Source organism: Stenotrophomonas sp. Y6 (assembly GCF_022436665.1).
GTDB lineage: Bacteria > Pseudomonadota > Gammaproteobacteria > Xanthomonadales > Xanthomonadaceae > Stenotrophomonas > Stenotrophomonas acidaminiphila_A.
The window spans coordinates 57,672-115,342 of record NZ_JAKUKB010000009.1; the positions used below are offsets into that span (position 1 = coordinate 57,672).

The window sequence follows — 57,671 nt, forward strand, 5'->3', positions numbered from 1 at the left end:
TGCCGGGGTGGATGGCTGGAACCTGTTCTACCTGGGCATGGTGCAGCTGGAGTCGCCGCTCTACGCGCGGCTGGCGCTGGCCGGCATCCACGACCCCGACCAGCTGGGCACGCGGGTGGTGCTGGAAGTGGCCGGCGCGCTGGTCGGGGTGGGGCTCGGATGGCGGGCGTTCAGCCCGCGCGCCACCGCCGGGGACGACACCCACGGCGACTGACGCCGGCCGATCCGCGCGGGCGTGCCGCGGATGGAACGCCCGAATGCGCGGCTTACCTGCGGCTCACGCATCGCTAACCAGGGCGGTAGCGGTTCCGGCGCGTGCGTTGGTTAACGCCGTGTCTGCGGCGGTTCCGCGGGGCGTGCGCGATTCAGCACCGGCCTGCGAGGGTGGGGGCGTGCGGAATCACCGCGCTTTCCAGACCGCAGGAGGAACACCTGATGACCGTTCGCAACCGCAACCCGCTGTTCGCCCTCGTCGCCGCCGCCGGTGCCGCACTGGCCATGCCGGCCATGGCCCAGGACGCCCGCGCCGAACAGCAGCACCAGGCGCACGAGCAGGCGGCGCAGGCCAGCGACACCCGCCAGGATGCTGCCGACGATGCCGCCACCCGCGGCAATGGCCAGTCGTGGGCCAGCTTGGACGCCGATGGCGACGGCAGCATCAGCCGCGCCGAATCGCAGGCCCACGCCGGGCTGGCGCAGGTGTTCGACACCGCCGATGCCGACAAGGACGGCAAGCTGACCCCGGACGAATACCGCACCTACACCGCCTCGCAGCAGAAGTAACGCGCCGGCCCTGGTGCCCCGGTCCCGGAAGAGCGGCCGCCGGCCGCTCTTCCCCCAGGGGCGGGTTGCTATCCTGTGGCGCATGACGCACGCACCCCACGCTCCCGCCCCCTCTTCCGCCATCGGCCTGGTCGGCTTCGACGGCGACGACACGCTCTGGAAGAGCGAAGACTATTACCGCCTGGCCGAGCAGGAATTCGAGTCCATCCTCGGCCATTACGTCGACCTGCACGATGCCGGCACCGCGCAGCACCTGCTCAAGGTGGAGCGGCGCAACCTGGCGATATTCGGCTACGGCGCCAAGGGCATGACCCTGTCGATGATCGAGGCGGCGATCGAGCTGACCGACGAGCGTATTTCCGCCGCCCACCTGCGCCAGATCGTCGAGATCGGCCGCCGCACCCTGCAGCATCCGGTCGAGGTGATCGACGGCGTGCGCGAAGCGGTGTCGGCCATCGCCGCGCGCTGGCCGGTGGTGCTGATCACCAAGGGCGACCTGTTCCACCAGGAGCAGAAGATCGAGCGCTCCGGCCTGCGCGACCTGTTCCCGCGGATCGAGATCGTCTCGGAGAAGGACCCGTCCACCTACGCCCGGGTGCTGGCCGAGTTCGGGCTGCCGGCCGAGCGCTTCGTGATGGTCGGCAACTCGCTGCGCTCGGACATCGAACCGGTGCTGGCGCTCGGCGGTTGGGGCGTGCATACCCCGTACGCGATGACCTGGGCGCACGAGGCCGAGCACGGCGTGTCCAGCGAGGAGCCGCGCCTGCGCCTGGCCGACACCGCCTGGCAGTGGCCGCAGGCAGTGGCCGCGATCGAAGCGGCCGGCCGATGAACCGGCGCGTGCGCGCGGTGCCACGGGTGGCATGGCTGCGCCGCTGCCTGCCCGCGTTGCTTGCGTGTGCTTCCGCGTTGCCCCTGCTCCCCGCGGTGGCAGCGGCACAGGCGGCCGCCGCGGACCCGGCGGCCACCGCGCCCGCCTACGAACCGGGGACCGGCGATGCCTGGCTCGACCGCCAGCTGGCCGACGTCAACCGCTACGCCGAGCGCTACCCCGACGCCTTCATCGACGAGCTGGTGCGCTATGGCGGCGCGCGCCGCGGCTACGTCGAGGCGCTGTTGCAGCAGCATGGCTGGGTGCCCGGCGACGTCTGGTTCGCCTGCTTCTGGGGCCAGGCCATCGGTGCCAGTTGCCGCGAGCCGGTGCAGGCGCGCAGCCGGCTCCCGGGCGAGGGCTGGCGAGCCGTGGTGGAAAGCCTGCCGGTGGCGCCGGACAACCTGCACTGGCGCGCCGTGCGCCACGCCCTGGTCGCCAGTTACGACCACTGGGACCGGCCGATCCGGCTGGACGCGCTGCTGCAGCGCCAGCTCGGTGACCGCGCGCGCCGCGATGCGGCCGCCCGTGGCCACGACTGACCGCCCGCGTCGCGGTGCCGTCGGTGCCGCGTCGGTACCGCGAAAGTATCCAATGCAATGGATGACCGGCTGACCCCATCCGGGCGAAAATAGCGGTTTCCCCTGCCGCGCCGCGCGCCCCGCCATGACCGCCGACCGTTTCGTCTCCGCCGATCACATCCGCAGCCTGTTCTCGCAGGCGATGTCGCACATGTACCGCACCGAGGTGCCGCTGTACGGCACGCTTGTGGAGCTGGTCGGCGAGGTCAACGCCGGCGTCCTGGCGGCGCAGCCGGAACTGGATGCGCAGATGCAGCGCAGTGGCGAGCGCGAACGCCTGGACGTGGAGCGCCACGGCGCGATCCGGGTCGGCACCGCGCAGGAGCTGTCCACGCTGCGCCGCCTGTTCGCGGTCATGGGCATGCAGCCGGTGGGCTACTACGACCTGTCGGTGGCCGGCGTGCCGGTGCACTCCACTGCGTTCCGCCCGGTCGATGGCGAATCGCTGAACCGCAATCCGTTCCGGGTGTTCACCTCGCTGCTGCGGCTGGAACTGATCGAGGACGAAGCGCTGCGCGCGCAGGCGGCCGGGATCCTGTCCCGGCGCACGATCTTCACCCCGGGCGTGCTGCAGCTCATCGAGCAGTGCGAACGCGATGGCGGCCTGTCCGGCGAGGATGCCTGGCGCTTCGTGGTCGAGGCACTGGAGACCTTCCGCTGGCACAACGAGGCCACCGTGTCGCTGCAGACCTACCACGCCCTGCATGCCGCGCACCGGCTGGTGGCCGATGTGGTCAGCTTCCGTGGCCCGCACATCAACCACCTCACGCCGCGCACGCTCGACATCGATGCCGCGCAGGCGGCGATGCACGCGCGCGGCCTGGCCGCCAAGGCGGTGATCGAAGGCCCGCCGCGCCGCGCGTGCCCGATCCTGCTGCGCCAGACCAGCTTCAAGGCGCTGGAGGAACTGGTGCACTTCCCCTCGGGCGAGGACAACGCCGCCGGCACCCATACCGCGCGTTTCGGCGAGATCGAGCAGCGCGGCCTGGCGCTGACTCCCAAGGGCCGCGCGCTGTACGACGCGCTGCTGGCCCAGGCGCGCGACAACGGCGGCGCCGGCAGCACCGGTGGCGACTACATGCAGCGCCTGCAGGCGGCGTTCGCCGGCTTCCCCGACGACCACGCCACCCTGCGCCGCGAGGGCCTGGGCTACTACCGCTACGCGCTGACCGATGCCGGCCGCGCGCTGCCGGCGGCCGAGCGCGCACTGCCGGCCGAGGTGCTGATCGACCGCGGCCTGGCCGTCGCCGAACCCATCGTCTACGAAGACTTCCTGCCGGTCAGCGCCGCGGGCATCTTCCAGTCCAACCTGGGCGGCGAGGAGCAGCGCGCCTATGCGGCGCGTGCCAACCGCGAAGCGTTCGAGCAGGCCCTGGGGGCGACGGTGGCCGACGAATTCGCGATCTACGAGCGCCTGCAGGCGGAATCGCTGGCGCAGCTGGTGGCCTGATCCGTGGCGATGGGGCCGGTACGACACGCCGGCTGCCGGCGCGACTGTGCTTGCCCCATCTGCTGCCGGCCTCCATCCGCCGGCCATGTCGCTGCGGACGGAAACCCGCACGTATGAACCGCGTGCAGCCGTTGGCCGGGGTGACGGCTGCGTCGCCGCGATGGTGATCTCCGCGATGCCGCGCAATGCCAGGCAGGGACGTTCCCGGCTACGTTCCATCGGAACGTAGCCCCGTGCAGGAGACGATCAGGCCCGTGCGACCCGCCGCTGGCCCTTGCGCTCGCGGCGGCGTGCGCGCCAGCCGCGCCAGTGCTGCTGCAGGCAGGAGAAGATCACGTACAGCGCCGGGGTGCTGAGCAGGGTCAGGCTCTGCGAGATCAGCAGGCCGCCGATCATCGCGATGCCCAGCGGGCGGCGCAGTTCCGAGCCTTCGCCCAGGCCGATCGCCAGCGGCAGCGCCGCCAGGATCGCGACCATCGTGGTCATCATGATCGGGCGGAAGCGCACGATGCTGGCCTCGCGCACCGCTTCGGCCGGCGACCTGCCGTGTTCGCGCTGCGCCACCAGGGCGAAGTCGATCATCATGATCGCGTTCTTCTTGACGATGCCGATCAGCAGCACTAGGGCGATGGTCGAGATCACCGACAGGTCGGTGTTGGTCACCCACAACGCCAGCAGCGCGCCCATGCCGGCGGCCGGCAGGGTGGACAGGATCGTCACCGGGTGCACCAGGTTCTCGTACAGCATGCCCAGCACGATGTAGACGGTGGCGATGGCGGCGATGATCAGCATCAGCATCGCCGCCGGGTCCAGCGCCTGGCGGAAGCCGCCGGGTTCGGCCTGGCGGATGTCACCGGGCATGCGCAGGCCGTCGATGGCGGCCTTGACGATGGCGTCGCCTTCGCCACTGCTGACCCCGGGCGCCAGGTTGTAGCTCAGGTCCATCACCGTGTACTGGTTCTGGTGGGTCACCTGCGACGGCGCCAGCCCGGGTTCCTGGTGGGCGAAGGCGGTCAGCGGGATCATCTGCCCGCTGCTGGAGCGCACGTACACGTCGTCGATGGCCGCCGGGCTGCCGGTCTGTTCCGGCAGCGCGTTGACCACCACGCCGTACTGGTTGAGATCGGCGTAGATGGTGGAGATCTGGCGCTGGCCGAAGGCGCCGTACAGCGCGCCGTCGATCGCGCCGATGCTTACGCCCAGGCGCGAGGCCTTCTCGCGGTCGATGACGATCTTCTGCATCAGCCCGCCCTTGTCCACGTCCGAGCCGACGTCGCGCAGCTTCGGGTTCTGCTTCAGCACCTCGACCAGCTTGGGCAGCCATTCGGCCAGTTGCGCGGCATCGTTGCCCTGCAGGGTGACGCGGTTCTGCGCGCCCTGGCCGCCACCGCCGCCGCCGTCGGACGGCAGGTCCTGGATGGCGCGCAGGCGCACGTCCAGGTCCGGGAACTGCGCCGCCTTGGCGCTGAGCCGGGCCACCACCAGGCTGGTCGGCTCGCGTCGGCCCTCGGCCATGGTCCTGAGCTCGATGTTGAACTGCGCGCTGCTGCCCTGGCGGCTGGAACCCAGCCGCGAGCCGACCATCTTCACCGCCGGGTCGGCCAGGAACATGTCGCTCAGGCGCCGCTGCCGCTGGCTCATCTCGGCGAACGACACCGTGGCGCTGGAGCTGGCGCGGCCCCAGATCAGGCCGGTGTCCTGCTCGGGGAAGTTGCCCTTGCCGACCGCGCCGGCCAGGTAGAACGTGGCCACGATCAGCAGCAGCGGGGTGAGCGCCAGCAGCAGCGCATGGCGCAGCGAGAAATCCAGCGCCACCGTGTACACCTTCAGCATGCCGCCGTGCACGCGGTCGAGCAGGCGGTGCATGCGCGATTCGCGCACGTGCGCCGCGTGCGGCTGCAGGAAGCGCGCGCACAGCGCCGGGGTCAGGGTCAGCGACACCAGCGCCGACACCATGATCGCCGCCACCAGGGTCAGGGTGAACTCGCGGAAGAACGCGCCGAGCATGCCCTGGGCGAAGATGATCGGCAGGAACACCGCCACCAGCGAGGCGGTGATGGAGACGATGGTGAAGCCGATCTCGCGCGCACCCGCCATCGCCGCCTGCAGGCGCGGCATGCCGGCGTCCAGGTGGCGCATGATGTTCTCGATCACCACGATGGCGTCGTCGACCACGAAACCAATGGCGATGACCAACGCCAGCAGGGTCAGGTTGTTGAGGGTGAAACCCAGCACCATCATCACCACCGCCGCGCCGGCCAGCGACAGCGGCACGGTGACCGCGGCGATCAGCGTCGGCGCCAGCCGGCGCAGGAACAGCGCCATGGTCAGCACCACCATCGCCAGGCTGATCATCAGGGTGATCTGCACCTCGGCCAGCGACGCGCGGATGGTCGGAGTGCGGTCGAAGTAGGGGGTGAGCGTGGTGCCGGCATCGAGATGGCTGGACAGCGCCGGCATTTCCGCCTTGACCCGGTCCACGGTCGCCACCAGGTTGGCGCCGCTGCGCAGGTACACGTACATCAGCACGCCGCGCTTGCCGTTGAACCAGGCCGCCTGGAACGCGTCCTGCTGACCGTCGTAGACGGTGGCGATGTCCTTCAGCCGCACCACCGCGCCGTCGTGGCTGGCAATGGCGATGTTGGCGAAATCGGCGGCCCTGCGTACCTGGTCGTTGAGGACGATGGCGGTCTGGCTGCGGCCGTCGTCGAGGAAGCCCAGCGGCGAGGCCACGTTGGCCGCGCGCATGGCGTTGCGCAGGTCGTCCGGGCTCAGCCCCAGCGCGTTCATCGCGCGCAGGTTCAGGTCCACGCGCACCGCCGGGGTCGAGGCGCCGGCGATGTCCACCTGCGATACCCCCGGCAACTGGCGCAGGCGCTGCGCCAGCAGCGAATCGGCCAGGTTGTAGAGCTGCGCGACCGACTGCGTGTCCGAGGTCAGCGACAGCGCGATCACCGGGTCGTCGTTGGGGTTGGCCTTCTGGTAGGTGGGCGTGTTGATGCCGGCCGGCAGGTCGGCCATGGCGGCGTTGATCGCCGCCTGCACGTCCTGCGCGGCGGCGTCGATATCGCGGCTGGTGTCGAACATCAGGAACACCATGCTGCGCCCGTCGCTGCTGCTCGAGCGCATGGTGCTGATGCCCGGCACCTGGCCGAGGTGGCGTTCCAGCGGCGCGGTGACGGTGGCGGCCATGGTGTCGGCGTCGGCGCCGATGTTGCTGGCCTGCACGAAGATCACCGGGATCGACAGGTTCGGCAGCGCCGCCACGCCCAGCCGCAGGTAGCAGAGCAGGCCGGCGAAGAACAGGCCGATGGCCAGCAGGCTGATGCCGATCGGGCGCTTGATGAAGGGCGCGGAGATGTTCATGCCGTGCGCTTGCCGGCGGCCTGCAGGCGTGCGGCCGCGCGCTGCTCGCGGCGCCGCGCGGCCCACTCGGAGAACCGCTCGAAGTACAGGTAGATCACCGGCGTGGTGTACAGCGTGACCAGCTGCGACAGCAGCAGGCCACCGACGATGGCCACGCCCAGCGGGCGCCGCAGCTCCGAGCCGATGCCGGTGCCCAGCGCCAGTGGCAGCGCGCCGAGCATGGCCGCGGCGGTGGTCATCATGATCGGGCGGAAGCGCAGCAGGCAGGCGCGGCGGATCGCATCGAAGGCGTTCATGCCGGCGCGCTGCGCGTCCAGCGCGAAGTCGATCATCATGATCGCGTTCTTCTTGACGATGCCGATCAGCAGCACGATGCCGACGATGCCGTCCACCGACAGGCTCATCCCGCACAGGTACAGCGCCAGCAGCGCGCCGACCCCGGCCGGCGGCAGGGTGGAGATGATGGTCAGCGGATGGATCCAGCTCTCGTAGAGCACGCCGAGCACGATGTAGATCACCGCGATGGCGGCCAGCAGCAGCATCACCACGTCGGTCTGGCTGCTGGAGAACTCGGCCGCGGTGCCGACGAACTGCGCCTGCATCTGCGGCGGCAGCTGCAGCGCGGCCACGGCCTTGTTGATCGCCGCCACGCCTTCGGACAGCGAATAGCCCGGGGCCAGGTTGAACGAGATCGTCGCCGACGGCAGCTGCTGCTGGTGGCTGACGACCAGTGGCGCGGTGCCCGGGGTGGCGGTGGCGATGGCCGACAGCGGAATGCTGCCGCCGGCGCCCAGCGCGATGCCGGTGTTGCTGTTGCCGATGCCGGTGGCGGTGGAGGAGTTGCTGGAGCTGACCTGGCCCAGGGTGGTGGCGTTGCTGCCGGTGAGCGCGCCGCTGCCGTTGCTGCCGATCGCCAGCTGGTTCATCAGCGCGTCGGCGGTGCGGAACTCCGGCGCCACCTCCAGCACCACGCGGTACTGGTTGAGCTGGGTGAAGATGGTGGAGATCTGGCGCTGGCCGTAGGCGTCGTACAGGGTGTCGTCGATGGTCTGCATCGGCACGCCGTAGCGGCTGGCCTTGTCGCGGTCCACTTCCACGTGCAGGGCGCGGCCGTGGTCGGCCAGGTTGTTGTCGACGTCGGCCAGCTCCGGCAGGCGGCGCAGCGCGTCGGTGACGCGCGCGGCCTGCTCGGCCAACTCCCGGCTGTCCATGTCCGACAGCGAGAACTGGTAGGCGGTGGCGGCCACGCGCGTGTCCAGGGTCACGTCCTGCACCGGCTTGAGGTACAGCGCGACGCCGGGGATGTGCGCGGCGGCGGCCTGCAGCCGCGGCAGGATCGTGTCCAGGCTGCCGCGCTCGCCGCGATCCTTGAGCACGATGTTCAGCTGGCCCTGGTTGAGCGTGGGGTTCATCGAGCCGGCGCCGATGTAGGCGGCCACGCCGGTCACCGCCGCGTCCTGGCGCAACGCCTCGGCCACCGCCTGGGTGCGCTGCTGCATCTGCTCGAAGGCCACGTTCTGGTCGGCGATCACCACGCCGGTGATCATGCCGGTGTCCTGGTCGGGCAGCAGGCCCTTGGGAATGGCGATGTACAGCAGCACGGTCAGTACCACCGAGCCCAGGGCGATGCCCAGGGTCATGCGCTGGTGGCGCAGCACCCAATCCAGGCTGGATTCGTACAGGTGCACCAGCCGCGACCACGCCGTCACCTTGCCCTGCGCGGCGGCGCGCTCGTGGGCATCGTCGCCCTCGGGCAGCGCGTCGGGCTTGAGCAGGTAGGCGCACATCATCGGGGTGAGCGTCAGCGAGATCAGCATCGAGATCGCCACCGCGATCGACAGCACCCAGGCGAACTCGTGGAACAGGCGGCCGGTGACGCCGGGCATCAGGATCAGCGGCAGGAACACCGCGATCAGCGACACGGTCAGCGACAGCACGGTGAAGCCGATCTCCCTGGCGCCGGTTTCGGCGGCATCCTGGCCGTCCTTGCCCTGCTCGATGTAGCGCACGATGTTCTCGATCATCACGATCGCGTCGTCGACCACGAAGCCGGTGGCCACGGTCAGCGCCATCAGCGACAGGTTGTCCAGCGACATGCCGGCGAAGGCCATCACCCCGAAGGTGCCCAGCAGCGACAGCGGCACCGCCACCGAGGGGATCACCGTTGCCCACAGCCGGCGCAGGAACACGAAGATCACCGCCACCACCAGGCAGATGGTCAGGATGAGGGTGAACTGCACGTCGTGCACCGAGGCGCGGATGGTGACGGTGCGGTCGGAGAACACGTCCAGCTTCACGTCCGCCGGCAACATGCCCTGCAGGCCGGGCAGAATCTGGCGGATGCTCTCCACGGTCTTGACGATGTTGGCGCCGGGCTGGCGCCGCACTTCCAGCAGCACCGCCGGCTTGCCGTCGGCCCAAGCCGCGATCTGGTCGTTCTCCACCCCGTCGACCACGCTGGCCACGTCGCGCAGCCGCACCGGCGCGCCGTTGCGGTAGCGCACGATGATGTCGTTGTAGTCGGCCGCGTCGCTGAGCTGGTCGTTGGTGGACAGCGTGTAGCTCTGGGTCTTGCCGTTGAGCGAGCCCTTGGGCGCGTTGACGTTGGCCTGGGTCAGCGCGCTGCGCAGGTCTTCCAGGGTCATGCCCATGTTGGCCAGCTGCGCCGGGTTGGCCTGGATGCGCACGGCCGGGCGCACGTTGCCGGCGATCGACACCAGGCCGACGCCGTCCACCTGCGACAGGCGCTGCGCCAGCACCGAGTCGGCCAGGTCGTTGACCTCGCGCAGCGGGCGCGTGTCCGAGGCCAGCTTGAGGGTCAGGATCGGCGCGTCGGCCGGATTTACCCGGTTGTAGACCGGCTGGTACGGCAGCGAGCCGGGCAGGGTGGCCTGGCGGATCGCCGCCTGCACGTCCTGGGCGGCGGTGTCGATGTCGCGCTCCATCGAGAACTGCAGCACGATCGTGGACAGGCCGGCCGAGGAGTCGGAAGTCATCAGGTCCAGGCCGGAGATCTGGCCCAGCTGCCGCTCCAGCGGCGTGGTCACCAGCGAGGCCATGGTCTGCGCGCTGGCGCCGGGGTACTGCGTGGTCACCACCAGGCTGGGTGCTTCGATCTCGGGCAGGGCCGAAACCGGCAGGCGCTGGTAGCCAAGGATGCCGAGCAGCATCAGCCCGACCATCAGCAGCGAGGTGGCGATGGGGCGGCGGATGAAGAGAGTCGAGAAGCCCACGGTCGATTCCTGTGGTGAGAGTGTGCGCGGCGCGGGGCGGTCAGTGCCTGCCCCAGCTCCGGCCGCGCGCGTCGCGTGCACCGCACCGGGTGTTCACGCGTGCATATGGAGCCGGTGCCCGCGCCGCGCCGTCGCGCGCGGCAGGCAGCGGCCGCGCCTCAACGCGGGCCACGACCGCCCCGGCCGCCGCCGCCGCGCTTCTCGCTGGCGGCCTTGAGCTGCGCCTCGGTCGGTGCCGGCGGCGCCTGCCCCGGCTGCAGCGGATTGACCGCGACGCCTTCCTTGAGCCGGAACTGGCCTTCGGTCACCACCTTGTCGCCCGGCTGCAGGCCCTTGCTGATGACCACGTGGCTGTCGTCGACCTGGCCGCCCTGCACCACCTCGCGCAGGGTGACGGTGTTGTCCGGCTTGATCAGGTAGACGAAGTCGCCGGTGCTGCTGCGCTGCACCGCTTCGGCCGGCACCACCACCGCGTCGGGCAGCTCGTCGAGCTTCATGCGCACGTTGACGAACTGGCCCGGCCACAGCGCCTGGTCGGCGTTGGGGAACTCGGCGCGCAGGCGGAAGGTGCCGCTGCTGGCGCTGATCTGGTTGTCCACCACCTGCAGCCTGCCGTCGGCGTTGACCACGCTGCCGCCGGCGCGGTCCAGCGTCGCGGCTTCCAGCGGTCCCTTGCCCTGCGCCGCGCGCACCGCCTCCAACTGCTGCTCGGGCAGGTTGAACAGCACGTAGATCGGCTGCAGCTGGGTCAGGGTGACGATCGCCGTACCGGCGCTGACCACGTTGCCGGGGTCGACCGCGCGGATGCCAGCCACGCCGTCGATCGGCGAGACGATGCGGGTGTAGCCCAGCTGCACCCTGCTCTGGTTGGCGCTGGCCTGGGCCGCCGCCACCGCGGCCTGGTACTGCGCGACCTGGTTGCGCAGGGTGGTCAGGTCGGTCTGCGCCACGTACTGGCGGTAGGCCTCGGAATTGGAGCGTTCGTAGTTGGACTGGGCGGTCGCCAGCAGGGCCTGGTTCTGGCGCTGGCTGGCGATGGCCTGGTCGTACTGGGCCTGGAAGGTGCGCGGGTCGATCCGGGCGAGCAGGTCGCCCTTCTTCACCGTCTGCCCTTCCTTGAAGTCCACGCTCAGCAGCTCGCCCCCCACCTGCGGGCTGACCGTGACCGTGTTGTAGGCGGCCACCGTGCCCTGCGCGGTGACATACACCGGCACGTTCCTGCGTTCGGCCGCCACCGCGGTGACCGGCACCGGATCGCGTGCCTTGTCGCCGCCGCCCCGGCCTCCCGGGCCGCCCGCGGTTGGTGCCGCGCCGCCGGCCTGCTTGCCGCCCCCCATCATCCGGTAGCCGATTCCCGCCACCAGCAGGACGGCGATGACGAGCAGCACGATCTTCCAGAAACGCGACATGCAAAAACTCCCGAGGAACCGATGGGCGAAGGGGCGGGCACAACGGCGCAGAGCATAACGCCGGGCCATGACAGCGGCTGCATGACCGATGGGCCACGCGCTCTGACCGGCAAGGGGGGTGAACGGTTCCGCGCGGCATCGGTTGACACTCGTCGCCCCGGTTCGTTTGCCCTACATTCACCTCTCGATTGCCGACGAGGAATGCCTGGATGATCCGCAAGACCGTTGTGTTGACCGCGCTGGCGTGCGCCCTGGCCCCTGCGGCCGCGCTGGCCGGCGATGCCCAGCGCCCCGAGGTCGCGGCCGCCGCCGCGCGCCTGCAGCAGCAGGTGGTGGAGTGGCGCCGCGACTTCCACCAGCATCCGGAGCTGTCCAACCGCGAAGCGCGCACCGCCGCCAAGGTCGCCGAACGCCTGCGCGCGATGGGCCTGCAGCCGAAGACCGGGGTGGCCGTGCACGGCGTGGTCGCGGTCATCAAGGGCGGCCTGCCGGGCCCCAAGATCGCCCTGCGCGCGGACATGGACGCACTGCCGGTGACCGAGCAGACCGGGCTGCCGTTCGCGTCCACCGCCACCGCCGAGTACCGCGGCGAGAAGGTCGGGGTGATGCACGCCTGCGGCCACGACGCCCACACCGCCACCCTGCTCGGCGTGGCCGACGCGCTGGTGGCGATGCGCGACACGCTGCCCGGCGAAGTGATGCTGATCTTCCAGCCGGCCGAGGAGGGCGCGCCGCCGCCGGAGCAGGGCGGTGCCGAACTGATGCTCAAGGAAGGGCTGTTCAAGGACTTCAAGCCGGAGGCGGTGTTCGGCCTGCATGTGTTCTCCAGCGTCCAGGCCGGGCAGATCGCCGTGCGTGGCGGCCCGCTGATGGCCGCGTCGGACCGCTTCGCCATCACCGTCAACGGCCGCCAGACCCACGGCTCGGCGCCGTGGAACGGCATCGACCCGATCGTCGCCGCCTCCGACCTGATCGGCACCGCGCAGACCATCGTCAGCCGCCGCGCCAACCTGTCCAAACAGCCGGCGGTGCTCACCTTCGGCGCGATCAAGGGCGGCATCCGCTACAACATCATCCCCGACGCGGTGGAGATGGTCGGCACCATCCGCACCTTCGACCCGGACATGCGCCGGCAGATCTTCGCCGACCTGCGCAGCGTCGCCGAGCACACCGCGGCCGCGCACGGCGCCAGCGCCACCACCGACATCTACGAGAAGGACGGCAACCCGGCCACGGTCAACGATCCGGCGTTGACCGCGCGCATGCTGCCCAGCCTGCAGGCCGTGGTCGGCAAGGACAATGTCTACGAGCCGCCGCTGCAGATGGGCTCGGAGGACTTCTCGCTGTACGCGCAGCAGGTGCCGGCGATGTTCTTCTTCGTCGGCTCGACCGGGCAGGGCATCGATCCGGCCACCGCGCCCAGCAACCACTCGCCGAAGTTCCTGCTCGACGAGACGGCGCTGGACGTCGGCCTGCGCGCGCTGCTGCAGGTGTCGCTGGACTACCTGCACGGCGCCCGGGGCTGAGCCGCGGCGGGTACCGGCAACGGCGGGCGGCCGCACAGCCGCCGCCCGCCTGGCCGTGGCGCCGGGCCCTGGCCCGGTGACGCGCGCGCCTGTGTGCCCCCGGGAAGGCAGCTGCGGCCCGGCCTCCCGGCCAGCGCCCGGCGGCGCTGGCACCGGCGGCGATGCGGGGTGCAGGCAGGGCTCACCCGGCACCCCCTACAATCCGCGCATGAATACCCCCCACGATTCCAGCCTCGGCCGCGAGGTCGCCTATCCCTCGCAGTACGACCCGGGCCTGCTGTTCCCGATCCCGCGCGCCACCGCCCGCGCCGCGATCGGCCTGGATGCCGCCTTGCCGTTCGTCGGCCAGGACCGCTGGCATGTCTATGAGCTGGGCTGGCTGGACAGGCGCGGCAAGCCGTGCGTGGCGACCGCGACCCTGTGGGTGCCGGCGGCCTCGCCGCACCTGGTCGAGTCCAAGTCGCTCAAGCTCTACCTGAACTCCCTCAACGCGGCGCGCTTCGACAGTGCCGACGAGGTGCGTGCGCGCATCGCCGCCGACCTGTCCGCCTGCGCCGGGGCCGCGGTCACGGTCGAGTTCGGGCTGCCGCCGGTGGCCGACGCCGAAGGCCACAGCATCGATGGCCTGGACCTGGACATCGACCACTATGGTCCGCCGCAGGCCGGCTTCCTGCATGCCGATGCCGGCGAGGCCGTCGCCGAGACACTGGTCTCGGCACTGCTCAAGTCCAATTGCCCGGTCACCGGCCAGCCCGACTGGGCCAGCATCAGCATCCGCTACGCGGGCCCGCGGATCGACCGCGGCGGCCTGCTGCGCTACCTGGTCAGCTACCGCGACCACGCCGAGTTCCACGAGCAGTGCGTGGAGCGGATCTTCCTCGACCTGATGCACCACTGCGGCTGCCATTCGCTGGACGTGGAGGCGCGCTACACGCGCCGCGGCGGGCTGGACATCAACCCGCGCCGGTCGACCCCGGACCTGGCCGCCGGCCACCGGCCGTTGCGCGACCCGCGCCAGTAGGCCGGGCCGCCCGCACCGGGTACACGCCGGCTTTACGCCGGCGCGATGGTTCCTTAACGCGGCCGGTGCAATGGTGGCACCCAGCCGAGGAGGAACGACCCGATGAGCAATGACAAGAAGGCCGATTTTTCGGACGTGACGTCCACGGTGGACAGCACCGCCACCGTCGCGCCGAAGGCTGATTTTTCCGATGTGACCGCGCGGGTGGATTCCACCGCGCAGATCGCCGGCGGGCAGCAGTACACCGTGCAGAAGGGCGACAGCCTGTCGCGCATCGCCAAGCACCTGCTGGGTGATGCCAATGCCTGGAAGCAGATCTTCGAGGCCAACCGCGACGTGCTTTCCGACCCCGACAAGATCTTTCCCGGGCAGACCCTGACGATTCCCCCGCGCCAGGGTTGAGGCCGCCAGGCCCGGTGCCTTTTCCTCCCATTCCGGAGCATCCCATGAAGAAGATTTCGCTCAGCAGTGTCCTGATGATCACCCTGGCCGGCACCCTGGCCGTGGCCGGCTGCAAGAAGCAGGAAGAGACCGCGCCGCCGCCGATGGAAAGCACCCCGGCGCCGGCGCCGATGAGTGAACCGGCACCGCCGCCGGCGGCCGCACCGGCGGTCAGTGTCACCTCGGTCACCGTCGGCACCACCGCGGCGGCGGACAAGTCGGTGGCGCCGGTGGCCATGATCGGCGGCAAGGACAAGATCATCGTGTCGGTGAAGACCGACGGCGCCGCGACCAACGCCACCCTCGGCGTGAAGCTCACCTACCAGGACGGGCAGGTGGCCGGCGAGCAGACCGCAACGCTCACCGCCACCGGTGCCGAGACCACCAACGTCGAATTCAGCAAGGCAAGCGCATGGCCCGCCGGCAAATACCGCGCGGACGTGACCCTGGACGGCCAGCCGGCTGGCACCACCCAGGAGTTCGAAGTGAAGTAGCAAGCGGCATCACCTGTCGCCCCTCTCTCCCGACAGGTGCAGGCCATGGGCGCAGTCGCAGGACTGCGCCCTTTTTTATGGCCGCATGCGCGGTGGCCGTGCCAGCGCGGCGTCGGCGTCGCTGCGCGCCCGCGCCGCGCCGACACGCGTCCGCCTGATGCCCGCCACATGCGCCGATGCCATGCGCCGGCGCGGCGGCGCACTGCCGCAACCGTACCGGCCCGTTTTGCCCGAACCGTCGCGACGCGCGACAATGCAGTGCTGACTACCCGCATTTACTTCCGACGGAAACCATCCCCCATGTCCGATACGCCGAAGATCATCTACACGCTCACCGACGAAGCCCCGTTCCTGGCGACGCAGTCGCTGCTGCCGATCATCGATGCGTATGCCACCACCGCCGGCATCGCGGTGGAGACCCGCGACATCTCGCTTTCCGGCCGCATCCTGTCGCAGTTCCCGGACTACCTGCAGGACGGGCAGAAGATCAGCGACGACCTGGCCGAGCTCGGCGAGCTGGCGACCCGGCCGGAAGCCAACATCATCAAGCTGCCCAACATCAGCGCCTCGGTGCCGCAGCTCAAGGCCGCGATCAAGGAGCTGCAGGACCAGGGCTACGCGCTGCCGAACTACCCGGACGCGCCGGCCGACGATGTCGCCCGCGACATCAAGGCGCGCTACGACAAGGTCAAGGGCAGTGCGGTGAACCCGGTGCTGCGCGAAGGCAACTCGGACCGCCGTGCACCGCTGTCGGTCAAGAACTACGCGCGCAAGCACCCGCACCGCATGGGCGCGTGGAGCAGCGACTCGAAGTCGCACGTGGCGCACATGGACGACGGTGATTTCTACGGCAGCGAGAAGTCGGCCACGCTGGCCGCCGCCGGCAGCCTGAAGATCGAGCTGGTGCAGGACGATGGCCGGACCGTGGTGCTCAAGGAGAAGACCGCGGTCAAGGCCGGCGAGATCGTCGATGCCTCGGTGATGTCGCGCCGCGCGCTGGCCGCGTTCGTCGCCGCGCAGATCGCCGACGCCCGCGCCCAGGGCGTGCTGTTCTCGCTGCACCTGAAGGCGACCATGATGAAGGTCTCCGACCCGATCATGTTCGGCGTGGTGGTCGAGGAGTTCTACAAGGACGTGCTGGGCAAGTACGCCGCCGAGCTCAGGCAGGCCGGCTTCGACCCGAACAACGGCATCGGCGACCTGTACGCGCGGCTGCCGTCGCTGCCGGAAGCCACCCAGGAGGCGATCAAGGCCGACATCGCCGCCGAGTACGCCAGGCGCCCGGCGGTGGCGATGGTCAACTCCGACAAGGGCATCACCAACCTGCACGTGCCCAGCGACGTGATCGTCGACGCCTCGATGCCGGCGATGATCCGCGACTCCGGCCGCATGTGGAACGCCGAGGGCAAGCTGCAGGACACCAAGGCGCTGATCCCGGACCGCTGCTACGCCGGCGTCTACCAGGCGGTGATCGAGGACTGCAAGGCGCATGGCGCGTTCGACCCGGCGACCATGGGCAGCGTGCCCAACGTCGGGCTGATGGCGCAGAAGGCCGAGGAGTACGGCAGCCACGACAAGACCTTCCAGATCCCGGCCGACGGCACCGTGCGCGTCAGCGACGACGCCGGCAACCTGGTGTTCGAGCACAGGGTCGAGGCCGGTGACATCTGGCGCATGTGCCAGACCAAGGACGCGCCGATCCAGGACTGGGTCAAGCTGGCCGTCAGCCGCGCGCGGCTGAGCAACACCCCGGCCGTGTTCTGGCTGGACGCCAACCGCGCGCATGACGCGCAGGTGATCGCCAAGGTCGAGAAGTACCTGAAGGACCACGATACCCAGGGCCTGGACATCCGCATCCTGTCACCGGTGGAAGCGACGAAGTTCTCGCTGGAGCGCATCCGCAAGGGCCAGGACACCATCTCGGTGACCGGCAACGTGCTGCGCGACTACCTGACCGACCTGTTCCCGATCCTGGAGCTGGGCACCAGCGCCAAGATGCTGTCGATCGTGCCGCTGATGGCCGGTGGCGGCCTGTTCGAGACCGGCGCCGGCGGTTCGGCACCCAAGCACGTGCAGCAGTTCGTCGAGGAGGACTACCTGCGCTGGGATTCGCTGGGCGAGTTCCTGGCCCTGGCCGCCTCGCTGGAACACCTGGCCCAGCGCTACGACAACACCGCCGCCGCGGTGCTGGCCAAGGCGCTGGACCAGGCCAACGGCATGTTCCTCGACAACGACCGCTCGCCGGGCCGCAAGCTCGGCACCATCGACAACCGCGGCAGCCACTTCTACCTGGCCATGTACTGGGCGCAGGCGCTGGCCGCGCAGGACGAGGACGCCGCGCTGAAGGCCAGGTTCGCGCCGCTGGCCCGGGCGCTGGCCGACAACGAGCAGAAGATCGTCGAGGAGCTGGTCGCGGTGCAGGGCAAGGCCGTGGACATCGGCGGCTACTACCGCCCGGACCTGGGCAGGACCAGCCGCGCGATGCGCCCGAGCGCGACCCTCAACGCCGCGCTGGCCGCGCTCTGATCGCAGCCGCCACGGCCGTTTGAGCCGAAGCCCGCATCGCCGCGCGATGCGGGCTTCGTGCTTCATGGTGCCGCGCATCCCCGCAACGCTGCGGGCACCCCGGTTGCCTGCGCGGCGGTGGCCGGGACACGCGCGCTGGCGCGGTGCGGTAGGGTGGTGGTCGGCGCCCCCGACTCTCCACTGCCGATGCCTGCCACCGAATCCGCCCACGCCATCGCCCGCTGCATCCGCGACGGCTTCGAGGACTACCACGCCCGCTTCGCTGCCATCACCCGGCGCGCGCGCGGGCGCTTCGAGCAGCGCGACTGGGCGGCGGCGCGCCAGGATGCGGTCGAGCGCATCGCGCTCTACGACCTGTGCGTCGGCGAGTGCATGGCGCGCCTGCAGGCGATCGCGGGCAGCCGGCCCGGCCGCGATGCGTGGGCCCGGGTACGCACCGCCTTCGCCACGCTGGTGGAAGGACAGATCGACGGCGAGCTGTACAAGACCTTCTACAACACCCTGACCCGGCGCCTGTTCGCCACCCGCGGGGTGGACGATGCCATCGAGTTCATGGCTCTGGAGATCGAGCCGTCCGATGCCATCACCCATCCGGTGGCGCGCCATGTCTATACCGTTTCGGAGGCGCGCCCGGCCGAGGCCTTCGAGCGCGTGCTGGCCGACTACCGTTTCGACGTGCCCTACCGGCACCGCCTGCGCTGCGCCGCGGCCATCGCCGTGCGCCTGCAGGACGACCTGGCGCACTGGGGGCCGAACCCGGTGCGCGCCATCGAGCTGCTCGATACCGTGTTCTACCGCGAGCGCCGCGCCTACCTGGTGGGGCGCGTGTTCGGCGAGCACCGCTTCTCGCCCTGCGTGATCGCGCTGGTCAACGATGGCGACGACGGCCTGCGCGCGGAGGCGGTGCTGAGCCGGCGCCGCGACGTGGCCCACCTGTTCGGCGTGTCGCGCAGCTATTTCCAGGCCGACCTGCCCACCGTCGCCGATGCGGTGGTGTTCCTGCGCAGCCTGCTGCCCGGCAAGCCGGTGGACGAGATCTACACCGTGCTGGGCCGCGCCAAGCAGGGCAAGACCGAGCGCTACCGCACCTTCTTCCGCCACTTCCAGCAGCATCCGGACGAGCGCCTGGTACCGGCGGAGGGCACCCCGGGCATGGTGATGGCGGTGTTCACCCTGCCCAGCTACCCGCTGGTGTTCAAGCTGATCCGCGACCGCTTCGCCTGGCCCAAGACAGTCAGCCGCCAGGACGTGGAGGACCGCTACGCGCTGGTGTTCAACCTGGACCGCATCGGCCGGCTGCTGGATGCGCAGCCGTACCGCCACCTGCGCTTCCCGCTGGCGCGCTTCGCCCCGGCGCTGCGCCAGGAGCTGCTGGAGAGCTGCGCGCGCAGCGTGCGGGTCGAGGGCGATGACCTGGTGATATCGCTGTGCTACGTGCAGCGGCGGTTCCGCCCGCTCAACCTGTACCTGCGCGAACAGACCCCGCAGGCCGCGCGCGCGGCGGCGCTCGACTATGCGCAGGCCATCACCGACATGGCGCGCAACGACATCTTCCCCGGCGACATGCTGCTGAAGAACTTCGGCGTCTCGCGCCACGGCCGCGTGGTGTTCTACGACTACGACGAGCTGTGCCGGGTCAGCGACTGCACGTTCCGCGAGTGGCCGCAGCCACGCGATGCCGCCGAAGCCCTGGCCGCCGAGCCGTGGTTCCACGTCGCGCCCAACGACGTATTTCCCGAGCGCTTCCCGTTGTTCATGGGCCTGCCGCGGCCGCTGATGGAGGCGGTGCGCGAGGCGCACGGGGAACTGTTCGATCCGCGCTGGTGGCGTGGCCTGCAGGCCGCCTTCGCCCGCGGCGAGTTTCCCGATACCCCGCCCTACCCACGCGCACTGCGGCTGGCGTGAACATCGCCGCCGGAAGCGCTACAGTCGCGTCCTGGACATGGAGGGCAGGGAGAGCGTCATGCTGACGTCGTTGCGTCGCGGGGCCGTGCTGGCCGCGTTGCTGTTGGTGGCCGTTGCCGCGTCGGCCGCCGGGCCCGGGGCCGTGCGCAAGCAGGCCGAGATGGCCATGCAGTTGTCCGGGCAGATCGACATCGCGCTCGATGGCAGCGTGGAAGCGGTGCGGCTGGACCAGCAGGACCGGCTGAGCGCGGAGCTGTCCCGTTTCGTGCGCAGCTCGGTGATGGGCTGGACCTTCGTGCCGGTGGTCCGCGACGGCAAGCCGGTCGCCGCGCGTTCGCCGTTGATGCTGCGCCTGGTCGGCAAGAGGCTGGAAGACGGCGGCACCCAGGTGGCCATCCGCAGCGCCACTTTCGAGGCCTACGATCCGCAAAGCAGGAGCGCGGTCACCGCCTTGAAGATGACGCCGCCAAGCTACCCGCGTTCGATGTACGAGGTGGGGGCGCAGGGCAATGTCTACTTGGTCGTCAGGGTCGGGCGCGATGGCCGCGTCGAGGATGCATACGTGGAACAGGTCAACATGACCGTGGTGGCCAGCGAAGGCCAGATGCGCCGGTTCCGCCAGGTGCTGGGCGGCAATGCGCTGGCCGCGGCGCGCAAGTGGGAGTTCCGCGTTCCGGTCGAAGGCGAGGACGCGGACGCGCCGCACTGGAACGTGCGCGTGCCGGTGCAGTACGCGATGCTCGACAGGTCCCAGCCGATGCCGGACGAGTACGGTACGTGGCAGGCCTACATTCCCGGACCGCGCGAACGCGCGCCATGGATCAGCGACGAGGACTGGGAGAACGGCTCGGACGCACTGGCCAACGGTGGCATCTACATGGCCGGCCGCGGTGGCGGGCCGAAGCTGCTGACGCCGCTGGAAGGCTGAGCGCGCCGGCTGCACCCGCCACGAAAAAGCCCCGCGTTCGCGGGGCTTTTCCGTTACAGCCGATCCGGCGGGGGATCAGCGCTTCATCGAACCGAAGAACTCGTCGTTGGACTTGGTGTTCTTCATCTTGTCCAGCAGGAATTCCATCGCCGCGATTTCGTCCATCGGGTGCAGCAGCTTGCGCAGGATCCAGATCTTCTGCAGCAGCTCCGGCTCGATCAGCAGGTCTTCGCGGCGGGTGCCGGAACGGTTGATGTCGATGGCCGGGTACACGCGCTTCTCGGTGATGCGGCGGTTCAGGTGCACTTCGCTGTTGCCGGTGCCCTTGAACTCCTCGTAGATCACCTCGTCCATCTTCGAGCCGGTTTCCACCAGCGCGGTGGCGATGATGGTCAGCGAGCCGCCTTCCTCGACGTTGCGCGCGGCGCCGAAGAAGCGCTTCGGGCGGTGCAGGGCGTTGGCGTCGACGCCGCCGGTCAGCACCTTGCCGGAGCTGGGCACGACGTTGTTGTAGGCGCGGGCCAGGCGGGTGATCGAGTCCAGCAGGATCACCACGTCCTTCTTGTGCTCGACCAGGCGCTTGGCGCGCTCGATCACCATTTCGGCCACCTGCACGTGGCGTGCGGCCGGCTCGTCGAAGGTCGAGGAGACCACTTCGCCGCGCACCGTGCGCTGCATTTCGGTCACTTCTTCCGGGCGCTCGTCCACCAGCAGCACGATCAGGTGCACTTCCGGGTGGTTGGTGGTGATGGCCGTGGCGATCTGCTGCATCATCATCGTCTTGCCCGCCTTGGGCGGGGAGACGATCAGCGCGCGCTGGCCCTTGCCCTGCGGCGCCATCAGGTCGAGGATGCGGCCGGTGATGTCCTCGGAAGAGCCGTTGCCGCGTTCCAGGGTGAAGCGCTTGCGCGGGAACAGCGGGGTCAGGTTCTCGAACAGCACCTTGTTCTTCGACGCTTCGATCGGCTCGCCGTTGATGGTGTCGACGATGTTCAGCGCGAAGTAGCGCTCGCCGTCCTTCGGGAAGCGGATGCGGCCGGCGATGTGGTCGCCGGTGCGCAGGTTGAAGCGGCGGATCTGGCTGGGCGAGATGTAGGTGTCGTCCGGGCCGGCCAGGTAGCTGGCCTCGGCGGCGCGCAGGAAGCCGAAGCCGTCGGGCAGGATTTCCAGCACGCCATCGGCGGCCACGCCCTCGCCATGGCGGGTCAGCACCTTGAGCAGGGCGAAGATCACGTCCTGCTTGCGGGCACGGGCCACGCCGTCGGTGATCTGCAGCTGCTCGGCGATTTCCAGCAGCTTGTGCGCCGGCATCTTCTTCAGATCGCTCAGCGAATAGACCGGGAAGCCTTCCGGCACCGAAGGGTGCGGGCGCGGTACGAAGGTCTCGTTGCCGTTGTCGCCGGGCAGGCCGTCGTCGCGGAAGCGGTCGCGGTTGCGCTCACGGCGGTTGCGGAAGCGGTCGCGGCGATTGCCCTGGCCCTGACCCTGGCCTTGCTGGTTCTGCGGGTTCTGCTGGCCGTGGCGCTGGGCATTGTTGTTGCCGTCGCCGCCGCGCGCCTCGCCACCCTCCTGGCCAGCGGACGGGTTGCCGGCCGGCGCGGGCGCCGGGGCGTCGTTGCCGGGGGCTGGGGCCGGGGCCGGGGCCGCGGGAGCAGGGGAACTGTCGCCGGCCGGCAGCGGCAGGGCGGACTGGGCCGGGGGGGAAGCGGGGCCGCTGCTGTCGGCGGCCTCGGCGGCCTTGGCGACACGCGGCTTGCGCACGCGCTTCTCGACGGGCGCGTCGGCGCTCCCGGTTTCGGAAGGAGTGTTCTCGGACAAGTGCTTGATTCCTCTCGCTGACGTGCGAGCGCCTGACAGGGCGGCGAACTGGTTGGGAATGATCCGGACGAGAACCCGGCCGGAGGGTGCGGCAGGCGAACGCTGCCGGATGCGGCGACACTAACACCGCCGCGCACGGCGGTGCAAGGTGGCGGGAAACGCCCGTTGGGCCGCGGTAAGGGCGGCCCGGAGCCGGCGGCCAGGCCGCCGGCGGGGAGGGGTCAGGCCAGCGCCTTGTCGATCATCTGGCTCAGCTGGCCCTTGCCGACGGCGCCGATCTGGGTGGCCTGGATCTGGCCATCCTTGAACAGCAGCAGCATCGGGATGGAGCGCACGTGGTACTTGACCGCGGTGGCGCGGTTGTCGTCGACGTTGAGCTTGGCGATCTTCAGCTTGCCGTCGTAGGCGTCGGCCAGTTCGTCCAGCACCGGCGAGATCATCTTGCACGGGCCGCACCATTCGGCCCAGAAGTCCACCAGCACCGGGGTGTCGGACTGCAGCACGGCGGCGTCGAAATCGGCATCGCCGACGTGTAGAACCTTATCGCTCACTTGAGGAGTCTCCTGGGGCAATGCGACGGCCCATGCCGGGTTGGCTGCCGCATTGCGCTAAACTGGGGCATTGCGCGGACCCAAAGGCTTGGCCTTGCGTCGCGCGACCCGGCGCAGGGGCCGCAGTGTGCGACGGTGCCCGATACGATGCAAGCCGCCCGGCCAACCTGGCCGGCTGGCACTACCAAGACCAAATAATGAGCGACAAACCGCTGACTGATGTGACTTTTTCCTCCTTCGAGCTGCAACCGGCGCTGTTGGCCGGACTCGAGGGAGCCGGATTCACCCGCTGCACCCCGATCCAGGCATTGACCCTGCCGGTGGCCCTGCCGGGCGGCGACGTCGCCGGCCAGGCGCAGACCGGCACCGGCAAGACGCTGGCCTTCCTGGTGGCGGTCATCAACCGGCTGCTGAGCCGGCCGGCGCTGGCCGACCGCAAGCCGGAGGACCCGCGCGCGCTGATCCTGGCGCCGACCCGCGAGCTGGCCATCCAGATCCACAAGGACGCGATGAAATTCGCCTCCGATTCGGGCCTGCGCTTCGCCCTGGTCTATGGCGGTGTCGACTACGACAAGCAGCGCGAGCTGCTGCAGAAGGGCGTGGACGTGATCATCGCCACCCCGGGCCGCCTGATCGACTACGTCAAGCAGCACAAGGTGGTCTCGCTGCATGCCTGCGAGATCTGCGTGCTGGACGAAGCCGACCGCATGTTCGACCTGGGCTTCATCAAGGACATCCGCTTCCTGCTGCGGCGCATGCCCGAGCGCACCACCCGCCAGACCCTGCTGTTCTCGGCCACCCTCAGCCATCGCGTGCTGGAGCTGGCCTACGAGCACATGAACGAGCCGCAGAAGCTGGTGGTGGAAACCGACAACATCACCGCTGACCGTGTGCGCCAGCGCATCTACTTCCCCTCCGACGAGGAGAAGCTGCCGCTGCTGCTGGGCCTGCTCTCGCGCAGCGAGGGCGCGCGCACCATGGTGTTCGTCAACACCAAGGTGTTCGTCGAGCGCGTCGCCCGCGCGCTGGAGAAGGCCGGTTACCGCGTCGGCGTGCTGTCCGGCGACGTGCCGCAGAAGAAGCGCGAGAGCCTGCTCAACCGCTTCCAGAAGGGCCAGCTGGAAATCCTGGTCGCCACCGACGTGGCCGCGCGTGGCCTGCACATCGACGGCATCAAGTACGTCTACAACTACGACCTGCCGTTCGATGCCGAGGACTACGTGCACCGCATCGGCCGCACCGCGCGGCTGGGCGAGGAGGGCGACGCGATCAGCTTTGCCTGCGAGCGCTATGCGATGAGCCTGCCGGACATCGAGGCCTACATCGAGCAGAAGATTCCCTCCGAGCCGGTCACCAAGGAGCTGTTGACCCCGCTGCCGCGCCCGCAACGCGCGGCGCCGGCCGAGGGCGAAGGCGAAGGCGAAGAGAACGAAAGCGTCGGCGCGATCTTCCGCGAGGCGCGCGAAGCCCGTGCCGCCGAGGAAGAGCGCCGCGGTGGTGGCCGCAGCGGCGGGCGTTCCGGCGCCGGCCGTGGCGAGCGCCGCGATGGCGATCGCAAGCCGCGTGGCCCGCGCAAGCCGCGCGTCGAGGGCGAGCAGGGGGCGGCCGCGGCCGAACCCGCTGCCGCTCCGCGCCCGCCCCGCCCGCCGCGTGCCGAAGGTGCGCCGGAGGCCGCGGTGGAAGGCGAGCGCGCGCCGCGCAAGCGTCGCCGTCGTCGCCACGGGCGTCCGGTCGAGGGCGCCGAAGCCGCCGTCGCCGCGCCCGCGGTTGCGGCCGGCAACGGCCCGGTGCAGGTGCCGGCCACGCCGATGCGCGCGTCCGGCAATGACAGCGACTCGTTCCTGACCCGCCTGGGACGCAAGATCCGGCGGATGCTGTCGGGCGATTGATCGGGCGCGCCGGCCCCTGGCCGGCGCCGTTGTCGTTCCGCGGCCGCGCCCGGCGGCGCGATGCACGCCGCGCTCCGGCTCCGGCATAATCGCTGCATGAGCGTCCTGCGTTTCGACAATGTCAGCAAGCACTATGCGGGCGGCCACCAGGCGCTGGTGGACGTCAGCTTCGAGGTGGCGGCCGGCGAGATGCTGTTCGTCACCGGCCATTCCGGTGCCGGCAAGAGCACCCTGCTGAAGCTGATCCATCTCAGCGAGCGCCCGACCCGTGGCGCCGTGCTGTTCGGCGAGCGCAACCTGCTCAAGGTGCGCGGCGGCAAGGTGGCGCTGCACCGCCGTGAAGTCGGTGCGGTGCACCAGGACCACCGCCTGCTGATCGACCGCAGCGTCGGCGAGAACGTGGCATTGCCGCTGATCCTGCGTGGCGACCGTCGCGCCGACACCGGCAAGCGGGTGCGCTCGGTGCTCGAGCGCATGGGCCTGGGCCATCGCGAGAAGGCGCTGCCCACGCAGCTGTCGGCCGGCGAACAGCAGCGCGTGGGCATCGCCCGCGCGATCGTCGCCGAACCCAGGCTGCTGGTGGCCGACGAGCCGACCGGCAACCTCGACCCGACCCTGGCCGCGGAGATCATGGCCCTGTTCGCCGAACTGCCCGGGCGCGGCACCAGCGTGCTGGTGGTCAGCCACGACCTGCCGCTGCTCAAGCGCATGCGCAAGCGCGTGCTGATCCTGGACCACGGCCGCCTGGTGGACGACATCTCGCCGCAGGACCTGGCCGAATGAGCAGCAATCCGGACAACAAGGACGCCGCGGGCAAGGCCGCCGCGCATGCCACGCCCGCGCCGTCGCGGCTGCGCGTGTGGTCCGCCCACCACCTGCACAGCGTGGTCTTCAGCCTCGGTCGCGCGCTGCGCAAGCCATGGGCGACGGTGCTGACCGTGGCGGTGATGGCGCTGGCCCTGGCGCTGCCGCTGGGGCTGTCGATCGCGCTGGACAACCTGAAGCTGTTCGCCGGCAGCGTGCAGCAGTCGCGCGACATCAATCTGTTCCTCAAGCCGGAAGTCGACGGCGCCACCGCGCAGGACGTGGCCGCGGGCCTGCGCTCGCGTGCCGACGTGGCCGGCGTGGTGCTGCGTACGCCGGACGAAGGCCTGGCCGAACTGCGCCAGAGCGCGGGGCTGGGCGAGGCGATCGACGCACTCGGCGAGAACCCGCTGCCGACACTGCTGATCGTCACTCCGGCCGGGGACCAGGACATGGCCCTGGCCAGCGCGCTGCAGGCGCTGCCGCAGGCCGACCTGGTCCAGCACGACGCACTGTGGCGCCAGCGCCTGGACGCCTGGCTCGGCTTCGGCACGCGCCTGGTGCAGGTGCTGTCGCTGCTGCTGGGGCTGGGCGCGGTGCTGGTGGTCGGCAATACCGTGCGGCTGGACATCCAGGCGCGGCGCGAGGAAATCGGCGTGCTGCAGCTGCTGGGCGCCAGCGACGGCTTCATCCGTCGCCCCTTCGTCTACCTGGGCGCCTGGTACGGCCTGGGCGCGGGCGCATTGGCGCTGGCGCTGGTGGGCGCCTGCGGCCTGGCCCTGCGCCCGCCGCTGGCCGCGCTGACCGGCAGTTATGGCAGTACCTTCACCCTGCATGGGCTCGATGCCCTGCATTCGGGGCTGGTGCTGCTGGGGACGGTGATCCTGGGGTGGCTGGGGGCGTGGCTGGTGACCGGGCACTTCCTCAGGCAGACTCGCCCGACCGATACCTGACACGCGCATGTCCACGCACGAACTCAAGCATCTGATCAGCGACGCCCCGCGGGTGATGGTGGTCGATGGCTCAAAACTGGTGCGCAAGCTGATCTCCGATGTGCTGCAGCGCGAGCTGCCGGACGTGGAGGTGGTGGGCTGCGCCGGTATCGAGGAAGCGCGCGCGGCGCTGGCGACCGGCCCGGTGCACCTGGTCACCACCTCGCTGGCCCTGCCCGACGGCGATGGCCTGGCGCTGGCGCGCAGCGTGCGCGAGGCGGCCGGGCAGGCCTACGTGCCGGTGATCGTGGTATCCGGCGATGCGCAGCGCCACCTGGAGCAGCGCCGCTTCAACGAGTTCGTCACCGACTATTTCGACAAGGCGCTGGGCCACGAGGCGCTGGCGACCTTCATCCGCGGCTACGTGCAGCCCGAGCCGGTGCCCGGCGCGACCGTGCTGTATGTCGAGGACAGCCGGGTGGTGGCCGAAGCCACCAAGCGCATGCTCGAGCGTCACGACCTGCACGTGGTGCACGTGCTCACCGCCGAGGATGCGTTTTCGCTGCTGACCGCCGAGTCGCTCGGGCGCACCACCCGGCGCATCGACCTGGTGCTCACCGACGTCACCCTCAAGGGCGAGCTCAACGGCCGCGACGTGGTCGAGCGCGTGCGCATCGACTTCGGTTACGGCAAGCGCCGCCTGCCGGTGCTGGTGATGACCGGCGACAGCAACCCGCACAACCAGTCCGCGCTGCTGCAGGCCGGTGCCAACGACCTGGTGCAGAAGCCGATCGAGGAGCGCCTGCTGGTGACCAAGGTGCTGTTCCAGCTGCGCCTGACCCGGCTGGCGCAACCGGCCGTGGCGCTGTGAGCGCAGCGCCGAACATCCAGCTTGAGCCGGGCTGGAAGGCGCGCATTGGCGACTGGCTGCTGCGCCCTGACATGCGCGAACTGGCGGCCTTCCTGCGCCAGCGCAAGGCCGCCGGTGCGCGGGTGTTCCCGCCGGGGCCGCAGATATTCGCCGCGTTCGACGCGACCCCGTTCGAGCAGGTGAAGGTGGTGGTGCTCGGCCAGGACCCGTACCACGGCGCCGGCCAGGCCCATGGCCTGTGCTTTTCGGTGATGCCGGGGGTGCCGGTGCCGCCGTCGCTGCTGAACATCTACAAGGAGCTGGAAGGCGACGGCAACGTCGCGCCGCCGTTCCAGCGCCCGGACCACGGCTGCCTGCTGCCGTGGACGCGGCAGGGGGTGTTGCTGCTCAACGCCGTGCTGACGGTCGAGGAAGGCCGCGCCGGCGCCCACCAGGGCAAGGGCTGGGAGGGGTTCACCGACCACGTGGTCGATGTCCTCAACCGCGAGCGCGAAGGCCTGGTGTTCCTGCTCTGGGGCAGCTACGCGCAGGCCAAGGGCAAGGTCATCGACACCCGCCGCCACCGCGTGCTGAAGGCGCCGCATCCCTCGCCGCTGTCGGCCCACCGCGGCTTCCTCGGCTGCCGCCATTTCTCCCAGGCCAACGAGTACCTGGTCCGCCGCGGACAGCGGCCGATCGACTGGCGCCTGCCGCCCCGCGCGGCGCTGGACGCCCAGCTCGCCGGTGGCTGAACGCTCCCTGCGCTGTCATGTGGCGGTGACCCGCTTCCTGCTACGCTGGGCTGATTCCCGGTTGATCCATACCGGGAGGTTCTGAGGTGCTTCCGCGGCTGTTTTTCGACAAAAATAGAACGCTGGAACTTTTTCTGTACCGGGCAGTCCAATAGTTCGACTGCTAAGATGAGGTCCTATGAGCCAGAACACCTCCACTGCCCTTGTGGCAAACAATCTTCCGATTCCCAGTGCGCTGGGTTCGCTGGATGCCTACATCGGTGCCGTGCACCAGATCCCGGTGCTCTCGGTCGATGAGGAACAGGAACTGGCGCGCCGCTTCCGCGACGAGCAGGATCTGGACGCCGCGCGCGAGCTGGTGCATTCGCACCTGCGCTTCGTCGTGCACGTGGCCCGCGGCTACAACGGCTACGGCCTGCAGCTGGGCGACCTGATCCAGGAAGGCAACATCGGCCTGATGAAGGCGGTCAAGCGCTTCGACCCGGACATGGGCGTGCGCCTGGTGTCCTTCGCGGTGCACTGGATCCGTGCCGAGATGCACGAGTTCATCCTCAAGAACTGGCGCATCGTCAAGGTCGCCACGACCAAGGCGCAGCGCAAGCTGTTCTTCAACCTGCGCAAGTCCAAGACCCGCCTGGGCTGGATGAACGCGGCCGAGGTCAGCGCGGTGGCGCGGGACCTGAACGTCTCCGAGCGCGAAGTGATGGAGATGGAGTCGCGCCTGTCCGGTCGCGACGTCGGCTTCGACGCGCCGTCCGACGAGGACGACGACCACGCACCGCCGTCGCCGGCGGCGTACCTGGTCGCGCGCGACGAGGACCCGTCGCAGGCCTACGAGCGCGAGGACAGCGAGGAAAACCAGCTGCAGCTGCTGCGCGAGGGCCTGGCCAACCTGGACCAGCGTTCGCGCGACATCATCGCCCGCCGCTGGCTCGATGCCGACAGCAAGGTGACGCTGCAGGAACTGGCCGACGAGTACGGCGTGTCGGCCGAGCGCATCCGCCAGATCGAGGCCAACGCGCTGAAGAAGATGAAGGCGCTGTTCACCGCCTGATCGCCACGCCGCCAGGCGGGCATGCGAAAGGCCCGGGGAAACCCGGGCTTTTTCGTTGCCGCTGGCCGCTACCGGCGCGGGCATGCCGGCGCCGTCTTGCCAAACCGCGACCGCCGACGGCCTGCGTGGCGTCGGCGCGGTGTAGATTGCGCGGACGCAATCCACGAACGGAGACGACGATGAAGGGAACCTGCCTGTGCGGTGCGGTCGAAGTGGTGGCCAACGATGCGGGGCAGATCGGCCTGTGCCACTGCGGCATGTGCCGGCGCTGGACCGGCGGGCCGTTCTTCGCCGTGCATTGTGACGACACGGTGCAGTTCAGCGGCGCCGCGCTGACGACCTTCCGCTCCTCGGAGTGGGCCGAGCGCGCGTTCTGCGGCACCTGCGGCAGCACCCTCTACTACCGCTTGGTGCCCGACGGCGCGTACTACGTCTCGGCCGGCCTGTTCCAGGAGCAGGCCTTCGAACTGGCCAGCCAGATCTTCATCGACGAGAAGCCGCCGTTCTATGCGCTGGCCAACCAGACGCCGACGCTGACCGGCCAGCAGGTGTTCGAGCAGTTCGCCGGCGGCAACGGGGGGTAGTCCCGCTGCGCTCAGTCCGCCGGCGGCCGCGTGGGTGGATCGGCACCGGCGCCGGTATCGGCGTCGCCGAAGATGATGCGCGCGCCGCGCTGGTAGCTCCAGTACGCCACCGCCCAGTTGAGCAGCACCACCAGCCGGTTGCGGAAGCCGATCAGGAAGAACACGTGCGCGGCCAGCCAGAACCACCAGGCGAGCAGCCCGGAGAGCTTGAGCCGGCCCATGTGCACGATCGCGGCCATGCGCCCGATGGTGGCCAGGTTGCCCTGGTCGCGATAGCGGAACGGCGGAGGTGCCGCACGCTGCTGCAGCCGCGCGTGGATGGCGGCGGCCACGTACTTGCCCATCTGCTTGGCGGCCGGCGCCACGCCCGGTACCGGCCGGCCATCGGCCTGGGCCAGCGCGGCCAGGTCGCCGGCGACGAAGATCTCCGGGTGGCCGGGCACGGTGAGATCGGGTTGCACCAGTACCCGGCCGGCGCGGTCCAGCGGCGTGTCCAGCGTCCGCGCCAGCGGCGAGGCGGCGACACCCGCGGCCCAGACCACGGTACGGGCGGGGATGAAGTCCTGGCCCAGGCGGAAGCCCCGTGCGTCGATCGCGGTCACCGGCGTACCGGTATGCACGTCGACCCCGAGCCGTTCCAGTTGCCGGCGCGCCTTCAACGACAGCACTTCCGGGAAGCTGGACAGCACCCGCGGCCCGGCCTCGACCAGGCGCACTTTCGCTGACGCCGGATCGATATGGCGGAATTCGTTGCGCAGGGTGTGGCGCGCGATCTCGGCCAGGGTGCCGGCCAGCTCGACGCCGGTGGGCCCGCCGCCGACGATGGCGAAACTCAGCCATGCCGCCTTCTTTGCCGGATCCGGCTCGGCCTCGGCCTTCTCGAAGGCCAGCAGCAGCCGCCGCCGCAGCGCCAGCGCGTCGTCCAGCGTCTTCAACCCGGGCGCGTCGGGCGCCCATTGGTCGTTGCCGAAATAGGCGTGGGTGGCGCCACTGGCCACCAGCAGCAGGTCGTAGTCGAGCGTGCCGCCGTCGCGCAGCCGCACCTGGCGGTGCTGCTTGTCGATCGCCTCCACTTCGCCCAGCCGCACTTCGACGTTGCGCTGGCGGCCGAGGATGTGCCGCAGCGGTGCGGCGATGTCCGGGGCCGACAGGCCGGCGGTCGCCACCTGGTACAGCAGCGGCTGGAACAGGTGATGGTTGCGGCGGTCGACCAGGGTGATGCGCAGTTTCGCGGTGGCCAGGGCGCGTGTGGCCCAGAGGCCGGCGAAGCCGCCGCCGATGATCAGCAGCCGGGGAGGGCGGTCGTGGGGCATGCGTTACTCCGGTGGGGGCCGGGCGTGGCCGGCTGGAGAGCGTGACAACCGGCCTCCATCTTCGCACGGGGTGCGCGCGCGCATGTCGATGGTCGATACTGGGGCCAATCGACCGCCATGGAGACAACCCCGTGTCCGATCCGGAGAAGCGCATCGCCCTGCTGATCGACGCCGACAACGCGCCCGCGGCGAAGATCGACGAAGTACTGTCCGAGGTGGCGCGCTTCGGCGTGGCCAACGTGCGCCGCGCCTATGGCAACTGGAAGAGCCCGCGGCTGAAGGGCTGGGAGTCGGTGCTGCACGAATACGCGATCCGGCCGATCCAGCAGTTCGCCTATTCCAAGGGCAAGAACGCCTCGGACATGGCGATGGTGATCGATGCGATGGACCTGCTCTACGCGCGCAACCTGGACGGCTTCGCCATCGTTTCCAGCGATGCCGATTTCACCCCGCTGGTGATGCGCCTGCTGACCGACGGGGTGAAGGTATATGGCTTCGGCGAGAAGAAGACGCCCGATCCGTTCGTCAACGCCTGCTCGCAGTTCACCTACCTCGAGGCGCTGGGGCAGCCGCACCCCAGTACCCCGGAAGTGGGCCCGGACGTGGGCGAGGAGGCGCGCCCGCGCAAGAGCGGCGCGGAGCTGCGCGGCGACACGCGCCTGGTGAAGATGCTGCGTCGCGCGGTGACCGCGGCCGAGGGCGAGGATGGCTGGGCGCACCTGGGGCCGGTGGGCAGCCAGATCGGCAACCAGGCCTCGTTCGATCCGCGCAACTACGGGTACGGCAAGCTCTCGGACCTGCTCGCGGCGATCGGCCTGTTCGAGCTGAAGAAGGATGGCAAGTCGTCCTATGTGCGTGCGCTGCCGCGCAAGGCCGCGCCCAAGGCCGGCAAGCCGGGCGTGGGCTGATGGCGCACCGCTGCGGACGCCGTCATGACGTGGGCTGGCGTATCGTGCGCGCCTGGCATCGGCCATGACGGGAACCGCAATGCTGAAGATCTGGGGACGCCACAATTCCAGCAATGTGCGCAAGGTGCTGTGGTGCGCCGAGGAGATCGGCCTGCCGTATGAATCGATCGAGGTCGGCGGCGCCTTCGGCGGCACGCAGACGCCGGAGTACCGGCAGATGAATCCCAACGGGCTGGTACCGGTGATCGAGGACCATGGCCTGCCGGTGTGGGAATCCAACGCCATCGTCCGCTACCTGTCGGCGCGCTACGCGCTGGGTACGCTGTACCCCGAGGATCCGGCGCGGCGCGCGCAGAGCGAGAAGTGGATGGACTGGACCATCTCCAGCTTCGCCGTGGCTTTCCGCGACCTGTTCTGGGGCGTGGTGCGCACCGCACCGGCCGACCGCGACGCGGCGCGCATCGACGCCGCGCTGGTGCGTTGTGGGGAACTGCTGGCGCTGGCCGACGCCGAGCTGTCGCGGCAACCGTGGCTGTCCGGGGAGACGTTCGCGATGGGCGACATCCCGCTCGGCGCGTTCGCGTATGCCTGGTTCGAGATGCCGGTGCAGCGCCCGGAACTGCCGCACCTGGCCGGCTGGTACGCGCGCCTGCAGCAGCGCCCGGCCTACCGCAAGGGCGTGATGACGCCGCTGACCTGAGAACTGCCGGAATACCGCACACGCGCGGCAGGCCCCGCATCCACGCAGGGAGTCCGCCGGTGCGGGCCTTGCCCCGCACGGGGCGTTTCCGGTGAAGCCCATGCGGGGCGAGCCCCGCATCTACAAGCGCTGCAAACGACGACAGCCGCCTGTACCAGCGCGGCTGTCGTCGTCGGTGCCTGGAAGGCAGGGGTCAGAACTTCCAGGTCAGGCCGAGATACATGACGCGGCCGGCATAGTTGTTGGAGTAGAAGCGGGCCTTGGTGTCGTTGCCCAGGTGGGTACGCGACTCTTCTTGGGTCAGGTTCAGCACCGAGGCGCTCAGCGAGAGTGCCGGAGTGATGTTGTAGGCCGCATTCAGGTCGATCTGCTGGTACGGCTCCTGGTAGAGGTTCAGGCCGCTGACCAGGCCCTGCACCACTTCGCCGCGACGGTTCCACGAGGCGCGCAGCAGCAGTTTCTCCACTTCATAGAACACGGTGAAGTTGGCCTGGTTTTTGGCGCTGCCGACCAGCGGTGACTTGCCGATCTCGGTGCCGTCCTCCAGGGTGATGGCGGCTTCGTTGGTGTCGTTCCAGGTGTAGTTCGCCTGGAAGCCCAGGCCGAAATCCAGCGTGTGCTGCGCATAGAACTCCACGCCCTGCGAAACGGCGTCGCGGCCGCCGGCGGTGGTCGAGTAGTTCTGCACCACCACAGTCTGGCCGCCGACGTTCTGGGTCACGTCCTGCACCACCGGCACCGAGAAGTTGCTGACGTCCTTGCGGAACAGGCCCAGGCCCAGCACCGAGCCGGGCTGGAAGTACCACTCCAGGCCGATGTCGTACTGGGTGGCCTTGTAGGCCTCCAGGTTCTTGTTGCTGCCCGAGCCGTACCAGCCCTGTTCGCCGGCACCGCCGGTGAGGCGGCGGTCGTTGACGTACTCGGGGCTGAAGTACTCCAGGCTGCCCGGGGCGGCGATGTTGCTGTAGCTCGGGCGCGCGATCACCTTGGAGGCCGCCGCACGCAGCAGCAGGTTGTCGGTCAGGTCATAGGCCAGGTTGAAGCTCGGCAGCACGTCGGTGTAGCTGCGATCCAGCCCGCTGACCGCGAACGATTCGGTGCGCGCCTCGCTGTCGGAGAGCCGCCAATAGCCTTCGGTGCCGCAGTAGGTACGTGCGGGGGCGCCGCCAGGTACCGTGTCACCGGCCTGGCACGCCAGCGGATTGCCGCTGGCGTCGTCGTAGAAGTAGTCGTTGTAGGACGTGACCTTGTCCGTGGAATCGGCGTGCTGGCGGGTGCTGACCACGCGCACGCCGACGTTGCCGCGCAGGCGCTCGGTACGGAAGTTGGCCTGCAGGTAGGTGGCGTAGATCTTTTCGTCCACGTTGTAGACGAAGTTGTCCTCGTTGCGGGTCTGCATCGGCCCGTAGGTCTTGTTCAGATAGGCGATGTAGGCCGGGTAGTTGATGGCCGGGAACGCGCTGGCGTTGATGCCGCCGGCCAGGTTGCCCATCGCGTACAGGAAGTCGGGCGAGAACTGCTGGGCCAGGTCGTTGCAGCCGCCGTTCCAGTAGCGGTTCTCGTAGTCGGCCGGATCGCTGCCCGGGCAGGTCCAGTAGCTGTTGCCGGTACTGCGGTGGATGCCGCCGTCGCGGTACTTGACGCCGAACTGCAGCGAGTCGAGGACGCCACTGTCGTTGTACCAGGTGCTGTCGATCTGCGCGTACTTCTGCTCGGTGGTGTTGCGGGTCCAGGACGAGCCCGTCGAGCCGAGGTCTACCTGCAGGATGCCGTTCTTCAGGTTCTGCATCAGTTCCGGCGAGAACGCCATCGACGGCGTGCCGGTCAGGTTCCAGGAGCTGGCCAGGTTGCCCAGGTTCCAGCTGCCGTCCGCGTTCTGGCTGCGTGGCTTGAGCGGCACCGAGAACTGCAGCGACGGGCCGCCCTTGGCCCAGGTGCGCCCACCCTTGAAGGCGATGTCGACCGACTCGCCACGCCATTCGGCCGAGAAATCGGCGGTCTGCGACAGCGCCTTTTCCAGGTTGTAACTGCCGGTGATCTGCGGCGTCGGCACGGTGCAGTCGTCCGAACCCCAGCCGCCCGGCGCCATGCCGCCTGCTGCGGCCTGTTCCTCGCTGCAGTAATAGGTTTTGCCCGGGTGCCGGCTGTAATCGGCGCCGGTGACGATGGTGCCACTCGGGTCCAGGGTCAGCCCGTCGAGCAGGCGTCCGCCGGCCCAGTTGCCGTCGCCCCAGTAGCGGGCGATGTTCCATTCCGGCACCTTGATGGTGTGGGTCTGGGCGTTCTGCGACAGGTCGAAGCGGAAGTAGTTCGCGGTCAGGGTCAGGTTGTCCAGCGGCTTGAACTGCAGGGTCAGCTGGCCGCCCTTGCGCTCGCGTTCCTCCTCCTTGACGTCCAGGTTCACCGAGGTCGGCATCATGAAGCCGGTGTAGTACCTGCCGCTCTGGTCGTAGAAGCCGGTGCCGCCCCACCAGTTGGAGTTGAACTTCGAGGGGTTGCCGTTGACGTCGACCGCGGTGCCGCCTTCGTCGCGGCCATACCACTGCCAGCTTTCGGTGCTGGCGCCCAGGGTGCGGGTGGTGCGCTTCTGGTCGGTGTAGCCGACGAACACGCCGAAGCGCTCGTCCTTGTCGTGCCAGGCGTACGAGGCCGACGCCTGGCCGTCGGTCTTGCGGGTGGTGTCGGCCCAGGTGCCTTCGACGGAGACGAAGCCGGTGTTGGATTCCATCTCCAGCGGACGCCGCGTGTGCAGGATCACCGTGCCACCGATGCCGCCTTCGTCGATGCGCGCTTCCGGCGACTTGAACAGCTCGGCGCTGCCCAGCATGTTCGACGGCAGCAGGGTGTAGTTGAACGAACGGGTCGGGTCGCCGTTGGATTCTGCGGTGGCGATGTAGTTGCCATTCAACTCGGTCAGGGTCAGTTCCGAGGACAGGCCGCGCACGCTGACGTTCTTACCCTCGCCGCCGCTGCGGGTGATGATCACGCCCGGCACGCGCTGCAGCGCGTCGGCCACGTTCTTGTCGGGGAACTTGCCGACGTCCTCGGCGGTGATGACTTCGACCACCGCGTTGGCGTCGCGCTTCTGCTGCAGGCTCTTCTCGATGGCATAGCGGTAACCGGTGACGGTGACCGCATCCAGCGTGGTGGCATCCGGCGCCGGCGTGGCCGCCTGCTGGGCAATGGCGCTCACCGGCAGTGCCGCTGCGGCCAATGCGATGGCGATGGCACCGGACAGCGAACTGCGGGCGTGCATGCGTGATGTCTGTTTCATTCCACTCTCTCCCTCTCCTGGATTTGGATCCGCTTCTGGTACGAAAGGACTTGAATCGATCTAAGTTCTGAAGCCACGCATCCCCGGCGCGCCGGGGGCGTTTCGTGCATGGATCGAGTGACGGACCCGGTCCGTTTTCCCTTGTCGCAGGCAATTGCCAGTCGATCTCTATTTGGATCGATCTAAACAAATGACGCGGTTTTTTTAGCACAGCGCCCTCCCCGCTGCATGTTGCTGCGCAATAAGACGCGGCGGGTCCGCGGGCTGCCGGCCCCCTGTCAGGGGGGGGCGTCTGCCCGCATCTGGCGCCGGCCGCGAACGGGCAAGGGGAGAGGGCCTGGGCGCGCCCGACGTCGCCGCCGGAGCCGGGCAGATGACCCGCGGGGGGCGGCGATGGTGCGCCGCAGAATGCGGTCCGGCAAAGGGCCGTGGTTTACTTGAATCGATCTAAATTCAACGCAGGTCCCGTTTGGACCGATGGAAGATCCCGCGAATGCCGGCTGTGGGTTGTTTCCGCAGCGCTGCACCCGCGGGTCGCAGGGGAGAACGCCATGACCGGATCGAATCACCCGTTGGCCCTGGCCGCACCGTCATTCCCGGCGGGGCGGGCTGCGCGTCGCCCTGCCGCTTTCTGATCCCGGCTCCTCTCCCCATCCCGCTCGGGATGGCCGGGTATCACCGGTCCGGCTTCGGCCGGACCCCCTTTTCCACCCACCGACATCGACCCTGAGGAACCACCGCATGCGCCGATCGCCGTCCACCGCCCCCCGCAGGGGTTCCGCCGCCGGGCTCGCCTGCCTGCTGGCCCTGGCCTGCGTTCCGTCGCTGGCGGCCGCGCCGCCCGCGCTGGAGCGCGAGGTCAACACCTTCATCGGCAGCAAGGACGACGGCAACACCTTCCCGGGTGCGTCGGCACCGTTCGGCCTGATCCAGGTCAGCCCGATCGGCAGCCATTACGCCGGCTGGCGCTACGACGACGAGAAGATCCGCGGATTCGGCCATTCCTTCCTGTCCGGTGCCGGCTGCTGGGAGCAGGGCGGGCAGGTATCGGTGCTGCCGGTCACCGGCAGCATCGGCCCCGGTGGTGATTTCGACACCACCGACGCCAAGGCCTTCGACCACAAGCGCTACGCATCGGCCTACAGCCATGCCGGCGAAGTGGGGCAGGCCGGCTACTACCGGGTGCGCCTGACCGACTACGGCGGCATCGACGTGGAAGCCACCGCGCGCACCCGCGCCGCGAGCGAGCGCTACACCTTCGCCGCCGGCACCGAGGGCCATGTGCTGGTCAACGTGGGCCAGGCCAACGAGCGCCATTCGGTGATCGGCAGCGTCATCGACGTGGTCGGCGACCGCGCCGTGGAAGGCAAGCTGGTGACCCGCAGTTTCTGCGGCGGCCACCAGTACACCACCTGGTTCCGCATCGAGTTCGACCGCCCGTTCAAGGCGCACGGCACCTGGGGCGAACAGGGCGGCCTGCCCGGCGCACGCCACAGCATGGAGGGCGAGCTCAAGCCCAATGGTGCGTGGCTGAGCTTCGACCTGGCCGACGGCCGTGCCGTCACCGCGACCAGCGCGATCTCGCACGTCGATGCCGAAGGTGCGCGCAGCAACCTGCGTGCCGATGGCATGCAGGACGGCCGCCTGCTCGGTTTCGAGCGCATGCGCGCGCTGTCGCAGCAGGGCTGGCGCGAACAGCTGGACGCGGTGCGCGTGCAGGGCGGCAGCCGCGATGACCGCACGGTGCTCTACACCGCGCTGTACCACGCGCTGCTGCAGCCGATGACCGGCAGCGACGCCGATGGCCGCTACCGCGGTTACGACGACGCGATCCACCGCGCCGATGGCTGGACCTACTACGAGTACTTCTCGCTGTGGGATACCTACCGCGCGCAGAACCAGTGGCTGGCGCTGACCCGGCCCGACGTGGCGCGCGACATCGGCCGCACCCTGCTGGCGATCGACGCCCAGGGCGGCTGGCTGCCGCGTTGGGGTTACGCCAACTTCGAGACCAACGTCATGACCGGCGACCCGGTCACGCCGTTCCTGGTGGACCTGTGGCGCTTCGGCGCGCTGGCGGGCCGCGAAGCCGAGGCCTGGGCGGCGCTGCGCCGCAATGCCTTCGGCATGCCGCCGCTGAACTCACGCGCGGCCGGCCGCTCCGGCAACGCCCGCTACCTGCGCGACGGCTTCGTCGCCTATGACCGCGCGTTCCCGTCCAAGGGCATGGACGTGGACCCGCACCACGGCGGTTCGGCCACGCTGGAGTACGCGCTGGCCGACTGCGCGCTGTCGCAGATGGCCGATGGCCTGGGCCATGCCGACGACGCGGCGGCGCTGCGCGAGCGCGGCCGCAACTGGCACAAGGTATGGGACCCGCAGGTGCGCGATGCCGAGACCGGCTTCAGCGGCTTCCCGCGCCCGCGCGACGAGAACGGCGCGTGGTACACGCCGGCCGATGGCCACTACAGCCCGCGCTCGCAGCATGGCTTCCACGAGGGCACCGCCTGGCAGTACCAGTGGCTGGTGCAGCAGGACGTGCCGGGGCTGGTGGCGGCGATGCACGGCCGCGAACAGGCCGGGCGCCGCCTGGATGCATTCTTCGCCTACGACGCGCTGGTGCAGGCGCCGCTGACCGCCGCGCGCAAGGAATGGGTGGTCGGCCCGTACAGCTACTACAACCAGTACCGCTACAACCCGAACAACGAACCGGACCTGCATGCGCCGTGGATGTACACGCTGATCGGCCAGCCGTGGAAGACCGCCACCGTGGTGCGCGCGGCGCAGCAGCTGTTCACCAACGCGCCCAACGGCGTCACCGGCAACGACGACCTGGGCACGATGTCGGCGTGGTACCTGTTCAGTGCGCTGGGCCTGTACCCGGCGGTGCCGGGCAGCGGCCAGTTCCTGCTGCACGCGCCGCGCTTCTCCAGCGCCGAGATCGCGCTGGGCAACGGCCGCACCCTGCGCCTGCAGGCACCGGGCGCCGACGGCCGCAGCCTGCAGTACATCCAGGCGGTGCAGGTGGACGGCAGGCCGCAGCGCGCGGTGTGGCTGGACTGGGCGCGGCTGCGCGCGGGCGGCACGATCCGCTACACGCTGGCCGCGCAGGCGCCGGAGCAGGGCTGGGGCACGGACGTGGCGGACCTGCCGGTGTCCTGGTGCGCCACCCCGGGCAGTGCGATGCGATGAGCCGGCGTCCTGCGGACGAGCGACGACCCGGACGATGTGCCGGGCCACGGGGACTGATCCCGGTTCCCACTTCGTCATTGGCCGCTTTTAAGCTGTGACGTTCATGCCCACCTGCGAGCGACGATGAGCAACGACACCTCCACCGCCGGAAAATCCACGCGCCGGACCGGCAAGCGCGCGGTCACCGTGACCGACATCGCCCAGGCCGTGGGCGTGTCGCGCGCGACCGTGTCGCTGGTGCTGCGTGGCAGCCCGCTGGTCAACGTCGATACCCGCGCCCGGGTGGAGGCCGAACTGCGCCGCCAGCGCTACGTGTACAACCGCACCGCGGCCAACCTGCGGCGGCGCACCTCGTCGTCGATCGCGCTGGTGATCAACGACCTGTCCAACCCGTTCTTCGCCGAGTTCGCATCCGGCGTGGACGAGGCCCTGGGCGGCAAGGGTTACGTGACCCTGCTCGGCAGCACCGGCGAGTCGCCGGAGCGGCAGCAGGCGGTGCTGAGCACGCTGATGGAGCACACCCCGACCGGCTTCATCCTGTCCCCGGCCGAAGGCAGCGACGCGGCGCAGCTGCGGCAGGTGCTCGGCAGCCACGCCAACGTGCTGCTGTTCAACCGCGAACTGCCCGGCGCCGACTGGGATTTCCTGACCATGGACAACCAGCAGGGCGCCTACCTGGCCACCCGCCACCTGATCGAGCGCGGGCATCGCGACATCGCCTTCTTCGGCGGGCACGCCGCGTCCAGCTCCTGCCACCAGCGCCGCGCCGGCTATCAGCAGGCATTGGCCGAGGCCGGCCTGCAGGCACGCCCGCAATGGATGATCGAGTCGGCGCCCAACCGCCTGGAAGCGGCCGCGCGCACCGGCGAACTGTTCGCCGACGGCCAGCGCCCCAGCGCCGCGGTCTGCTACAACGACACCGTCGCGCTGGGCCTGATGTTGGGCCTGACCTCGCGTGGCATCCGCCCCGGCGGCGATTTCGCCGTCACCGGCTTCGACGACATTTCCGAGGCCGCGGTGGCGGTGCCGCCGCTGACCACGCTGACCGCCGACCCGCGCGAGCGTGGGCGCCAGGCCGCCGCGCTGCTGCTGCAGCGGCTGGACGACCCGGATGCGCCGCCGATGCGTACGGTCGCGCCGGTGCAGCTGCGCATCCGCGAAAGCAGCGCCGCGCGCCCCATCTGATTCCTTCCGACCCCGCACCCCGAGGCGCGCCATGCCGATACCGTCCACGCCCCTGTCAACGCCCGCGACGTCCACCCCGGTGGTCACGCCCCGGGTCGCGCTGGCGGTAGCCACCACGCTGTTCTTCATGTGGGGCTTCCTGACCAGCCTCAATGACGTGCTGATCCCGCACCTGAAGGCGGTGTTCGAGCTGAACTACACGCGGGCGATGCTGGTGCAGTTCACGTTCTTCGGCGCGTACTTCCTGATGTCGCTGCCCGCTGGCCGGCTGGTCGCGCACCTGGGCTACAAGAAAGGCATCATCGCCGGCCTGCTGATCGCCGCCATCGGCGCGCTCGGCTTCTGGCCGTCGGCGGCGCTGCGCACCTACGAAGCGTTCCTGGCCTCGCTGTTCGTGCTGGCCACCGGCATCACCGTGCTGCAGGTGGCGGCCAACCCGTACGTGGCGCTGCTGGGGCCGGAACAGACCGCCTCCAGCCGGCTGACCCTGGCGCAGGCGCTGAATTCGCTGGGTACCACCCTGGCGCCGTTGTTCGGTGGCCTGCTGATTCTGAGCACGACGGTCAAGAGCAGCGAGCAGATCGACGCGCTGCCGGCGGCCGAGCAGATCGCCTACCGCGCGGCCGAAGCGCAGTCGGTGCAGGGGCCCTACGTCGGCCTGGCCATCGCGCTGGCGCTGCTGGCGGTGTTCGTCTGCCTGTTCCGCCTGCCCAGCCTGACCGAGGCCACCGAGAAGGCCGACAGCGGCCACCACACCCTGCTCGACGCGCTGCGGCACCCGCACGTGCTGTTCGGGGTGCTGGCGATCTTCTTCTACGTCGGCGCCGAAGTGTCCATCGGCAGCCTGATGGTGAACTACCTGGCGTTGCCGGAGATCGGCGGCATGAGCGAGCAGCGCGCCACCCATTACGTGTCCGCGTACTGGGGCTGCGCCATGGTCGGGCGGTTCGCCGGCTCGTGGTTGCTGGTGCAGTACCCGCCGCGGCGCCTGCTGGCCGTGTTCGCCCTGGCCAACGTGGTGCTGCTGGGCGTGATCCTGGCCGCCAGCGGCGAGGTCGCGGTGTACGGCATCGTCGCCACCGGGCTGTTCAACTCGATCATGTTCCCGACCATCTTCTCGCTGGCCATCGAGCGCCTGGGGCCGCTGACCAACAAGGCCTCGAGCCTGCTGATCATGGCCATCGTCGGCGGCGCGGTGATTCCCCTGCTGCAGGGCGTGCTGGCCGACCGCATCGGCCTGCACCTGAGTTTCGTGCTGCCGGTGGCGTGTTACCTCTACATCATTTTCTACGGCCTGGTCGGTTCGCGACCGCGGGCCGCCAGCGGCCAGGGAGGCTGAGGCCAGATGGGCAAGATTGTTTGTTTCGGTGAAATTTTGATCGATCTACTGGCGCAGCCGCCGGCCACGCCGGAGACCCCGCGCGCGTTCCTGCAGTACGCCGGCGGGGCGCCGGCCAACGTCGCGGTGGCGGCGGCGCGGCTGGGCGCACGCAGTTATTTCGCCGGCATGCTCGGCCGCGACATGTTCGGCGACTTCCTTGCCGAGAGCCTGGCCGAGGCCGGCGTGCTCACCGACTGCATCGTGCGCACCGATGCGGCCAAGACCGCGCTGGCGTTCGTCGCGCTGGATGCGGACGGCGAACGCAGCTTCAGCTTCTACCGGCCGCCGGCCGCGGACCTGCTGTTCCGTGCCGGGCATTTCCACCCGGCCTGCTTCGACGGCACCGGCTGCTTCCACGTCTGTTCCAACAGCCTGACCGAGCCGGATATCGCCGCGGCCACCTTCACCGGCATGGACCGCGCGCGCGCCGCCGGCGCGGTGGTCAGCCTCGACCTCAACCTGCGTCCGGCGCTGTGGCCCGCCGCGGTCGACCCGACGCCGTGGCTGTGGCAGGCGCTGGAGCGCGCCGACCTGGTCAAGCTTTCGCGCGAGGAACTGGACTACCTGGCGGCCCCGTTCGGCGAGGACGGCGAGGCGCGGGTACTGCGGCGCCTGCTCGGCGCGCAGGCGCGCTGGGTGATCATCACCGATGGCGCCGCGCCACTGCGCTGGTTGACCCGCGAGGCCCAGGGCCAGGTGCCCAGCTTCCGCGTGCCCGCCGTGGACACCACCGCGGCCGGCGACGCCTTCGTCGGCGGCGTGCTGTACGGCCTGGCCGAACGCGGCGGTACCGGCGCCGCATTCGACGCGTTCTGCCACGACCACGATGCCATCACCGCCACCTTGCGTTTCGCCGCGGCGGTGGGCGCGCTGGCGGTCACCCGCAAGGGCGCCTTCGCCGCCATGCCCGAACTCGAAGAAGTGCAGCAGCTGCTGCAGCAACAGGACGCCATCGCATGAACACTCCCGCTCCCGATTTCCGTTCCCCGGCTTTCCTGCGCGCGCACATCGCCGACACCATGGCGTTCTACCACCCGCGCTGCATCGACCCGGCCGGCGGCTTCTTCCACTACTACAAGGACGATGGCAGCGTTTACGACGCCCGCCACCGCCACCTGGTCAGCAGCACCCGCTTCGTCTTCAACTACGCCATGGCCTACCGCGAGTTCGGCAACCCCGAGTACCTGGCCGCGGTGAAGCACGGCGTGGATTACCTGCGCAACGTTCACCGCAATCCGGCCACCGGCGGCTACGCCTGGACCCTGCGCGACGGCACGGTCGAGGACGACATGAACCACTGCTACGGCGTGGCCTTCGTGCTGCTGGCCTACAGCTGCGCGCTCAAGGCCGGCATCGAGCAGGGCCGGCAGTGGATGGACGAAACCTGGCAGCTGCTGGAAACGCACTTCTGGGAGCCGCGGCACGGCCTGTACCGCGACGAGGCCGACGCGCACTGGAACTTCACCGGCTACCGTGGTCAGAACGCCAACATGCACATGTGCGAGGCGATGCTGGCCGCCTTCGAGGCCAGCGGCGAGCGCCGCTACCTGGAGCGCGCGCTGCAGCTGGCCGACAACATGACCCGCCGCCAGGCGGCCAAGGCCGGCGGGCTGGTGTGGGAGCATTACGACGCCGACTGGAACGTCGACTGGCACTACAACCTGGACAACCCGAAGCACCTGTTCCGTCCCTGGGGCTTCCAGCCCGGCCACCAGACCGAGTGGGCCAAGCTGCTGATGATCCTGGACCGCCACGTCGAGGCCGACTGGCTGCTGCCGACCGCGCGCCATCTGTTCGACAGCGCCGTCACCCGTTCGTGGGACGCCACGCGTGGCGGCCTGTACTACGGCTTCGCACCGGCCGGGCTGCAGCAGGCGCTGAACGAAGCGCAAGCATCGGCGCGTCCGGCCGTGGATGCCGGGGCTGCTGCGGAGGGACCGGCGGATATCTGTGATGACGACAAGTACTTCTGGGTGCAGGCCGAATCGCTGGCCGCCGCCGCGCTGCTCGCCCGGCGCACCGGTGACGACGCGTACTGGCAGTGGTACGGGAAGCTGTGGGCGTATTCGTGGGAGCACTTCGTCGACCACACCCATGGCGCCTGGTTCCGCATCCTCGACGCCGACAACCGCAAGTACGACGACGAGAAGAGCCCGGCCGGCAAGACCGATTACCACACCATGGGCGCCTGCCACGAAGTATTGAACGTGGTGCGCGAGGGCATGCCGGGCTGAGGCCCGGCGACATCCGCGACGGCGACGACGGGAGGCAGGCATGCGCCAGGCGACATTCGGTTTTGGATCGATGCAAGTCCGGTTGGCAAGGCTCTGGCGCGTGCTGCTGCCGTGCCTGCTGTGTGCCTTCACCGGCATCGCCGCGGCCGCGCCGCTGCAGGCGCAGTGGAGCTTCCGCCTGTTGCCGGGCGATGCGCAGCTGCCGGCGCACCCCGGGCTCGATGCCTGGCGCCCGGCGCAGGTGCCGGGCAGCGTGCATGACGACCTGCAGACGGCCGGCGTCATCGGCGATCCCCACGTGGGCGCGGCCGAGGCCGGGCTGCAGTGGATCGGCCTGGCCGACTGGGAATACCGCGCGCGTTTCGACGTCGATGCGGCCACGCTGGCGCGCCGCCATGCCGAACTGCGCTTCGACGGCCTGGACACCTTCGCCGAGGTCAGCCTCAACGGCCAGCCGCTGCTGAAGGCCGACAACGCGCACCGCACCTGGCGCGCGCGCGTCGATGGGCGCCTGCGCGCGCAGGGCAACGAACTGCGCGTCGTGTTCCGCTCGCCGATCCGCACGTTGCTGCCGCAGGTGCAGGCGATGCCGCACAAGATCGCCGGCAACTATCCCTCGCCCTATGGCGACGAGCCCAAGGACGCGATGGTCGGCAACTTCGCGCGCAAGCCGGCCTACCACTTCGGCTGGGACTGGGGCCCGCGCTACGTCACCGCCGGCGTATGGCGGCCAGTGCACCTGGACAGCTGGGACCAGCACCGCATCACCGACCTGGCCGTGCGCACCGACGCGCTGGACGACCAGCGCGCGCGCCTGGGCGTGCTGCTGCAGGTGGAGCGGGGCGCCACGGTGGGCAAGGCCAGCGTCGCAGTGGATGTGCTCGACCCCGACGGGCGCCGCGTCGCCCGGCTCGAACGCGAGGTCACCCTGCATCCCGGCCAGAACACGGTGCAACTGCCGCTGGAGATCGCGCAGCCGCGGCGCTGGTGGCCGGTGGGCTATGGCGCACAGGACCGCTACACCGTGCAGGCGCGCATCGATGGCGGTGGCGATCCGGCGCGCGAGGCGCTGCGGCGCACCGGCCTGCGCACGGTGGAACTGCGCCGCGAGGCGGACGCCGATGGCGGCCAGGGCTTCGCCTTCGTCATCAACGGTGTGCCGGTGTTCGCCAAGGGCGCCAACGTCATTCCGTTCGAATCGTTCCCGGCGCGGGTCACCCGCGAGCGCCTGCGCCGCGACCTGCAGGCCGCGCGCGACGCCCACATGAACATGCTGCGCAACTGGGGTGGCGGCTACTACGAGAGCGACGACTTCTTCGACATCACCGACGAACTGGGCCTGCTGGTGTGGCAGGACTTCATGTTCGGTGGCGGCATGCAGCCCGGCTACGACCCGGGGTTCCGCGCCAACGTGGTGGCCGAGGCGCGCGACAACATCCGTCGCCTGCGCCATCACCCGAGCATCGTGCTGTGGTGCGGCAACAACGAAGAGGAAACCGCGTGGAAGGACTGGGGGCACGGCAAGGCGCTGGCCGCCGCCGACCCCGGGTTCGCGGCCAAGGTGTGGCAGGGTTATGTGGACCTGTTCGGCAACGACCTGCGCCAGGTGGTGGCCGAGGAGGCGCTGGGCGTGCCCTACTGGTCCAGCTCGCCGGGCAACGACCTGGACGCCAAGGCCAACGACTCCCGGCGCGGCGACAAGCACTACTGGGACGTGTGGGGCGGCCCGGCGCTGCCGGTGACCGCCTACCTGCGCGAAACGCCGCGCTTCATGTCCGAGTACGGCCTGCAGGCGTGGCCACAGCTGTCCACGGTGGACGCATTTGCCACGCACGACGAGCAGCGCATCGACGGGCCGGTGATCCGCGCCCACCAGAAGTTCATGGCCGGCCAGGGCAACGAACGCCTGCTGCACTACATCGAGCGCGAGTACGGCACGCCGGCCTCGTTCGCCGACTTCATCTACCTCAGCCAGGTGATGCAGGCCGAGGGCATTGAACTGGCGGCGCTGCACCACCGCGCCTCGCGGCCGTACACGATGGGCTCGCTGTACTGGCAGCTCAACGACGTGTGGCCGGGCGCGTCATGGTCGAGCCTGGATTACTTCGGCCACTGGAAGGCGCTGCATTACCACGCGCGCCGCTTCTTCGCCGAGGTGGCCGTGGCGGCGCTGCGCGACGAGGACGGCGTCACCCGCTTCCGCCTGCTCAACGATGGCCGCCAGCCGCTCACCGCGCAGTGGCGCGTGCGGGTCATGGATGTGGCCGGTGGCGAGTTCGCGCGCCAGCAGGAAACCATCACCCTGGCGCCGATGGCCGCGACCGCGGTGGCCGATCTGGTCGATGCCGACCTGCTCAAGGGCCACGACCCGGCACGCAGCGTGGCGGCGTTCGAGCTGCTGCGCGACGGCGAGGTGGTCGCGCGGCGGCTGGTGCATTTCGTGCCGGCCAGGGAGCAGGCGCTGGCCGCCGGCCAGCTGCGCGCCGAGCTGGTTGCCGACGGCGGCGACTATCGCCTGCGACTGCACGCCGATGGCCTGGTGCGCGCGGTGTGGGTCGATTTCGGCGACACCGGCGCCCGCGTGGACGACAACGCCTTCGACCTGCTGCCGGGCGAAACCCGCGAGCTGCGCGTGGACGCCGACGCCCGTCTCGACGCACTGCGCGCCGCGCTGCGCGTGCGCACCCTGGGCGACACCCTGCACGCCGCTTCCACTCCCCCGCACGACCCCGCTTCCACCCCGAGGACCCGATGATGAACCGAGCCCTGCGCAACGCCCCCCTGGCCGCCGCCCTGCTGCTGGCGCTGTCCGCCTGCAGCCCGTCGCCGCCCGCCGCCGCGCCGGCCGATGCGGTGACCACCGCCACCCCGGCCGCCACCGCCGACGTGCCGGCGGTCGACGCCGCCGAGGCCGCACGCATGGCCGAGCAGGTGCGCGAGGCTACCCGCCATGCCTGGCAGGGCTACATGCAGTACGCCAGGGGCCACGACGACCTGAAGCCGATCAGCGCGCAGCCGCGCGACTGGTACCCGGCGCCGCTGCTGATGTCGCCGGTCGACGCGCTGGACACGCTGCTGCTGCTGGGCCTGGACAAGGAGGCCAACGAGGCGCGCGAACTGATCGTCGGCCAGCTGTCGTTCGACCAGGACATCGAAGTGCAGAACTTCGAGGTCACCATCCGCCTGCTCGGTGGCCTGCTGTCGGCCTACCAGATGACCAACGACGCGCGCCTGCTCAAGCTCGCCGACGACCTCGGCACGCGGCTGTCGCCGGTGTTCGACAGCCCCACCGGCCTGCCGTACACCCACGTCAACCTGCGCACCGGCAAGACCCGCGGCACGATCAGCAACCCGGCCGAAACCGGCACCCTGCTGCTGGAGTTCGGCACCCTGGCCAGGCTCACCGGCAAGCAGGCGTACTACGACAAGGCCAAGCGCGCGCTGGTGGAAACCTACAAGCGCCGCTCGAAGATCGGCCTGGTCGGGCTGAACATCAATGTCGAGACCGGTGAGTGGACCAACAAGGACGCCTCGATCGCCGGCGGCATCGACTCCTACTACGAGTACCTGCTCAAGTGCTGGAAGCTGTTCGGCGACGAGGACTGCAAACGCATGTGGGAGGACAGCATCGGCCCGCTCAACCGGTACCTGGCCGACGAGGTGCGCGACGGCGAGCTGTGGTACGGCCACGCCGACATGGACAGCGGCGCGCGTACGTCCACCACCTACGGCGCGCTGGATGCGTTCATGCCGGGGCTGCTGGCGCTGGGGGGCGACCTGGAACGCGCCAGGCGCCTGCAGGAGTCCAACCTGAAGATGTGGCGGCTGCACGGCATCGAACCGGAATCGCTGGACTACGCGGCGATGCAGGTGCGCTCGCCGGGTTACGCGCTGCGTCCGGAAATCGTCGAGTCGGCCTACTACCTGCACCATTACACCGGCGACGCGCGCTACCGCGGCATGGGCAAGGAGTTCTTCGAGGACTTCGTGAAATACACCCGCACCGAACACGGCTTCTCGGCGCTGAAGGATGTGCGCAGCAAGGAGAAGGACGACTCGATGGAGAGCTTCCTGTTCGCCGAGACCTTCAAGTACTACTACCTGCTGTTCGCCCCCGCCGAGACCCTGGACTTCGACGGCGTGGTGTTCAACACCGAAGCGCATCCGCTGCGCCGCACCTGGTGAGCGCACGCCGGCCCCCTCTCCCCGCGGGGGAGAGGGCGGCTGCGGTCGCGTCGCTTTAAACCTTTCTGCACCTGTCCGCCATCCAACCTCCAGTCGCGCACCTGTCGGTGCGCATCGGCCATACCCGACCCTGGAGAACATTGGATGCCGACCACGCTCCGCCGGCTGTTGCTGCTGGCGCTACTTGCCCTGCTGGCCGGCGCGCCGGCCACCGCCGCTTCCCTGGCCGATGCCAATGCCGCCGCCCGCGACTTCGTCCGCGCGACGATGAAGGCGCGGGGCATCCCGGGCCTGCAGGTCGCGGTGGTCCGCGACGGTCGCGTGGTGTTCTCCGAAAGCCACGGCCTGGCCAATGTTGAGAACCGCGTGCCGGTCGAACCCACGACCCTGTTCCCGATCAACTCCGCGACCAAGGCCTTCACCGGCGTGGCGGTGATGCAGCTGGTGCAGGCCGGGCGCGTCGACCTGGAGGCGCCGATCTCGACCTACCTGGCGGACCTGCCGCCGGCGTGGCGTGGGATCCGCGTGCGCCAGCTGCTCGCGCACACCTCCGGGCTGCCAGACATCGTCGACGCGCAGGGGCTGGTCGGCACCGGCACGGAGCCCGACGCGTGGCAGGCGGTGGCGGCGATGCCGCTGCAGGCCGCGCCGGGCGAGCGCTTCGCCTACAACCAGACCAACTACGGGCTGCTGGCGCGGATCGTCGAAGGGCAGGGCGCGATGCCGTACGCGGCGTTCGTCGCCGAACACCAGTTCGCGCCGCTGCGCATGCGCCGTTCGCGCTTCGGCGACAGCTACGACCTGGTCGCCGGCGCGGCCACCGTGTACAGCTTCCTGCCGCGCCGGAGCGATGCGCCGGGCATGCCCGCGCGGCTGTCGCACTGGTTCTACGACGTGCCGCACGGGCTGTGGGCGGGCGGCGGGATCCAGACCACCGCCAACGAACTGGCGCAGTGGCTGGTGGGGCTGATGCAGGGGCGGCTGCTCGATGCGGGTGTGCGCGAGCGCATGTGGGCGCCGGAGCGGTTGAACAATGGCGGCCTGGGCGACTGGGCCGCCGGCTGGCCGGTGGCCGGCGCCGCCCCGCATCGCGAAGTGACCAGCATGGGCGGCGCCCGCGCGGCCTTCCGCATCTATCCCGACGAGGGCCTGGCGGTGGTCGTGCTGACCAACCTGGTCGGTGCCGACCCGCAGGATTTCATCGCCGGGATCGCCGGGTTCTATCGCACGGTGCCGGCCGCCGCGGCGCGCTGACCCGGTATCGCATGCCCGGCGCGCGGCCGGGCGCCGCCGTCAATACAGGTCCATCGGGTCCACGTCCAGCGACCAGCGCACGCGCCGGGCCTGCGGCAGCGGGTAGACCTGCGGCATCAGCGTGTCGAGCAGGCCGTGCAGCGCACGCCGCTGCGTCGCCGACAGCAGCAGCTGGGTACGCTGGAAACCGGCGCGGCGCGGCATCGGCGCCGGCATCGGGCCGTAGCATTCGACCGGGCTGGCGTCGGGAACGGCCTGTTTCACCGTGGCCAGGAACGCATTGGCATGCTCCACCTGCCTGGCCTCGGCGCGGATCAGCGCCAGATGCGCGAACGGCGGGAAGCCGGCGGCTTCGCGCTGCGCCAGTTCGGCATCGGCGAAGGCGTGGTAGCCGCCGTTGACCAGCGTGTGCAGCAACGCGTTGTCCGGGTGGTGGGTCTGCAGCCAGACCTCGCCGGGGCGGTCGGCGCGGCCGGCGCGGCCGGCGACCTGGATCAACTGCTGGGCCAGCTTCTCGCTGGCGCGGAAGTCGGCCGAGAACAGGCCTTCGTCGATCCCCACCACCACCACCAGGGTCAGCCGCGGCAGGTCGTGGCCCTTGGCCAGGATCTGGGTGCCGACCAGGATGCCGGGTTGCGCGCCGAGGGTGGCCAGGGTCTGTTCCAGCGCGTCGCGGCGGGCGGTGGTGCCGCGGTCGATGCGCAGCACCGGGAAATCCGGGAACAGCTGCAGCAGCCGCTCCTCCAGCCGCTCGGTGCCGATGCCCTGCGGCTGCAGCGCCAGGCTGGCGCAGTCCGGGCAGGCCAGCGGCACCGGCGCGCGCGCGCCGCAATGGTGGCACTGCAGGCGGCGCCCGGCGCCATGCACGGTCATCGGGGTGGTGTGCAACGGCGTGCTGCAGCGGCTGCACGGCGCGGTCCAGCCGCAGTCGTGGCACAACAGCACCGGCGCGTAACCCCGCCGGTTCTTGAACACCAGTACCTGGTTGCCGGCACGCAGGTGCTGGTCGATGCCGGCCAGCACTTCCGGCGAGAGGCCGTCCTGCAGTGGCCGCTTGCGCACGTCGAACACCCGCACCGCCGGCGGTCGCGCGTCGCCGGCGCGCTGCTGCAGGCGCAGGTGGGTGTAGCGGCCGGCACGCGCGTTGTGCAGCGATTCCAGCGACGGCGTGGCACTGCCCAGCACCACCGGCACGTCCAGCGCCTTGCCGCGCACCAGGGCGAAGTCGCGGGCGTGGTAGCGGATGCCGTCCTGCTGCTTGTAGCTGCCGTCGTGTTCCTCGTCGACGATCAGCAGCCCGGCCTGCGGCAGCGGCGTGAACACCGCCGAGCGGGTGCCGACGATCACCCGCGCCTGGCCGCGCGCGGCCGCCGCCCACACCCGTGCGCGCTCGTTGTCGTTCAGTCCCGAATGCAGCGCGTGCACGGCGATGCCCAGGCGGCCGCGGAAGCGCGCCAGCATCTGCGGGGTCAGGCCGATCTCCGGTACCAGCACCAGCGCCTGCCGGCCCTGCGCCAGGCAGCGGGCGATGGCCTGCAGGTAGACCTCGGTCTTGCCGCTGCCGGTGACCCCGTCCAGCAGGAAGGGCTGGAAGCCGTCGGCCGCGGTGATCGCCGCGATCGCCGTGTGCTGCTGCGGGTTGGGGTCCAGCCCCGGCAGCGGCTGCGCAACCGCCGGTGCCGCCGCCAGCGCCACGCGCTGCGCGAAGCCGCGCTTGAGCAGGGCGCGCCCGGCCTCGCGCCAACCGTCCATGCGCGCGGCCAGCGCGTCCTCGGCCAGGGGACCGTCGCCGAGCAGCTCGGCCAGGCGTCGCGGCCGGCTGCCCGCGCGCAGCCGCGACAGGCCCTCGCGACCGGCCGCGGTCAGTGCCCAGCCCCACTCCTGGGTATCGGGCAGCGGTTCGCCGCGCCGCAGGGGCGCCGGCAGCGCGGTGGCGACCACCTCGCCGAGCGGCGCATGCGCATAGCGCGCCAGCCAGCGCAGCGAGGCATACAGTTCACCGCCGAGCAGCGGCGGCCCATCCAGCCATTGCAGCGCCTCGCGCAGGGTCGCCGGGTCCTGCACCGTGCCGATGCCCTCGACCATGCCGACCAGCTCGCGGTTGCCGAACGGCACCTTGATCCGGCGCCCGGCATCGCCGGTGTCCGGCGCCGGACTGCCGGGCGGGGGCAGGTAATCGAAGGTCTGCGGCAACGGAACCGGCAGCGCGATGCGCAGGGTGGGGCAGGTGGGCATGGGCGGCAGTGTAGGCGGCGGCCGGTGCCCGGCACACCCCCGCGCCCGCTGCCCGCGGGCCGCCCGTGCCTGCGCCGGCGGGCGCGTTACTTGCGTGCGCTTGTGCAGCGCCAGAAGCATAAACACCGCGTAAACGCAGGCCCCGATTGGAGATTTGAGCTTATCCACACAACTTGTGGATAACTCTGTGCATCAGCATTGTGCTCCACGCGTCCAAGGCGGTGGTTGAAGCCTTTCAGTCAACTTGGTCAAAAAATAGCCACGCCATCAATATATTTAAAATCAACCACTTGGCCGTGAAACAAAAGCGAAATGTGGGCGCGCTGCCGCAATCGCGGGCATCCGGGGCCGGACTATTGACGCTGTGCACAAGTTGCGGCATGGGCCGCCCGCAACGGCGTGAAGAGCGCGTGGAGGCCGCCGCCGGCGGCATCTGCAGGGCGGGATCGGCTGGGTATCATTCCCGCCGATGAAGGAGTCCACCTGATGGCTGCACCCGCCTCCCCCGCACCGGCCGCAGCCAGCGCCCTGTCCGCTTTCCTGAAAGGTGTCGAACGCCGCGCGCTGGTCGTCGCCAGCCTGCAGGGCGGCGACGAGGCCGCCGCCGCCCAGGCCGTGGCGGCCGCCATGCGTGCCTTTGCCGGCCCCGCCGCGGACCTGCCCATGGCCGACTGGCCGGCGCGCTTCTGGGCGTTGCTGTGCGGCAGCCCGCAACTGCGGGCACCGTCCCAGGGCGGGCGCTGGCCGCCCGCGCTGCTGCACCTGCAACGGCTGGCGCCCGAACCGCGGCTGGCACTCTTGCTGCGTGTCGGTGGTGGCCTGGACGAAGACGCCGCGGCCGCCGTGCTGGGGCTCACGCCCGAGGCATACCGGCGCGCGCTGGCCGCTGCCTGCCCACTGGATGCGCAGGGCCATCCGGATGCACTGGCCTGGCGCGGGCTGGCCGAGCAGGTGCAGGCACGGGTCCGCGAGCTGCCGGCCGGGCAGGTACAACAGCTGGAACAACTGCGCGGGATGACCGCGGCTGCCGCGGCGCCGGCGCCGCGGCCGGCACCCGCGCCCCGGGTGGAGGCCGATGGACGTAGGGTGCGCGCGCCGCGCCGTACCCGCGCGCGCTGGAGCCGGCGGACCTGGCTGTTGCTGTGCCTGCCGTTGCTGCTGCTGGCGCTGGTCCTGGCCTGGGGGTGGACCCGCCATGGCCCGGCGTTGCCGGGTGCGGCGGCGCCGGCCGCCGAGGGCGCGGTGGCGGACAATGGTCCGGTGCAGGTGGAAGCGCTGCCGGACGACGGCGCCCCCGCCGGGCCGGCGGCCGCCGGCAGCCATGCCGCCGACGATGCCGCGATGCTGGCCGATCCGGAGCTGGCGCTGGCGCGGGACGCCGACTTCCATGCCTGGTACGCCGCCGGCGGCCCGCTGCCGGTGGACGAATCGCAGGCGCAGCCCGGCCGCGCCGAACCTGCCGGCGGTGCACTGGAGACGGTCGATGCCGAGGATTGAGGGGCTGCTAGTGGTAGTGCTGGCGCTGTTGCCGGCCGCGTCGTCGTTGGCGGCGCCGGTGGTGCCTGTCCTGCCGGCGGGCAGTACCACGCCCGCGCCCGATCCGGCGGTGGGCTGGCAGGCACTGGCCCCGGCCCAGCAGCGCGAGCTGCGCGCACGATATGCGGCGTGGCGCGCGCTGCCCGAATCCGAGCGCCAGCGGGTGCGCCGGGCCGCGGCCGAGGTGGCGGCATTGCCCGCGTCCGAGCGCGCGGCCGTGCGCAACCGCTTCCTCGGCCTGGACCGCCTGCACCGCGATGGCTGGCGGCTGGGCCCGCAGCTGGGCGCGCACTACCCGAAGCTGCAGCCGTTGCTGGGCTACCTGCCCGGACACCAGCGCGAACCGATGCTGGCGCTGCTGCGCCAGCTTGACGCCACGCAGTTGGCGCAGCTGGGCGTGCTGGCGCAGCGCACGCCGCCGCAGGAGCGCGATGCGCTGCGCGAGCGCCTGCTGGCGCTGCCGGCGGCGCAGCGCGGCGACTGGCTGCGGCAGCGCACCGAATCGCGCTGAGACGCGCACGCCGGCCATGGCGCCGGTGCCGCGGCCAGGGCGAAAGTGTCGTCAAGGTCGCGCCTTTCACCCGGCTTCATCCATAGCCATTACAATGCGTCCCCTCCGCGACCCGGCAACAGCGCGTCCCGCGCCGGCCGCAGTCCGCGCCATTTCCCGCATGTCCACCACCGCCACGCCGCGCTTCCGCCAGGAAGTGCGCGCCACCGGGTTGCTCGCCCTGCCGCTGGTCCTGGGCCATGTTTCGACCGGCCTGATCGCCTTCGTCGACAACACCATCGCCGGCCACCACGGTACCGATACCTTCGCCGCGGTCAGCATCGGCACCGCATTGCTGTGGCTGCCGATGCTGGTGCCGATCGGCACCCTGATCTCGCTGACCGCCTCGGTGTCGCAGCTGCACGGCGCCGGCCGCGAGCGCGACATCGGCCCGCTGTTCCGCCAGGCGCTGTGGCTGGGCGTGGGCCTGAGCGCGCTGATGTTCGCTTTCCTCAGCGTGGTGCCGGCGTTCCTGCCCGCGTTCGGCATCGCCCCGGAGATCGTTCCCGGCGCCACCGGCTTCCTGCACGCGATCCGCTGGGGCGTGCCGGCGCTGACGCTCTATTTCTGCATGCGTTACCTGAGCGAGGGCATGCACTGGACGCTGCCGACCATGCTGCTCGGGTTCGGCGGGCTGCTGGTGCTGGGGCCGCTGGGCTATGCGCTGTGCAATGGCCGCTTTGGCTTTCCCGAAATGGGTGCCGAAGGCCTGGGCATCGCCTCGTCGGTGACGATGTGGCTGCAGGCGCTGTGTTTCGCCGGCTACCTGTGGAAGACCCGGCGTTTCGCCCACCTGCGGCTGTTCGGTCATTTCGAGCCGCCGCGCTGGCGCGCGATCTGGGACCTGCTGCGTACCGGCCTGCCGATCGGCATCACCGTGCTCATGGAAGGCGGTCTGTTCATCATCACCGCGCTGCTGATCGGCCGTATCGGCGCGGTCGAGGCCAGCGCCCACCAGATCGCCATCAACGTCGCCCAGCTGTGTTTCATGATCCCGATGGGCGTGGCCGAGGCCACCACCGTGCGCGTCGGCCATGCGGTGGGCGGCAACGATCCGCTGGGCGTGCGCCGCGCCACCTGGGCCGGCTACGCGATCGTGCTGGTCACGCAGCTGCTGTCGATCACCGTGCTGCTGCTGGGCCACGACGCGGTGGTGCGCCTGTATACCGATGACCTGGCGGTGGCCGCGCTGGCCTCCACCCTGCTGCTGTACGCGGCGGCCTTCCAGTTCCCCGATGGCATCCAGGTGCTGTCGGCCGGCGCGCTGCGCGGGCTCAAGGACACGCGCGTGCCGATGTTCATCGCCATGTTCGCGTACTGGGGCCTGGGCATGCCGCTCGGCGCCGGCCTCGGCCTGGGCCTGGGCTGGGGACCGCAGGGCATGTGGATCGGCCTGATCATGGGCCTGACCGCCGCCGCGGTGCTGATGGGCTGGCGCCTGCGGATCAGCAGCCAGCGCCTGCTCCTCCAGCCGGCCCCCTGACTTGAAGCCCATGCCGGGTCCGCCGGTTATGGGTATCCTGCTTTGCAACAAGCCCCTTCCGGAGCGTCCATGAATCCCCCACCGCTGCCTCGCCGCAACCCCATCGCCCGCTTTTTCGTCGGGCTGTGGGACGTGATGAACTTCACCCGGCGGCTGATCCTCAACCTCGTGTTCTTCGGCCTGCTGTTCCTGGTGCTGATCGTGATGATGGTGGCGATGGGCAAGGGCGCATCGTCGGCCAAGATCCTGCAGGACCGCACCACCCTGGTGATCGCCCCGGAAGGCCGTCTGGTCGAGCAGTACAGCACCGATCCGGTGAGCCGCGCGCTGGCCAAGGCGGTGGGCGACAACAACGCCGAGGAGATCCAGCTGCGCGACCTGATCCGCGCCATCGAGGCCGCGCGCGACGACAAGAAGATCGAACGCGTGGTGCTGGAGCTGGACAAGCTGCAGCCCTCCGGCTTCGCCTCGATGCGCGAAGTGGCCGCCGCGCTGCAGGAACTGCGCGCCTCCGGCAAGCAGCTGGTGGCCTTCAGCGAGAACATGAACCAGTCACAGTACCTGTTGGCCGCGCAGGCCGACGAGGTCTACCTGGACCCGATGGGCAGCCTGCTGCTCGAGGGGCTGGGCCGCTACCGCCAGTACTTCCGCAGCGGCCTGCAGGACAAGCTGGGCGTGGACGTGCACCTGTTCAAGGTGGGTGAGTACAAGTCGGCCGCCGAGCCCTACGTGCTCGATGCCGCCTCGCCGCAGGCCAAGGAAGCCGACCTGTTCTGGATGAACGACGTGTGGCAGCGCTACCTGGGCGACATCGCCAAGGCGCGCAAGCTCGACGCCGCGCAGCTGGCCGCCGGCATCGACACCCTGCCCGAGGGCATCGCCGCGGCCGGTGGCGACCTGGCGCGCTTCGCCCTGCAGCAGAAGCTGGTGGACGGGCTCAAGACCCGCGAGGAAGTGGAAACGCTGCTCACCCAGCGTGGCGTGGCCGACAGCGACGCCGAGGGCGGCTTCCGCCAGATCGCGCTGGGCGACTACCTGACCCAGGTCGATGCGCGCCGCTCGCCGATCGATCACCGCCCGCAGGTGGCGGTGGTGGTGGCCGAGGGCGAGATCGCCGGCGGCGACCTGCCGGCCGGCCGCGTTGGCGGCGTCTCCACCTCGGCGCTGCTGCGCGCCGCGCGCGACGACGACGACGTCAAGGCGGTGGTGCTGCGCGTGGATTCCCCGGGCGGCGAAGTCTTCGCCTCCGAGCAGATCCGGCGCGAGGTCGAGGCGCTCAAGGCCGCCGGCAAGCCGGTGGTGGTGTCGATGGGCGACCTGGCCGCGTCCGGCGGCTATTGGATCAGCATGAACGCCGACCGCATCTACGCCGACGAATCGACCATCACCGGTTCGATCGGCATCTTCGGCATGATTCCCAACTTCGCGCGCAGCCTGGACAAGATCGGCGTGCATACCGATGGCGTGGGTACCACCCGTTTCGCCGGCGCGTTCGACGTCACCCGGCCGATGGATCCGGCGGTGGGCCGCGTGGTGCAGTCGGTCATCGACAAGGGCTACGCCGACTTCACCGGCAAGGTGGCGCAGGCGCGCGACCGCGACGTGGATGCCATCGACGAGGTCGCGCGTGGCCGCGTGTGGAGCGGTGCGCAGGCCAAGGAACGCGGGCTGGTGGACGCGTTCGGTGGCCTCAAGGCCGCGATCGCCGATGCCGCCGGGCGTGCCAAGCTCGGCGAGCCGGACAAGTACCGGGTGAACTACATCGAGAAGGCGGCCACGCCGTTCGCGCAGTTCATGACCGGCTTCGCCGGCAGCCGCGCCGGCGCCTGGATGCTGTCCGATTCCAGCCTGGCGCGGTTGATGCTGGCGCGCACCCTGCCGGAAATGGACGCGCAGCTGCGCTTCGTCGAGGATGCGGTGAAGGACCGCAACGGCGCGCCGGTCAAGGCGCTGGCCTACTGCTTCTGCGGTCTGTAAGCGCCGCCACCGCGTGACCTGGCAACGCCGCCCCCGGGCGGCGTTGTCGTTTCAGCCGTGTGGTGCGCGCGTGGCTACGGCGCGCGGCCAACCGGCCGTGCATGCATTTGTGCCCCGGCAGCCGCGACCGTATCGGCAACGGTGCCGCCGGCCAGCGTCCGCGCGGGCAGGCCAGCGCGGTGCGGCGCCGCGGCCTGGGGATCGGGCCGGCGCTCGGTCTCCGGCGGCTGCGGCCTGCCGCAACCGGCCAGCAGGGCCAGGGCCATCGGCAGCAGGCAATGACGGATGTCCATCGGCGTGCTCCTGTGCGGGCAGGCGCCCATCGTGACACACCGCCACGGCCGCAACCTGACCCGCGGCCGGCGCGGCGGTATCCTTCACCCATGAACACGAACCGCTGGCGGCTGGACGGACAGACCGCACTGATCACCGGCGCCAGCGCCGGCATCGGCCTGGCCATCGCGCGCGAACTGCTCGGTTTCGGCGCCGACCTGTT

The 57,671-nt window shown here is 70.2% G+C and carries 43 protein-coding genes (2 of these 43 cut by a window edge); 34 read left to right on the plus strand and 9 right to left on the minus strand.

The annotated features are described in order from the left end of the window. From MKP15_RS11865 to MKP15_RS11885, 5 genes are all read left to right on the plus strand, one after another. Window positions 1-214 carry the 3' portion of a hypothetical protein gene (locus MKP15_RS11865; RefSeq protein WP_240212829.1) on the plus strand. The gene continues 167 nt to the left of window position 1, outside the view, so only the last 214 of its 381 coding nucleotides appear in the window; the start codon falls outside the window, past its left edge; it ends in the stop codon at window positions 212-214. A gap of 221 nt (window positions 215-435) precedes the next feature. Next, window positions 436-783 carry an EF-hand domain-containing protein gene (locus tag MKP15_RS11870; RefSeq protein ID WP_240212830.1) on the plus strand — a complete coding sequence of 116 codons (348 nt, stop codon included), beginning with the start codon at window positions 436-438 and terminating at the stop codon, window positions 781-783. 82 nt (window positions 784-865) lie between these two features. Beyond that, window positions 866-1,615, plus strand: coding sequence for an HAD family hydrolase (locus tag MKP15_RS11875; RefSeq protein ID WP_240212831.1), 750 nt, complete (start codon window positions 866-868; stop codon window positions 1,613-1,615). Then, window positions 1,612-2,196, plus strand: a complete 585-nt coding sequence (locus MKP15_RS11880; RefSeq protein WP_240212832.1) for a hypothetical protein — start codon at window positions 1,612-1,614, stop codon at window positions 2,194-2,196. The genes MKP15_RS11875 and MKP15_RS11880 overlap by 4 nt, the downstream gene beginning before the upstream one ends. 124 nt (window positions 2,197-2,320) lie before the next feature. Continuing rightward, window positions 2,321-3,685: a VOC family protein gene (locus MKP15_RS11885; RefSeq protein WP_240212833.1), complete on the plus strand. Its 1,365-nt coding sequence runs from the start codon at window positions 2,321-2,323 to the stop codon at window positions 3,683-3,685. Window positions 3,686-3,931: 246 nt separating this feature from the next. Here the strand turns inward: MKP15_RS11885 and MKP15_RS11890 are convergent, their stop codons facing one another. From MKP15_RS11890 to MKP15_RS11900, 3 genes are all read right to left on the minus strand, one after another. Beyond that, window positions 3,932-7,051: an efflux RND transporter permease subunit gene (locus tag MKP15_RS11890; protein ID WP_161614025.1), complete on the minus strand. Its 3,120-nt coding sequence runs from the start codon at window positions 7,049-7,051 to the stop codon at window positions 3,932-3,934. Then, window positions 7,048-10,284 (minus strand): efflux RND transporter permease subunit, encoded by a 3,237-nt coding sequence (locus MKP15_RS11895; protein ID WP_240212834.1) that lies wholly within the window; start codon window positions 10,282-10,284, stop codon window positions 7,048-7,050. Before MKP15_RS11895 ends, MKP15_RS11890 begins: the two co-directional genes overlap by 4 nt. Before the next feature lie 158 nt (window positions 10,285-10,442). Further along, on the minus strand, window positions 10,443-11,693 hold the full coding sequence (locus MKP15_RS11900) for an efflux RND transporter periplasmic adaptor subunit (RefSeq protein WP_161614027.1): 1,251 nt from the start codon (window positions 11,691-11,693) through the stop codon (window positions 10,443-10,445). 209 nt (window positions 11,694-11,902) lie between these two features. On the opposite strand from MKP15_RS11900, the gene MKP15_RS11905 reads away from it, so the two are divergent. The 7 genes from MKP15_RS11905 (at window position 11,903) to MKP15_RS11935 (ending at window position 20,534) form a co-directional block, all read left to right on the plus strand. Continuing rightward, the gene (locus MKP15_RS11905; protein WP_240212835.1) at window positions 11,903-13,219 is read left to right on the plus strand and encodes an amidohydrolase; all 1,317 of its coding nucleotides are present in this window, start codon (window positions 11,903-11,905) and stop codon (window positions 13,217-13,219) included. Between the two features lie 208 nt (window positions 13,220-13,427). Beyond that, complete coding sequence (gene queF / locus MKP15_RS11910; RefSeq protein WP_240212836.1) at window positions 13,428-14,240, plus strand: NADPH-dependent 7-cyano-7-deazaguanine reductase QueF; 813 nt, start codon at window positions 13,428-13,430, stop codon at window positions 14,238-14,240. Between the two features lie 102 nt (window positions 14,241-14,342). Further along, window positions 14,343-14,642, plus strand: coding sequence for a LysM peptidoglycan-binding domain-containing protein (locus MKP15_RS11915; protein WP_161614030.1), 300 nt, complete (start codon window positions 14,343-14,345; stop codon window positions 14,640-14,642). A 44-nt stretch (window positions 14,643-14,686) separates the two neighbouring features. Further along, the gene (locus MKP15_RS11920; RefSeq protein WP_240212837.1) at window positions 14,687-15,175 is read left to right on the plus strand and encodes a hypothetical protein; all 489 of its coding nucleotides are present in this window, start codon (window positions 14,687-14,689) and stop codon (window positions 15,173-15,175) included. A 300-nt stretch (window positions 15,176-15,475) separates the two neighbouring features. Continuing rightward, window positions 15,476-17,701 (plus strand): NADP-dependent isocitrate dehydrogenase, encoded by a 2,226-nt coding sequence (locus tag MKP15_RS11925; protein ID WP_240212838.1) that lies wholly within the window; start codon window positions 15,476-15,478, stop codon window positions 17,699-17,701. A gap of 186 nt (window positions 17,702-17,887) precedes the next feature. Then, window positions 17,888-19,606 (plus strand): bifunctional isocitrate dehydrogenase kinase/phosphatase, encoded by a 1,719-nt coding sequence (gene aceK, locus MKP15_RS11930; protein WP_240212839.1) that lies wholly within the window; start codon window positions 17,888-17,890, stop codon window positions 19,604-19,606. 58 nt (window positions 19,607-19,664) lie between these two features. Next, a complete protein-coding gene (locus MKP15_RS11935; protein WP_240212840.1) occupies window positions 19,665-20,534 on the plus strand; it encodes an energy transducer TonB in 870 nt (289 codons plus the stop codon). A 75-nt stretch (window positions 20,535-20,609) separates the two neighbouring features. Here MKP15_RS11935 and rho read toward each other — a convergent pair whose 3' ends face one another. Beyond that, a complete protein-coding gene (rho, locus tag MKP15_RS11940) occupies window positions 20,610-22,352 on the minus strand; it encodes a transcription termination factor Rho (protein WP_240212841.1) in 1,743 nt (580 codons plus the stop codon). A gap of 221 nt (window positions 22,353-22,573) precedes the next feature. Next, a complete protein-coding gene (gene trxA, locus MKP15_RS11945) occupies window positions 22,574-22,903 on the minus strand; it encodes a thioredoxin TrxA (protein ID WP_054661500.1) in 330 nt (109 codons plus the stop codon). 197 nt (window positions 22,904-23,100) lie between these two features. On the opposite strand from trxA, the gene rhlB reads away from it, so the two are divergent. From rhlB to MKP15_RS11980, 7 genes are all read left to right on the plus strand, one after another. Next, on the plus strand, window positions 23,101-24,792 hold the full coding sequence (rhlB, locus tag MKP15_RS11950; RefSeq protein WP_240212842.1) for an ATP-dependent RNA helicase RhlB: 1,692 nt from the start codon (window positions 23,101-23,103) through the stop codon (window positions 24,790-24,792). 96 nt (window positions 24,793-24,888) lie between these two features. Beyond that, window positions 24,889-25,575, plus strand: a complete 687-nt coding sequence (locus MKP15_RS11955) for an ATP-binding cassette domain-containing protein (RefSeq protein ID WP_054661506.1) — start codon at window positions 24,889-24,891, stop codon at window positions 25,573-25,575. Further along, window positions 25,572-26,549, plus strand: coding sequence for a permease-like cell division protein FtsX (gene ftsX, locus MKP15_RS11960; RefSeq protein WP_240212843.1), 978 nt, complete (start codon window positions 25,572-25,574; stop codon window positions 26,547-26,549). The genes MKP15_RS11955 and ftsX overlap by 4 nt, the downstream gene beginning before the upstream one ends. A gap of 7 nt (window positions 26,550-26,556) precedes the next feature. Beyond that, a complete protein-coding gene (locus MKP15_RS11965; RefSeq protein ID WP_104937818.1) occupies window positions 26,557-27,399 on the plus strand; it encodes a response regulator in 843 nt (280 codons plus the stop codon). Continuing rightward, on the plus strand, window positions 27,396-28,130 hold the full coding sequence (ung, locus tag MKP15_RS11970; RefSeq protein ID WP_161615371.1) for a uracil-DNA glycosylase: 735 nt from the start codon (window positions 27,396-27,398) through the stop codon (window positions 28,128-28,130). The genes MKP15_RS11965 and ung overlap by 4 nt, the downstream gene beginning before the upstream one ends. Window positions 28,131-28,308: 178 nt before the next feature. Then, window positions 28,309-29,184 carry an RNA polymerase sigma factor RpoH gene (gene rpoH / locus MKP15_RS11975; RefSeq protein WP_054661518.1) on the plus strand — a complete coding sequence of 292 codons (876 nt, stop codon included), beginning with the start codon at window positions 28,309-28,311 and terminating at the stop codon, window positions 29,182-29,184. 179 nt (window positions 29,185-29,363) lie between these two features. Next, window positions 29,364-29,768, plus strand: a complete 405-nt coding sequence (locus tag MKP15_RS11980) for a GFA family protein (protein ID WP_240212844.1) — start codon at window positions 29,364-29,366, stop codon at window positions 29,766-29,768. Between the two features lie 11 nt (window positions 29,769-29,779). Here the strand turns inward: MKP15_RS11980 and MKP15_RS11985 are convergent, their stop codons facing one another. After that, the gene (locus tag MKP15_RS11985) at window positions 29,780-31,081 is read right to left on the minus strand and encodes an NAD(P)/FAD-dependent oxidoreductase (protein WP_240212845.1); all 1,302 of its coding nucleotides are present in this window, start codon (window positions 31,079-31,081) and stop codon (window positions 29,780-29,782) included. A 131-nt stretch (window positions 31,082-31,212) separates the two neighbouring features. Here MKP15_RS11985 and MKP15_RS11990 point away from each other — a divergent pair, with 131 nt between their 5' ends. Then, the gene (locus tag MKP15_RS11990; RefSeq protein ID WP_240212846.1) at window positions 31,213-31,989 is read left to right on the plus strand and encodes an NYN domain-containing protein; all 777 of its coding nucleotides are present in this window, start codon (window positions 31,213-31,215) and stop codon (window positions 31,987-31,989) included. Between the two features lie 79 nt (window positions 31,990-32,068). Next, on the plus strand, window positions 32,069-32,689 hold the full coding sequence (locus tag MKP15_RS11995) for a glutathione S-transferase (protein WP_161615367.1): 621 nt from the start codon (window positions 32,069-32,071) through the stop codon (window positions 32,687-32,689). Window positions 32,690-32,882: 193 nt separating this feature from the next. On the opposite strand, the gene MKP15_RS12000 is transcribed toward MKP15_RS11995, so the two are convergent. Next, on the minus strand, window positions 32,883-35,963 hold the full coding sequence (locus MKP15_RS12000) for a TonB-dependent receptor (RefSeq protein WP_240212847.1): 3,081 nt from the start codon (window positions 35,961-35,963) through the stop codon (window positions 32,883-32,885). A 741-nt stretch (window positions 35,964-36,704) separates the two neighbouring features. Here MKP15_RS12000 and MKP15_RS12005 point away from each other — a divergent pair. From MKP15_RS12005 to MKP15_RS12040, 8 genes are all read left to right on the plus strand, one after another. Next, window positions 36,705-39,155: a GH92 family glycosyl hydrolase gene (locus MKP15_RS12005; protein ID WP_240212848.1), complete on the plus strand. Its 2,451-nt coding sequence runs from the start codon at window positions 36,705-36,707 to the stop codon at window positions 39,153-39,155. A 123-nt stretch (window positions 39,156-39,278) separates the two neighbouring features. After that, the gene (locus tag MKP15_RS12010) at window positions 39,279-40,340 is read left to right on the plus strand and encodes a LacI family DNA-binding transcriptional regulator (protein WP_104937825.1); all 1,062 of its coding nucleotides are present in this window, start codon (window positions 39,279-39,281) and stop codon (window positions 40,338-40,340) included. A gap of 31 nt (window positions 40,341-40,371) precedes the next feature. After that, on the plus strand, window positions 40,372-41,679 hold the full coding sequence (gene fucP / locus MKP15_RS12015; RefSeq protein ID WP_240212849.1) for an L-fucose:H+ symporter permease: 1,308 nt from the start codon (window positions 40,372-40,374) through the stop codon (window positions 41,677-41,679). 6 nt (window positions 41,680-41,685) lie between these two features. Then, window positions 41,686-42,681: a carbohydrate kinase gene (locus MKP15_RS12020; protein WP_240212850.1), complete on the plus strand. Its 996-nt coding sequence runs from the start codon at window positions 41,686-41,688 to the stop codon at window positions 42,679-42,681. Continuing rightward, window positions 42,678-43,955 (plus strand): AGE family epimerase/isomerase, encoded by a 1,278-nt coding sequence (locus MKP15_RS12025; RefSeq protein WP_240212851.1) that lies wholly within the window; start codon window positions 42,678-42,680, stop codon window positions 43,953-43,955. The genes MKP15_RS12020 and MKP15_RS12025 overlap by 4 nt, the downstream gene beginning before the upstream one ends. 70 nt (window positions 43,956-44,025) lie before the next feature. Next, complete coding sequence (locus tag MKP15_RS12030) at window positions 44,026-46,710, plus strand: glycoside hydrolase family 2 protein (protein WP_240212852.1); 2,685 nt, start codon at window positions 44,026-44,028, stop codon at window positions 46,708-46,710. Then, window positions 46,710-48,140 carry a glycoside hydrolase family 47 protein gene (locus MKP15_RS12035; protein ID WP_240212853.1) on the plus strand — a complete coding sequence of 477 codons (1,431 nt, stop codon included), beginning with the start codon at window positions 46,710-46,712 and terminating at the stop codon, window positions 48,138-48,140. Before MKP15_RS12030 ends, MKP15_RS12035 begins: the two co-directional genes overlap by 1 nt. 144 nt (window positions 48,141-48,284) lie before the next feature. After that, window positions 48,285-49,394: a serine hydrolase domain-containing protein gene (locus tag MKP15_RS12040; RefSeq protein WP_240212854.1), complete on the plus strand. Its 1,110-nt coding sequence runs from the start codon at window positions 48,285-48,287 to the stop codon at window positions 49,392-49,394. 39 nt (window positions 49,395-49,433) lie between these two features. Here the strand turns inward: MKP15_RS12040 and MKP15_RS12045 are convergent, their stop codons facing one another. Beyond that, entirely contained in the window at window positions 49,434-51,629 is a 2,196-nt protein-coding gene (locus MKP15_RS12045) for a primosomal protein N' (protein ID WP_240212855.1), read from the minus strand. A gap of 486 nt (window positions 51,630-52,115) precedes the next feature. Here MKP15_RS12045 and MKP15_RS12050 point away from each other — a divergent pair, with 486 nt between their 5' ends. The 4 genes from MKP15_RS12050 to sppA all read left to right on the plus strand — a co-directional run bounded on the left by MKP15_RS12050 (window position 52,116) and on the right by sppA (window position 57,175). Beyond that, a complete protein-coding gene (locus MKP15_RS12050; RefSeq protein WP_240212856.1) occupies window positions 52,116-53,126 on the plus strand; it encodes a hypothetical protein in 1,011 nt (336 codons plus the stop codon). Further along, window positions 53,113-53,676, plus strand: a complete 564-nt coding sequence (locus MKP15_RS12055; protein WP_240212857.1) for a DUF3106 domain-containing protein — start codon at window positions 53,113-53,115, stop codon at window positions 53,674-53,676. Before MKP15_RS12050 ends, MKP15_RS12055 begins: the two co-directional genes overlap by 14 nt. A gap of 160 nt (window positions 53,677-53,836) precedes the next feature. Next, window positions 53,837-55,198 carry an MATE family efflux transporter gene (locus MKP15_RS12060; protein ID WP_240212858.1) on the plus strand — a complete coding sequence of 454 codons (1,362 nt, stop codon included), beginning with the start codon at window positions 53,837-53,839 and terminating at the stop codon, window positions 55,196-55,198. A 69-nt stretch (window positions 55,199-55,267) separates the two neighbouring features. Continuing rightward, window positions 55,268-57,175 carry a signal peptide peptidase SppA gene (gene sppA / locus MKP15_RS12065; RefSeq protein ID WP_240212859.1) on the plus strand — a complete coding sequence of 636 codons (1,908 nt, stop codon included), beginning with the start codon at window positions 55,268-55,270 and terminating at the stop codon, window positions 57,173-57,175. 74 nt (window positions 57,176-57,249) lie between these two features. On the opposite strand, the gene MKP15_RS12070 is transcribed toward sppA, so the two are convergent. Then, complete coding sequence (locus MKP15_RS12070; RefSeq protein WP_240212860.1) at window positions 57,250-57,498, minus strand: hypothetical protein; 249 nt, start codon at window positions 57,496-57,498, stop codon at window positions 57,250-57,252. Between the two features lie 60 nt (window positions 57,499-57,558). Between MKP15_RS12070 and MKP15_RS12075 the strand changes: the two genes are divergently transcribed. Then, window positions 57,559-57,671, plus strand: partial view of an SDR family oxidoreductase gene (locus MKP15_RS12075; protein ID WP_104937836.1) — the 5' portion only. 661 nt of this gene lie beyond the right edge of the window; 113 of the gene's 774 nt are visible here — the first part of the coding sequence; the start codon lies at window positions 57,559-57,561; its stop codon lies off the right edge, out of view.

Coding starts and splice junctions, on each gene's coding strand:
- MKP15_RS11880 (WP_240212832.1), top strand. CDS start 1,612: ATGAACCGGCGCGTGCGCGCGGTGCCACGGGTGGCATGGCTGCGCCGC.
- rpoH (WP_054661518.1), top strand. CDS start 28,309: ATGAGCCAGAACACCTCCACTGCCCTTGTGGCAAACAATCTTCCGATT.
- MKP15_RS12060 (WP_240212858.1), top strand. CDS start 53,837: ATGTCCACCACCGCCACGCCGCGCTTCCGCCAGGAAGTGCGCGCCACC.
- MKP15_RS11925 (WP_240212838.1), top strand. CDS start 15,476: ATGTCCGATACGCCGAAGATCATCTACACGCTCACCGACGAAGCCCCG.
- queF (WP_240212836.1), top strand. CDS start 13,428: ATGAATACCCCCCACGATTCCAGCCTCGGCCGCGAGGTCGCCTATCCC.
- MKP15_RS12040 (WP_240212854.1), top strand. CDS start 48,285: ATGCCGACCACGCTCCGCCGGCTGTTGCTGCTGGCGCTACTTGCCCTG.
- MKP15_RS11920 (WP_240212837.1), top strand. CDS start 14,687: ATGAAGAAGATTTCGCTCAGCAGTGTCCTGATGATCACCCTGGCCGGC.
- MKP15_RS12030 (WP_240212852.1), top strand. CDS start 44,026: ATGCAAGTCCGGTTGGCAAGGCTCTGGCGCGTGCTGCTGCCGTGCCTG.
- MKP15_RS12035 (WP_240212853.1), top strand. CDS start 46,710: ATGAACCGAGCCCTGCGCAACGCCCCCCTGGCCGCCGCCCTGCTGCTG.
- MKP15_RS12045 (WP_240212855.1), bottom strand. CDS start 51,629: ATGCCCACCTGCCCCACCCTGCGCATCGCGCTGCCGGTTCCGTTGCCG.
- MKP15_RS12010 (WP_104937825.1), top strand. CDS start 39,279: ATGAGCAACGACACCTCCACCGCCGGAAAATCCACGCGCCGGACCGGC.
- MKP15_RS12000 (WP_240212847.1), bottom strand. CDS start 35,963: ATGAAACAGACATCACGCATGCACGCCCGCAGTTCGCTGTCCGGTGCC.
- MKP15_RS11900 (WP_161614027.1), bottom strand. CDS start 11,693: ATGTCGCGTTTCTGGAAGATCGTGCTGCTCGTCATCGCCGTCCTGCTG.
- sppA (WP_240212859.1), top strand. CDS start 55,268: ATGAATCCCCCACCGCTGCCTCGCCGCAACCCCATCGCCCGCTTTTTC.
- MKP15_RS12005 (WP_240212848.1), top strand. CDS start 36,705: ATGCGCCGATCGCCGTCCACCGCCCCCCGCAGGGGTTCCGCCGCCGGG.
- MKP15_RS11915 (WP_161614030.1), top strand. CDS start 14,343: ATGAGCAATGACAAGAAGGCCGATTTTTCGGACGTGACGTCCACGGTG.
- MKP15_RS11965 (WP_104937818.1), top strand. CDS start 26,557: ATGTCCACGCACGAACTCAAGCATCTGATCAGCGACGCCCCGCGGGTG.
- MKP15_RS12050 (WP_240212856.1), top strand. CDS start 52,116: ATGGCTGCACCCGCCTCCCCCGCACCGGCCGCAGCCAGCGCCCTGTCC.
- MKP15_RS11985 (WP_240212845.1), bottom strand. CDS start 31,081: ATGCCCCACGACCGCCCTCCCCGGCTGCTGATCATCGGCGGCGGCTTC.
- MKP15_RS11995 (WP_161615367.1), top strand. CDS start 32,069: ATGCTGAAGATCTGGGGACGCCACAATTCCAGCAATGTGCGCAAGGTG.
- rhlB (WP_240212842.1), top strand. CDS start 23,101: ATGAGCGACAAACCGCTGACTGATGTGACTTTTTCCTCCTTCGAGCTG.
- fucP (WP_240212849.1), top strand. CDS start 40,372: ATGCCGATACCGTCCACGCCCCTGTCAACGCCCGCGACGTCCACCCCG.
- MKP15_RS11935 (WP_240212840.1), top strand. CDS start 19,665: ATGCTGACGTCGTTGCGTCGCGGGGCCGTGCTGGCCGCGTTGCTGTTG.
- MKP15_RS11870 (WP_240212830.1), top strand. CDS start 436: ATGACCGTTCGCAACCGCAACCCGCTGTTCGCCCTCGTCGCCGCCGCC.
- MKP15_RS12025 (WP_240212851.1), top strand. CDS start 42,678: ATGAACACTCCCGCTCCCGATTTCCGTTCCCCGGCTTTCCTGCGCGCG.
- aceK (WP_240212839.1), top strand. CDS start 17,888: ATGCCTGCCACCGAATCCGCCCACGCCATCGCCCGCTGCATCCGCGAC.
- ftsX (WP_240212843.1), top strand. CDS start 25,572: ATGAGCAGCAATCCGGACAACAAGGACGCCGCGGGCAAGGCCGCCGCG.
- MKP15_RS12020 (WP_240212850.1), top strand. CDS start 41,686: ATGGGCAAGATTGTTTGTTTCGGTGAAATTTTGATCGATCTACTGGCG.
- MKP15_RS11875 (WP_240212831.1), top strand. CDS start 866: ATGACGCACGCACCCCACGCTCCCGCCCCCTCTTCCGCCATCGGCCTG.
- MKP15_RS11905 (WP_240212835.1), top strand. CDS start 11,903: ATGATCCGCAAGACCGTTGTGTTGACCGCGCTGGCGTGCGCCCTGGCC.
- MKP15_RS12070 (WP_240212860.1), bottom strand. CDS start 57,498: ATGGGCGCCTGCCCGCACAGGAGCACGCCGATGGACATCCGTCATTGC.
- MKP15_RS11890 (WP_161614025.1), bottom strand. CDS start 7,051: ATGAACATCTCCGCGCCCTTCATCAAGCGCCCGATCGGCATCAGCCTG.
- MKP15_RS11885 (WP_240212833.1), top strand. CDS start 2,321: ATGACCGCCGACCGTTTCGTCTCCGCCGATCACATCCGCAGCCTGTTC.
- MKP15_RS11955 (WP_054661506.1), top strand. CDS start 24,889: ATGAGCGTCCTGCGTTTCGACAATGTCAGCAAGCACTATGCGGGCGGC.
- MKP15_RS11980 (WP_240212844.1), top strand. CDS start 29,364: ATGAAGGGAACCTGCCTGTGCGGTGCGGTCGAAGTGGTGGCCAACGAT.
- MKP15_RS12055 (WP_240212857.1), top strand. CDS start 53,113: ATGCCGAGGATTGAGGGGCTGCTAGTGGTAGTGCTGGCGCTGTTGCCG.